Raw genomic sequence first — 56,833 nt, 5'->3', positions numbered from 1 at the left:
GCGGGGGACACGTCATCCATGCCAGACACTCTGGCACGCCGGCGCCGCCGATGGTCCCCTCCGCCGGTCGTCATCCGCATGTCGGATTGCCTGCTCGCCGGTCAGAGCAATCAGTGACGGACGTTGATTTGCCTTCTCGGGACCGTACGCGTAACTTTCTCTCTGCACGCGGGAGGCCGGACAAACCGGCCGAGAGCGGGCACCAGGCTCGTGGCGGAGACGCCGAGCGGGACTGAGGATTCGGGCGGTGCGAGACATTCCGAGAAACACGGAGTTGCGATCGCGGAGCCGACCGGGTAGAGTTCGAAAGCCGGCAGGGAGCCGGGCGGGTGGCCGCGAGAGCGGTGATCGGCCGGTCTGCCGCTTCCCACGACAGAAACGACCGCCGGGTACGGCGTGCGTCAGCGTGGACCGGACCGAACCAAGTTGATCTCCTCGGACACGAGGTTGACAACGAAGATCGGACCGGGTAAGTTAGAGAGGTTGCCCCGGACGGGGGTTCTACGGAGTAGAGCTTCCGGATGGTGTGTGGTTGTTCTTTGAGAACTCAACAGGGTGCTTGATAAGCCAGTGCCAAATTGATTTATACCCCGGACTGGCAGTTCTCCTTTGGGAGGGTTGTTGGTTTGGATTCCTTTGGCAACACTTTTTGTTGCCGGGATGACTGTTTCAACAAGTTTTTGTTGGAGAGTTTGATCCTGGCTCAGGACGAACGCTGGCGGCGTGCTTAACACATGCAAGTCGAGCGGAAAGGCCCTTTGGGGGTACTCGAGCGGCGAACGGGTGAGTAACACGTGAGCAACCTGCCCTAGGCTTTGGGATAACCCCGGGAAACCGGGGCTAATACCGAATAGGACTGCTGGCCGCATGGCTGGTGGTGGAAAGTTTTTCGGCCTGGGATGGGCTCGCGGCCTATCAGCTTGTTGGTGGGGTGATGGCCTACCAAGGCGACGACGGGTAGCCGGCCTGAGAGGGCGACCGGCCACACTGGGACTGAGACACGGCCCAGACTCCTACGGGAGGCAGCAGTGGGGAATATTGCACAATGGGCGGAAGCCTGATGCAGCGACGCCGCGTGAGGGATGACGGCCTTCGGGTTGTAAACCTCTTTCAGCAGGGACGAAGCGAGAGTGACGGTACCTGCAGAAGAAGCACCGGCCAACTACGTGCCAGCAGCCGCGGTAAGACGTAGGGTGCGAGCGTTGTCCGGATTTATTGGGCGTAAAGAGCTCGTAGGCGGCTTGTCGCGTCGACTGTGAAAACCCGCGGCTCAACCGCGGGCCTGCAGTCGATACGGGCAGGCTAGAGTTCGGTAGGGGAGACTGGAATTCCTGGTGTAGCGGTGAAATGCGCAGATATCAGGAGGAACACCGGTGGCGAAGGCGGGTCTCTGGGCCGATACTGACGCTGAGGAGCGAAAGCGTGGGGAGCGAACAGGATTAGATACCCTGGTAGTCCACGCTGTAAACGTTGGGCGCTAGGTGTGGGGGGCCTCTCCGGTTCCCTGTGCCGCAGCTAACGCATTAAGCGCCCCGCCTGGGGAGTACGGCCGCAAGGCTAAAACTCAAAGGAATTGACGGGGGCCCGCACAAGCGGCGGAGCATGCGGATTAATTCGATGCAACGCGAAGAACCTTACCTGGGTTTGACATGGCCGCAAAACCGGCAGAGATGTCGGGTCCTTCGGGGGCGGTCACAGGTGGTGCATGGCTGTCGTCAGCTCGTGTCGTGAGATGTTGGGTTAAGTCCCGCAACGAGCGCAACCCTCGTTCGATGTTGCCAGCGCGTTATGGCGGGGACTCATCGAAGACTGCCGGGGTCAACTCGGAGGAAGGTGGGGATGACGTCAAGTCATCATGCCCCTTATGTCCAGGGCTTCACGCATGCTACAATGGCCGGTACAATGGGCTGCGATACCGCGAGGTGGAGCGAATCCCAAAAAGCCGGTCTCAGTTCGGATCGGGGTCTGCAACTCGACCCCGTGAAGTCGGAGTCGCTAGTAATCGCAGATCAGCAACGCTGCGGTGAATACGTTCCCGGGCCTTGTACACACCGCCCGTCACGTCACGAAAGTCGGCAACACCCGAAGCCGGTGGCCCAACCCGTAAGGGAGGGAGCCGTCGAAGGTGGGGCTGGCGATTGGGACGAAGTCGTAACAAGGTAGCCGTACCGGAAGGTGCGGCTGGATCACCTCCTTTCTAAGGAGCACCTTCGCCCGAAAGGGTGTAAGGAGCCCGCGTCATCCGAATGTGGTGGCGGGGTGCTCAATGGCGGAGACACTGGTTAGTCGGATGCCGGCAACGGTCTCGGATGTCTAGTACACGCCCTTCGGGGTGCAGGAACGGCGGAAGTGATGCGGCTGGGGTTTGGCGTAGAGCACCCTGTTGGGTCCTGAAAGAACAACCGGTGGTTGTTTCTTTCGGAGCCTTGAGCGGAGCGTGAGCTTCGCGGGCTGCCAGGCATGGCCTGGCCTCGCATACCGCCGGCGGTTGTCGGGTTTGGTGTGGGGCGGATCGGGTTGTGGGTTGGTCGTTTGTTGAGAATTGCACAGTGGACGCGAGCATCTTTGTGGTCAAGTTGTCAAGGGCGAACGGTGAATGCCTTGGCACCAGGAGCCGATGAAGGACGTGGGAGGCCGCGATAGGCCTGGGGGAGCTGTCAACCAAGCTGTGATCCCAGGGTGTCCGAATGGGGAAACCCGGCACCAGTCATGTGGTGTCACCTGCACCTGAACACATAGGGTGTATGGAGGGAACGCGGGGAAGTGAAACATCTCAGTACCCGTAGGAAGAGAAAACAAATAGTGATTCCGTGAGTAGTGGCGAGCGAAAGCGGATTGAGGCTAAACCGGCTGCGTGTGATACCTGTCAGGGGTTGCGTGGTCGGGGTTGTGGGACCTTGCTCGACAAGCTGACACTTGTCGGAGGAGTTACAAAGCCAGTTGCTAGCCGAACAGTCTGGAATGGCTGACCGTAGGCGGTGAAAGTCCGGTAGGTGAAAGTGGCTGGCCTCCTGTGAGTGTTCCCGAGTAGCGGCGGACCCCTGAAATCTGCCGTGAATCTGCCAGGACCACCTGGTAAGCCTAAATACTTCCTGGTGACCGATAGCGGACAAGTACCGTGAGGGAATGGTGAAAAGTACCCCGGGAGGGGAGTGAAATAGTACCTGAAACCGTTCGCCTACAATCCGTCGGAGCCTTGCGGGGTGACGGCGTGCCTTTTGAAGAATGAGCCTGCGAGTTAGTGGCACGTGGCGAGGTTAACCCGTGTGGGGGAGCCGTAGCGAAAGCGAGTCTGAATAGGGCGATTCAGTCGCGTGTCCTAGACCCGAAGCGGAGTGATCTAGCCATGGGCAGGCTGAAGCGCGGGTAAGACCGCGTGGAGGGCCGAACCCACCAACGTTGAAAAGTTGGGGGATGACCTGTGGTTAGGGGTGAAAGGCCAATCAAACTCCGTGATAGCTGGTTCTCCCCGAAATGCATTTAGGTGCAGCGTCGCGTGTTTCTTGCCGGAGGTAGAGCACTGGATGGTCTAGGGGGCCCACAAGCTTACCGAAATCAGCCAAACTCCGAATGCCGGTAAGTGAGAGCGCGGCAGTGAGACTGCGGGGGATAAGCTTCGTAGTCGAGAGGGAAACAGCCCAGATCACCAGCTAAGGCCCCTAAGCGTGTGCTAAGTGGAAAAGGATGTGGGGTCGCACAGACAACCAGGAGGTTGGCTTAGAAGCAGCCACCCTTTAAAGAGTGCGTAATAGCTCACTGGTCAAGTGGTTCCGCGCCGACAATGTAGCGGGGCTCAAGCACACCGCCGAAGCTGTGGCATTCACATTTCAACCTCGCTTGGACTTGATTCCTTGTGCAGGTGTGTGGATGGGTAGGGGAGCGTCGTGCCGGGGGTGAAGCAGCGGGGTGACCCAGCTGTGGACGCGGCACGAGTGAGAATGCAGGCATGAGTAGCGAAAGAAGGGTGAGAAACCCTTCCGCCGGATGACCAAGGGTTCCAGGGCCAGGCTAATCCGCCCTGGGTGAGTCGGGACCTAAGGCGAGGCCGAGAGGCGTAGTCGATGGACAACGGGTTGATATTCCCGTACCCGCGAAAGAGCGACCCTGACGAACCTCGTTGTGCTAACCACCCGAGCTGTGGGCGGTCTTCGGACCAAACGCGGTGAGCGTGGGAACCTGACGGGTAGTAGTCAAGCGATGGGGTGACGCAGGAAGGTAGCTGATCCCGGCCGGTGGTTGTGCCGGGGTAAGCGTGTAGGCCGCACCATAGGCAAATCCGTGGTGCACATAGGCTGAGACGTGATGCCGAGCCGATTCAGGTGAAGTCAGTGATCCTATGCTGCCGAGAAAAGCCTCTAGCGAGTTCTTAGCGGCCCGTACCCCAAACCGACACAGGTGGTCAGGTAGAGAATACCGAGGCGATCGGGCGAACTGTGGTTAAGGAACTCGGCAAATTGCCCCCGTAACTTAGGGAGAAGGGGGGCCGGACGCGTGAAGGGACTTGCTCCTGGAGCGTGGTATGGCCGCAGAGAGCAGGGGGAAGCGACTGTTTACTAAAAACACAGGTCCATGCGAAGAAGTAATTCGATGTATATGGACTGACGCCTGCCCGGTGCTGGAACGTTAAGGGGACCTGTTAGCTCTTCGGGGCGAAGCGGAGAACTTAAGCGCCAGTAAACGGCGGTGGTAACTATAACCATCCTAAGGTAGCGAAATTCCTTGTCGGGTAAGTTCCGACCTGCACGAATGGCGTAACGACTTCCCCACTGTCTCAACCACAGGCCCGGCGAAATTGCATTACGAGTAAAGATGCTCGTTACGCGCGGCAGGACGGAAAGACCCCGGGACCTTTACTATAGCTTGACATTGGTATCTGAATTAGCTTGTGTAGGATAGGTGGGAGCCGGTGAAGCTCATACGCCAGTATGGGTGGAGGCAATCTTGAAATACCACTCTGGTTGATTTGGGTATCTAACTTCGGACCGTTATCCGGTTCAGGGACAGTGTCTGGTGGGTAGTTTAACTGGGGCGGTTGCCTCCTAAAGGGTAACGGAGGCGCCCAAAGGTTCCCTCAGCCTGGTTGGCAATCAGGTGTTGAGTGCAAGTGCACAAGGGAGCTTGACTGTGAGACTGACAGGTCGAGCAGGGACGAAAGTCGGGACTAGTGATCCGGCACTGGCATGTGGAAGCGGTGTCGCTCAACGGATAAAAGGTACCCCGGGGATAACAGGCTGATCTTCCCCAAGAGTCCATATCGACGGGATGGTTTGGCACCTCGATGTCGGCTCGTCGCATCCTGGGGCTGTAGCAGGTCCCAAGGGTTGGGCTGTTCGCCCATTAAAGCGGTACGCGAGCTGGGTTTAGAACGTCGTGAGACAGTTCGGTCCCTATCCGCCGTGCGCGTAGGATACTTGAGAAGGGCTGTCCCTAGTACGAGAGGACCGGGACGGACGAACCTCTGGTGTGCCAGTTGTCCCGCCAGGGGCACGGCTGGTTAGCTACGTTCGGAAGGGATAACCGCTGAAAGCATCTAAGCGGGAAGCTCGCTTCAAGATGAGGTATCCCACCCACTTTGTGGGGTAAGGCCCCCAGCTAGACGACTGGGTTGATAGGCCGGAAATGTAAGCCCGGTAACGGGTTCAGTTGACCGGTACTAATAGGCCGAGGACTTGACTACCAAGCTGCTACGCGTCCACTGTGCAACTCCCGACAAACGAACAACAGACCACGAGTGGTGGTGTTGTTTGACATGTCGATAGAGTTACGGCGGTCATGGCGGAGGGGAAACGCCCGGTAACATTCCGAACCCGGAAGCTAAGCCCTCCAGCGCCGATGGTACTGCACTCGGGAGGGTGTGGGAGAGTAGGACACCGCCGGACAATCTTTCCAGATGAGGTCACCCTTCGGGGTGGCCTCATCTGCGTTTCCGGCCCGGTTTCCGGGCCTCGGTTCATGAGGAGCTGGGGGCACGCCGCGGGCGAGTCGGCGACGTGCCCCGGAAACCGGTCAGCGGCTCTGGATGCCCTCGCGGAGCTGGCGGAACAGGCCGGCGGCCTCGTCGACGGAGCGGCCCGGGAACATCGCCATCACCACGCTGCCGTGGTCGGCCCACCCGCACACGGCGAAGTCGCCGCCGTCGCCACCGGTGACCCCGCACTTCATCACGCCACCCAGCCGGCCGGCGGACACCTCGCGCAGGCCGGTCACCCTGCCGGTCTCGTCGGCCATCAGGCCGAAGAGGCTGTCCAGGTCCCGCTCGGGCTGCCAGAGCAGCGTGGTGCCGCCGAAGACCAGCACCGCCCGCTTGGCGTCCGCGGGGTCGCTGTAGACCGTGCCGAAGCTGCTGTCCAGTTCGATGTCGGCGGCGAAGCCGCTGCGCAGGTAGTCCGCGGTGCTGCGGGCCCGTTCGCTGTCGTCGCGGGTGAGCCCGGCCACCCTCACCGGGGTGGACAGGTCGGTGTCCTTCTGCTGCAGCACCCGCCAGCCGCCGGCGCCGAGCGCTCCGATCCCCGCCAGGCCGGCGACCAGCGCGACGGCGAGCACCACCCGCCGGCGGCGGGAGGGCGTACGGCCCTGCTCCGGGTCGTTCTCCGGGTCGCGGCGGCTCAGCTGGATCGGCTCGTCGGTCAGGTCGACCGGCTCGGGCCCGTCGCCGAGCAGACGCTCGGTGAGATGTGCGTCGGACATGTCCGCCACCGTACGCGAACAACAGGTGGCGCACGTCGGGTCCGCCGAAGCGCTCCGTAGACTTTCAGGGTGACCGAGAGACTGGATGCCCGACGCCCCGACGCCCCGACCCTTGCCGGCCAGTACCAGCCCGGCGAGGTAGAGCAGCGACGGTACGAGCAGTGGGTAGCCGGCGGCCACTTCCGGGCGTCGGCGGAGAGCGACAAGCCCCCCTTCACCATCGTCATCCCGCCCCCGAACGTCACCGGCTCGCTGCACATGGGCCACGCGTTCGAGCACACGCTGATGGACGCCCTCACCCGGCGGAAGAAGATGCAGGGCTTCGAGGCGCTCTGGCTGCCCGGCATGGACCACGCCGGCATCGCCACCCAGAACCTGGTCGAGCGGCAGCTCGCCACCGAGGGCCTGTCCCGGCACGACCTGGGCCGGGAGAAGTTCGTCGAGCGGGTCTGGCAGTGGAAGGCCGAGTCCGGCGGCGCAATCCTCGGCCAGATGCGCCGGCTCGGCGACGCCGTGGACTGGGACCGTGAGCGCTTCACCATGGACGAGGGCCTGTCCCGGGCCGTGCAGACCATGTTCAAGAAGCTCTTCGACGACGGGCTGATCTACCGGGCCAACCGGATCATCAACTGGTGCCCGCGCTGCCTGACGGCGCTGTCGGACATCGAGGTGGAGCACACCGACGACGAGGGTGAGCTCATCTCGATCCGCTACAGCGACGACGTCGTGGTGGCCACCACCCGGGCGGAGACGATGCTCGGCGACACCGCGGTGGCGGTGCACCCCGACGACGAGCGGTACCGGCACCTGATCGGCACCGAGGTCGCCGTGCCGCTCACCGACCGGCGGATCCCGATCGTCGCCGACGAGCACGTCGACCCGAGCTTCGGCACCGGCATGGTGAAGGTGACCCCGGCGCACGACCCCAACGACTTCGAGATCGGCCAGCGGCACGACCTGCCCGCGCTGACGATCATGGACGAGCGGGGCGTCATCACCGCGCCCGGCCCGTTCCAGGGGCTGGACCGGTACGAGGCCCGCCCGGCGATCGTCGCCGCGCTCCGCGAGGAGGGCCGGATCGTGGCCGAGAAGCGGCCGTACGTGCACGCGGTGGGGCACTGCTCGCGGTGCAAGACCACCGTCGAGCCGAGACTGTCGCTGCAGTGGTTCGTCAACACCGCCCCGCTGGCCAAGGCGGCCGGCGACGCCGTGCGCGACGGCCGGGTGAAGATCGAGCCGGCCGAGCTGGCCAAGCGGTACTTCGCCTGGGTCGACAACATGCACGACTGGTGCATCTCCCGGCAGCTCTGGTGGGGCCACCGGATCCCGGTCTGGTACGGCCCGGACGGCGAGATCGTCTGCGTCGGCCCCGACGAGCAGCCGCCCACCGGCGAGGGCTGGCGCCAGGACGAGGACGTCCTCGACACCTGGTTCTCCAGCGGCCTGTGGCCGTTCTCCACGCTGGGCTGGCCCGAGCAGACCCCGGACCTGGCGAAGTTCTACCCGACCAGCGTGCTGGTCACCGGGTACGACATTCTCTTCTTCTGGGTCGCCCGGATGATGATGTTCGGCCTGTACGCGATGGACGGCGTCCAGCCGTTCGACGTGGTGGCCCTGCACGGCATGGTCCGCGACGAGCACGGCAAGAAGATGTCGAAGTCGTTCGGCAACGTGGTCGACCCGCTGGACTGGATCGGCCGGTTCGGCGCCGACGCCACCCGGTTCACCCTCGCCCGGGGCGCCAACCCCGGCCAGGACGTGCCGGTCAGCGAGGAGTGGTGCCAGGGCTCCCGCAACTTCTGCAACAAGCTCTGGAACGCCACCCGGTTCGCGCTGCTGAACGGCGCGCACACCGACGGGCCGCTGCCGGAGCCCGCGACGCTGTCGACCGTCGACCGGTGGATCCTCTCCCGGCTGGCGCACGTCACCGCCGAGGTGGACGAGCAGTTCGAGGCGTACGAGTTCGCGAAGGTCTGCGACCTGCTGTACCACTTCGCCTGGGACGACGTGTGCGACTGGTACGTGGAGCTGAGCAAGCCGGTGCTCGCCGAGGGCGGCCCGGCCGCCGACGCCACCCGGCGCGTGCTCGGGCACGTGCTGGACCAGCTGCTGCGGCTGCTGCACCCGGTGATCCCGTTCGTCACCGACGAGCTGTGGAGCGCGCTGACCGGCGGCGAGACGGTGCTCACCGCCGCCTGGCCGGTGGCCGACCGTACGCTGGTCGACGACGCCGCGGAGGTCGAGGTCGGCACCCTCCAGCGGGTGGTGACCGAGATCCGTCGGTTCCGGTCGGACCAGGGGCTGCGGCCGACGCAGCGGGTCGCGGCCCGGCTGGACGGCCTCGCGCCGGCGGGTATCGCCGCGCACGAGCCGCTGATCCGGTCGCTGGTCCGGCTGGACGCGCCCGCCGACGACTTCCAGGCCAGCGCCACGCTCGCCATGCCGGGGGAGGTCAGTGTCGCGCTGGACACCCGTGGCTCGATCGACGTGGCCGCCGAGCGGGCCCGGCTCACCAAGGACCGGGCGGCCGCCGAGAAGGAGGTCGCGCAGGCGCGGGCGAAGCTCGACAACCCGGCCTTCGTCGGGAAGGCCCCGGAGCCGGTGGTGGCCAAGATCCGCGAACGGCTCGCCGTGGCCGAGGCCGACATGATCCGGATCGACGCTGCCCTGGAGGCGCTGCCCTCGTGACCGACCGCACCGAATTCGCCGCCGTCGACGCCGCCCTGGCCGCCCGCGGCTTCACCCGCATGCACTTCGAGCTGGACCGCATCGAGATGCTGCTCGACCTGCTCGGCAGCCCGCAGCGGGCGTACCCGTCGATCCACCTGACCGGGACCAACGGGAAGACCTCGACCGCCCGGATGATCGACTCGCTGCTACGGGCCTTCGGGCTGCACACCGGTCGCTACACCAGCCCGCACCTGGAGACCGTCCGGGAGCGGATCAGCCTGGACGGGGAGCCGGTCAGCGAGGAGCGCTTCGTCGCCACGTACCGGGAGGTGGAGCCGCTGGCCGAGCTGGTCGACCAGCGCTCCGCCGAGCCGTTGACCTACTTCGACCTGACCACCGCGCTGGCGTTCGCCACGTTCGCCGACGCGCCGGTCGACGTCGCCGTGGTCGAGGTCGGGCTCGGCGGCGCCGAGGACGCCACCAACGTGATCCAGGCCGGGGTGGCCGTGCTCACCCCGATCGGGCTGGACCACACCGAGTGGCTCGGCGACACCATCGAGGACATCGCGCTGCACAAGGCCGGCATCATCCACTCCGGCGCGACCGTCATCTGCGCCGCGCAGGAGGAGGAGGCCGCCCGGCCGATCCTGGAGCGCTGCGCCGAGGTGGGCGCCACCGTCGCGCGGGAGGGCGCCGAGTTCGGCGTGCTGCGCCGGGCGGTCGCCGTCGGCGGCCAGGTGCTCACCATCCAGGGCCTCGGCGGCGTCTACGACGAGATCTTCATCCCGCTGCACGGCGCCCACCAGGCGCAGAACGCCGCCGTGGCGCTCGCCGCCGTCGAGGCGTTCCTGGGCGCCGGCGCCCGGCGGCAGCTCGACATCGAGGCCGTCCGGGAGGGCTTCGCCTCGACCAGCTCGCCCGGCCGGCTGGAGAAGGTCCGCACCGCCCCGACGGTCCTGCTCGACGGCGCGCACAACCCGCACGGGATGGCCGCCACGGTCACCGCGCTGCAGGAGGAGTTCGCGTTCAGCAAGCTGGTCGGCGTGCTCGCCGTGCTCGGCGACAAGGACGCCGCCAGCCTGCTGGAGCTGCTGGAGCCGGTGCTCGACTCGCTGGTGGTGACCGGCAACAGCTCGCCCCGCGCGATGCCGGTCGACGAGCTCGCCGAACTGGCCCGGGAGATCTTCGGGCCGGAGCGGGTGGAGGTCGCCGAGGAGATGCCGGACGCCATCGAGGCGGCCATCGCCGAGGCCGAGTCCGACGTGCCCGGCGAGTTGTCCGGCGTCGGCGTGCTGATCACGGGCTCGGTGGTGACCGTGGCCGACGCCCGCCGGCTGCTGAAGCGATGACCGGCCCGGTGGGGGAGCGCCCCGAGGAGGTCGTACCGCAGCCGGACGCCGGACCGCGGGCCGACGCGACGGCCGACCGCCCCGGGCGGCCGGACTCGGCGCCGGCGGCCGGTGGGCCGGGGCCGGAGGATGCCGGTGGCGGTCCGGTGGCCGGTGAGCCGGGGGTACGCCGGTCCGGGCTGCGCAATCCGGAGAAGGCGGTACGGGGGCTCGGCGCCGGCACGCTGGCCCTGGAGGCCCTGGTGCTGCTGCTCGCCATCCAGCCGATCCGGGTGGTCGGCGGGGACCTCGGCGGCGCCGCCATCGCGGCGATCGTGACCCTGGCCGTCGCCTGCGTCGTGCTCGCCGGCCGGATGGGTCGGCCGTGGGCCTGGCACGCGGGCACCGCACTCCAGGGCCTGCTGATGCTCTCGGGCCTGCTGCACTGGTCGCTGCTGGTGCTGGGCGTCATCTTCGCCCTGGTGTGGGCGTACGCCCTGCACGTCCGCCGGGTCATCCTCGGCTGAGCCGCGGTCCGGGCGCCCGGCGGCGCCCGGACCGGTCGTCAGGCGTCGGCGAGGGTGCGCCACTGGGTGAGGGCGATGCCGTGGCCGTCCGGGTCCCGGAACGCCGCCGCCCACACCTCCAGCTTCGCGCCGCGGTTGACCACCCGTGGAGCGTACGTGAAGCGGACGCCCGAGCCGCGCAGTCGCTCGTACGCGGCCTCGATGTCGTCGACCTCGAGGTTGACGTGGACCAGCCGCCGGCTGATCGGGGCCGCTCCGGTGACCTCCCGCAGCACGAGGCGGGTGGCGCCGGAGGCGAGGACGGCGTTGCCGGAGCCCCGGTCCACCTCGTCGAAGCCGAGGTCCCGGTAGAACTCCAGCGACCGGGTCAGGTCGGTCACGAGCAGGGTGATGCCGATGCCGCTGATCGGGGCGGCCGCCTCGGCCGGGTCGTCGCCCGCGTACCCGAAGATCGCCTCGTCCAGCTCCTCCGCGGTCGGGGGCACCTCCGTCACCGGATCGTCCAGCGGCACGTCGATCGGGTCTACCACCACCGTCGCGTCGAACCGTTCCTCGGCGGGCGGCCGCGGCGCCGGGGTCGCCCGGCGGGGCAGCGGCCCGGCCGTCGGCTGCTCGACCACGGTGCCCTCCAGCACCACCTGGCCGCCCGGACGCTGGTGCACCACCACCGGTTCGCGCTCCTCGGCCAGCACGGTGACGTCGTCGAGGAGCGGGTCCGGCGCGGGCGGGAAGTCGTCCCGGAAGTCGTCGCGGAAGTCGTCCTCCGGGGCGCGGTCGGCCCACGGCGGCGCCTCCTGCGCGATCAGCACCTCGTCGACCGGGTCGGGGTCCGCGTACTCCGGCGGGAGGTCCCCGGTCGCGGCGGCCGTCTCGGCGTGGGTGGGCACCTCGTCCCAGAGGACGCGGACGTGCCGCTGGTCGTCCAGGGCGACCCGGATCGGCAGCGGCTGACCCAGCGACGGCCACTTGGCGACCGGCACCCGGGGCTCGATGATCTTCTTGGACCGGGGCGGCAGCCCGGGGGCGTCGATCACCAGCTGGAGTTCGCAGCGGCCGAAGGCGTACTGGGTGGGGGGCTCGGAGGCGCTGTGCACGTGCCCGACACCGACCACCCAGGTGCGCCCGCCCCCACGCACCGTGGCCAGGGCGATCGCCAGCACCAGCAGCGCGACGCCGAGGGCCACGATGGCCCAGCTCGTCATCCCCAGCCCGAACAGCACGACGAAGGTCGCCACGGTGCCGAGCACCGCGGCGATCAGCTTGCGCACCGGCGCGATGGATCGGTTCCCGCCGTTCGCCACAGTGGACCTCCCAGGGGTCTAGGGCCAGGCTAGGCCGGATCGGCGACCGAGGGGAAGAGCAGCCGCCGCGCCGACGCCGGGACCGGGTCGCTAGGCTGAACCTACCCAGCCAGACCACCTTCCGCGCACAGGAGGAACTCAGCGTGTCCAGCAGCAGCCCGGACGAGCGCACGCTCGTACTGATCAAGCCCGACGCGGTCCGCCGTGGTCTGGTCGGCGAGATCGTGTCCCGCTTCGAGCGCAAGGGCCTGCGGATCGACGCGATGGTGACGCGGACGATGGACGGCGACTTCGCCGACCAGCACTACGCCGAGCACGTCGACAAGCCGTTCTACCCGCCGCTGAAGGCCTTCATGACCGGCGGCCCGCTGGTCGCCCTGGTGCTCTCCGGCGACCAGGTGATCGAGGTGGTGCGCGGCATGCTCGGCAGCACCGACGGCCGCAAGGCCGCCGCCGGCACCATCCGGGGCGACCTCTCCCTGTCCAACCGGGAGAACCTGGTGCACGCCTCCGACTCGACGGACAGCGCCAAGCGCGAGCTCGCCCTCTGGTTCCCCGAGCTGGGCTGAGCCACCGACGGCCCCGACCCCGGACCGGGGTTGGGGCCGTTCCGTGTGCTCAGCCGGGCAGCCGGGACAGCTTCGCCGGGTTGCCGACCAGGTAGAGGTCGGTGATCCGGCCGTCCGCGGCCGCGACGGCCAGCGTGTAGCGGGTCCCGTCGGGCCAGCGGAGCACCAGCGCCGGCCCGCCGTTCAGCTCGATCGGCGCCGCCTCGATACCGCGAGGCCGGCCGTAGACGCCGGCGAAGAAGCGGGCGATCCGGTCCGGGCCGCGCACCGGGTTGCGCGCCGCGCGGACGGCGCCGCCCCCGTCGTTCCAGGAGACCGCGTCGGACGCCACCAGCTCGGTCAGCCGGGCCAGGTCGCCGTCGCGGGCGGCGGCCAGGAAGGCGTCCAGCAGCCGCCGCTGCTCGGCCGGGCCGGCGGTGAAGCGCCGCCGGCCGTCGGCGATCCTGGCCGCGGCCCGGTGGTGCAGCTGCCGGCAGTCGGCCGCCGAGCGGTCCAGGATGTCGCCGATCTCCGCGTACGGCAGGTCGAAGGCGGTGTGCAGCACGTAGACCGCGCGCTCCGGTGGGGTGAGCCGTTCCAGCAGGTGCAGCAGCGCGATCGACACGGAGTCCCGCAGCTCGGCGCGGTCCAGCGGCCCGAGTGGCTCCGCCGGGCCGGTCGGCACCGGCTCGGGCAGCCACGGCCCGACGTACGTCTCCCGGGCGGCCTGCCGGGCCCGCAGCCGGTCCAGCGCCAGCCGGGTCACCACCCGGGACAGGTACCGGCGCGGCTCGGCGACCGACTCCCGGTCGACGCCGAGCCAGCGCAGGTACGCCTCCTGGAGCACATCCTCCGCGTCGTGCAGGCTGCCCAGCAGCCGGTACGCCAGCCCGAGCAGCATCGGCCGGTGCGCCTGGAGCGCACCGGCCGCCTGCGCCGCCGCGGAGCCGGTCACACCTCGGTCGGCGGTTCGGCCCGGCTGGTCACCGCGATCCGGTTCCACACGTTGATTGTGGCGATCGCGACGACCAGGTCGGCCAGCTCCTTCTCCGACCACACCTTGGCGGCGGCGTCCCACACCTCGTCCGGCACGCCGTGCTCGCCGAGCCGGGTGACGGCGTCGGTCAGCGCCAACGCGGCCCGCTCCCGCTCGTCGAAGAAGGGCGCCTCCCGCCAGGCGGCGACCGCGAAGAGCCGCCGGCTCGACTCGCCCGCGGCGAGCGCGTCCCGGCTGTGCATGTCCACGCAGAAGGCGCAGCCGTTGAGCATCGACGCCCGCAGCTTCACCAGCTCCAGCACCGTGTGGTCCACGTTCGCCTGGACGTACTGCTCGAGCCCCAGCACCGCCCGGTACGCCTGCGGCACCACGGCCGCCATGTTGATCCGACTCATCCTGGCCTCCCTCGTCGAACGGTTACACGGGTACGACGGGAGGCGGTGCCGGCGGTGTGACGGCACCGGGCTGTGACGGTGGTCATGCGGTCGGCGGCCCACCAGTGGTCAGCCGGGGTTACCCCGCCGGTCACCCGCACCGCCGAAACACCTCATCTGTGCCCGGTAGACCACTGGTGACCGACTTCCCTCGGAGGGGACAGATGACTGCTCTCGATCGACGTACCTTGTTGCGCGCCGGACTGGCGACCGGCGCCGGACTGGCCGGCGGCGGCTTCCTCGGCGGTGGCCTGGCCGGCGCCGCGCCGGCCTGGCGCCCGTCCGGCCGCCCGGTGCTCACCCACGGCGTGCAGAGCGGCGACGTGACCGCCGGGTCGGCGCTGGTGTGGACGCGCGCCGACCAGCCCGGCCGGATGGTCGTCGAGGTGGGTCGCCGTCCCGACCTGCGCGGCGCGCGACTGCTGCGCGGCCCGGTGCTGGACCCGTCGACGGACTTCACCGGCCGGCTGCGGCTGCGTGGCCTGCCGCCGGGCGAGCGGCTGCACTACCGAGTGCGGGTGGCCGACCTGGACCGGCACGGCGTGGCCAGCGAGCCGCTGGTCGGGGAGTTCACCACCGCGCCGGCCCGGCACGACCGCCGGGACGTGCGGTTCGTCTGGACCGGCGACATCGCCGGGCAGGGCTGGGGGATCAGCCCGGACTTCGGCGGGATGACCATCTTCCGGTCGATGCGCGCCGTCCGGCCCGACTTCTTCCTGTGCAGCGGCGACACGGTGTACGCCGACGGTCCGCTGGCCGAGAGCGTGTCGCTGCCCGACGGCCGGATCTGGCGCAACCTGGTGACGCCGGAGAAGAGCAAGGTCGCCGAGACGCTGACCGAGTACCGGGGGCAGTTCGCCTACAACCTGCTCGACGAGCACCTGCGCGCGTTCGCCGCCGAGGTGCCGCAGGCCAACCAGTGGGACGACCACGAGGTGCTCAACAACTGGTACCCGGGGGAGATCCTCACCGACGACCGGTACACCGAGCGGCGGGTGGACGTGCTGGCCGCCCGGGCCCGGCAGGCGTTCCACGAGTGGCTGCCCGTGCCGGCCGACGGGCCGCTGTACCGGCGGATGTCGTACGGGCCGCTGCTGGACGTCTTCGTCCTGGACATGCGGACGTACAAGGACCCGAACGACGGCAACACGTACGCCGACCGGACCCGGGGCCTGCTCGGGCGGGAGCAGCGGCAGTGGCTGATCCGGGAGCTGCGGCGGTCCCGGGCGACCTGGAAGGTGATCGCGAACGACCTCCCGCTCGGCCTGGTCGTGCCCGACGGGCCGGGCGCCCAGGAGGGGGTGGCGCAGGGGGATCCGGGCGCGCCGGCCGGCCGTGAGCTGGAGTTCGCCGAGGTGCTGGGGGCGGCCCACCGGGCCGGCGTGACCGGCATCGTCTTCCTCACCGCCGACGTGCACTACACCGCGGCGCACCACTACGACCCGGCGCGGGCGGCGGTGCGGGACTTCACCCCGTTCTGGGAGTTCGTCTCCGGCCCGGCCCACGCCGGCGCGTTCGGCCCGAACGCCCTGGACGGCACGTTCGGTCCGCAGGCCGTCTTCACCCACGCCCCGCCCCGGGCCAACACCTCGCCGGCGGAGGGCTTCCAGCACTTCGGCGAGGTCGCCATCGACGGCGGGTCCGGCGCCCTCACCGTCCACCTCCGCGACCGCGACGGCGTCTCCCTCTGGACCACCACCCTCCCCGCCCCCACCCCCTGACCCCCACCCGGCGGTCGGTTGATCATGAAGTTGTTGCCACGACACGCCGTGGTCGGCGACAACAACTTCATGGTCACCGGGGTGGGCGCGGGGTGGGCCCGGGGTGGGGTGGAATGGGGACGGCCAGTTCGGCGGCGAGGGCGGGGGCGGCCGCGGCGAAGCCCTCGCCCGCCACCAGGCGGCGGGCCAACGCCAGGGCCACCAGCTCCTCGGTCGCCCGCAGCGGGCTGGTGGCGATCCGGGTACGGGCCAGCGTCGGCTCGTCCAACTCGATCCGGATCACCCGCCGAGATTACTCGCGGGCGATCTCCGTACCCGATCGAGTACGCTTGTCGCACACAGGCGACGACCCGGCCATCACCGGCGAGCCTCCGGAAGAACGGCCGGGTGACCGGCTCAGTAGAACCGGACGGGACGGCCCGTCACAGCCGGCCAACGAGCGGGCGGTCGCACCTTGACCGTCAAGCGGGGTGGTACCGCGGGCCTGCCCCGGGCGCCGGACGGCGTACCGGAGAGGGCTCGTCCTCGCAGACCACAGATGAGTGAGCTGCGCGAGGAGAGCGACCCCCGATGGCCTATCCGTTGCACGACCCGACCGCCGCCGGTGTTCCGGCGAGCCCGGACCTGCCCGCGGTCGAGCGCCGGGTCCTCGAGCACTGGACGGCCGACAAGACCTTCGAGGCGTCCGTCGAGGCCCGTCCCGCCGGCACCGACGGGAAGAACGAGTACGTCTTCTACGACGGCCCGCCGTTCGCCAACGGCCTGCCGCACTACGGCCACCTCTTCACCGGCTACGTCAAGGACGTGGTGCCGCGCTACCAGACGATGCGCGGCCGGCACGTCGAGCGGCGCTTCGGCTGGGACTGCCACGGCCTGCCCGCCGAGGTGGTCGCCGAGAAGCAGCTCGGCATCACCAGCAAGGCGGAGATCCTCGACCTGGGGGTGGCCCGGTTCAACGAGGCCTGCCGCACCTCGGTGCTCGAGTTCACCCAGGACTGGGAGCGGTACGTCACCCGGCAGGCCCGCTGGGTCGACTTCGACAACGACTACAAGACCCTCGACCTGGACTACATGGAAAGCGTCATGTGGGCCTTCAAGACCCTGCACGACAAGGGCCTGGTCTACGAGGGCTTCCGGGTGCTGGCGTACTGCTGGCGCTGCGAGACGCCGCTGTCGAACACCGAGACCCGGATGGACGACGTCTACAAGGACCGGCACGACCCGACGCTGAGCGTCTGGTTCGAGCTGACCGCGGACGAGTCGGCCCCCGAGCTGGTACGCGGCCCGGTGCAGCTCGGCGTCTGGACCACCACGCCCTGGACCCTGCCGTCGAACCTGGCGCTCGCCGTCGGCCCGGACATCGAGTACGCGGTGCTGGAGCGCGACGGTCGGCGGCACGTCGTCGGCGCGGCGCGGCTGGCCGCGTACGCCAAGGAGCTGGAGGGGTACGAGCAGGTCGGCACGGTGTACGGCCGTGACCTGGTCGGGCGCCGCTACACCCCGCTCTACGACTTCCTGGTCGAGCAGGCCGGCCCGAACGCCTACCAGGTGCTCGGCGCGGACTTCGTCACCACCGAGGACGGCACCGGGATCGTCCACCTGGCGCCGGCCTTCGGCGAGGACGACCAGAACGTCTGCAACGCCGCCGGCATCCCCACCATCGTCACGGTGGACGACCACACCCGGTTCACCGCGCTGGTCCCGCCGTACCAGGGCGAGCAGGTCTTCGACGTCAACAAGCCGGTGATCCGGGAGCTCAAGGAGCGGGGGGTGGTGCTCAGGCAGGACACCTACACCCACTCGTACCCGCACTGCTGGCGCTGCGACACCCCGCTGGTCTACAAGGCGGTGTCGTCGTGGTTCGTCGCGGTGACGCAGTTCAAGGACCGGATGGTCGAGCTGAACCAGCAGATCAACTGGACCCCGGGGCACATCAAGGACGGCTCGTTCGGCAAGTGGCTGGCCAACGCCCGCGACTGGTCGATCAGCCGGAACCGGTTCTGGGGCTCGCCGATCCCGGTGTGGCGCTCCGACGACCCGACCTACCCGCGGGTCGACGTGTACGGCTCGCTGGAGGAGATCGAGCGGGACTTCGGCGTACGCCTGACCGACCTGCACCGGCCGGCGGTGGACGACCTGGTCCGGCCCAACCCGGACGACCCGACCGGCCAGTCGATGATGCGCCGGGTGCCGGAGGTGCTGGACTGCTGGTTCGAGTCCGGCTCGATGCCGTTCGCCCAGGTGCACTACCCGTTCGAGAACCGCGACTGGTTCGAGCACCACTACCCGGGCGACTTCATCGTCGAGTACATCGGACAGACCCGCGGCTGGTTCTACACCATGCACGTGCTGGCCACCGCGTTGTTCGACCGGCCGGCGTTCCGCAACTGCCTCAGCCACGGCATCCTGCTCGGCTCCGACGGACGCAAGATGTCCAAGAGCCTGCGCAACTACCCGGACGTGTACCACGTCTTCGACGCGTACGGGTCGGACGCGATGCGCTGGATGCTGATGTCGTCGCCGGTGCTGCGTGGCGGCGACATGGCGGTCACCGAGGCGGGCATCCGGGACGCCGTCCGGCAGGTGCTGCTGCCGCTGTGGAACGTCTGGTACTTCTTCTCGCTCTACGCCAACGCGGACGGCTACCAGGCGCGTCGCCGCACGGACTCGACACACCTGCTCGACCGGTACGTGCTGGCGAAGACGAACGAGCTGGTCACCACCGCCCAGGGGCAGATGGAGACGTACGACATCTCCGGCGCCTGCGCCACCGTCCGGTCCTACCTGGACGCGCTGACCAACTGGTACGTGCGCCGCTCCCGGGACCGGTTCTGGTCCGGTGACGCCGAGGCGTTCGACACGTTGTCGACGGTGCTGGAGACGCTGTGCCGGGTGGTGGCGCCGCTGGCGCCGCTGACCGCGGAGGAGATCTGGCGCGGCCTCACCGGCGAGCGGTCGGTGCACCTGACCGACTGGCCGGAGGCTGCGGAGTTCCCGGCCGACCACGAGCTGGTGGCCGCGATGGACAACGTGCGCGCGGTCGCCTCGGCGGCGCTGTCGCTGCGCAAGGCGAAGGGCCTGCGGGTCCGGCTGCCGCTGCCGAAGCTGACCGTGGCCTCGCCGGTCGCCGACCAGCTCCGGCCCTTCGCCGACCTCGTCGCCGACGAGGTCAACGTCAAGGCGGTGGAATTCTCGCAGGAGGTGTCCGCGTACTGCCAGCAGGTGCTGACCGTGGTGCCCCGGGCGCTCGGCCCGCGGGTCGGCAAGGCGGTCCAGCAGGTGATCAAGGCGGTCAAGGCGGGGGAGTGGGAGCTGGTCGACGGCGCCCCGGTCGCCGCCGGGGTCACCCTCGCCGAGGGCGAGTACGAGCTGCGCCTGGTCGCCGCCGACGCGGAGCACTCCGCGCCGCTGCCCGGCGGTGAGGGCGTGGTCGTGCTGGACACCGAGGTCACCCCGGAGCTGGCCGCCGAGGGGTTGGCCAGGGACGTGGTCCGGGTGGTGCAGCAGGCCCGCCGGGACGCCGGCCTGGACGTCTCCGACCGGATCGTGGTGTCGCTGTCGGCCTCCGAGGAGGTCCGGGCGGCGGTGTCCGCGTACGCCGACTTCGTGGCCCGGGAGGTGCTGGCCGACACCATCGACTTCGCCGACGGGATCGACGGCGCCGACGGCTTCGTCGGTGAGGTCGGCGAAGGCGAGCGGGTGACGGTGGTCGTCCGGCGGGTATGAGGCGGGCACGGTTGGTCCGGCGGCGTGCGCGCCGCCGGACCACCACCCGGGCGGCCGGCCACCCGATCGGGCCGGCGCGACCCCGTCCGCTACCGTGACACCGCCTGTTCACGTACGACCGCCGGAGGACCAGTGCCCCTGCTCTACACCATCGGCAAGCTCACCGTGGCGCCCGCGCTCCGGTTGGCCTTCCGTCCGCACGTGGAGGGGTTGGAGCACATTCCGGCGACCGGTGGTGCGATCTTCGCGGGCAACCACCTCTCCGTCGCCGACGAGCTGCTGCTCGGCACCGTCGTCCCCCGGCACCTGGCCTTCTGGGCCAAGTCGGAGTACTTCACGGGCATCGGCGTGAAGGGCGCCTTCTCCAAGTTCGTGCTCACCGGGCTGGGCGCCATCCCGGTCGAGCGGGCCGGCGGCCGGGCGGCGCTGTCGGCGTTCGACGCCGCCATCCCGGTGCTCAAGGCCGGCGACCTCGTCGCCGTCTACCCGGAGGGGACCCGCTCGCCCGACGGTCGGCTCTACCGGGGGCGGACCGGCGCGGCCCGGCTGGCCGTGGCGGCCGGCGTGCCGATCATCCCGGTCGGCGTGACCGGCACCGACAAGGCGCAGCCGATCGGGGCCCGGGTGCCCCGGCCCGGCCGGGCCGAGATCGGCATCCGGTTCGGCAAGCCGCTGGACTTCACCGGCCGGTCGGACGACCGGACGTCGCTGCGGGCGATGACCGACGAGCTGATGGCCGAGATCCAGAAGCTCACCGGCCAGGAGTACGTGCCGCGCTACGCCCCGCCGCGCGCCCACTCGCCGGTCAGCGGCGAGCCGCCGACCGCGTCCTGAGCCGGACGGCGGCACCGGTCGCGCGCCACCTCGCCGGCGCCGTCACGGCGGGTCGTCGCCCCGGCGTTTCTCCTGGGCGACCACCGCGTCGAGGTCGGCGAGCCGGTCCATCTGCTTCATCGTGCGAGCCATCCGGGCGTTGCCCGGGATGCGGTCCCGGTTGCGGGACAGGAACGCCCAGTAGCCGGCGGTGAACGGGCAGGCGTCCTCGCCGAGCCGCTTCTTCGGGTCGTACCGGCAGCCGCCGCAGTAGTCGCTCATCCGGTTGATGTACGCGCCGCCGCCGACGTACGGCTTGGTGGTCATCCGGCCCAGGTCGGCGTACTGGCTCATGCCGACCACGTTGCCGGTCATCACCCACTCGTAGCCGTCCACGAAGCGGGTCTGGAACCACTCGACCAGCTCGGCGGGGCGCCAGCCCCGCTGGAGCGCGTAGTTGCCCAGCACCATCAGCCGGGGAATGTGGTGCACCCAGGCCCGGTCACGGACCCCGGCGAGCACGTCGGAGAGGCAGTGCGCGTCGACCGCCTCGGCGTCCAGGTCGTTCCACCAGGCCGGCAGCGATCGCCGCGCGCTCAGCTCGTTGCTGGAGCGCCAGCCGGCCTCGAAGTACCAGTAGGTGTGCCAGATGTAGTCCCGCCAGCCGAGGACCTGCCGGACGAAGCCCTCCACGCTCGCCAGCGGCGCGCCTTCCCTGCGGTACGCCCGCTCGGCGCCCCGGACCGCCTCCATCGGGTCGAGCAGGCCCAGGTTGAACGAGGACGACAGCATGCTGTGCGCCAGCCACGGGTCGGTCGACAGCATCGCGTCCTCGTACGGGCCGAACGCGGCGAGCCGGTGCCGGAGGAAGTGCCGCAGCCGGGCCTTGGCCTCCTTGCTGGTGGCCGGGAACCGACGCGGGCCGTCCCGGCCGGCGAACCGGATCCCCTCCCGCTCCCAGCGGTCCAGGTCGGCCCGGACCTCGGCGTCGATCTCGTCCTCCTTCGGCATGGGCGCCGCCGGCACGTCGAGCTTCCCGTCCTTCGGTGGTGGCTCCCGGTTCTCGACGTCCAGGCTCCACCGGCCGCCGGCCGGGTCGCCGCTGTCCAGCAGCACCCCGTGGTGCTCCCGGGCGAACCGGTAGAACGCCTCCATCCGCAGCGCGCCCCGGCGCTGGTCCGCCCACTCGGCGAAGTCCGCCAGGCTGGTCACGTAACCGCGCGCCGGCAGCACGGTGACCCGGTCCAGGCCGCGGACGAAGTCCAGGGCCCGCCGCGAGGTGGGGTGGCAGACCTCCAGCGGCTCGCGAACCTTCTTCAACGCCTGCCCGTACGTCTCGGTGCGCAGGAAGACGGCCTGGTCGCCGAGTTCGGCGGCGCGGTGCCGCAGCGCGGAGAGGAGCAGGTGGGCCTTCTGCCGGTGGTAGACGCGACGACGGAAGACCGCCTTCGACTCGATCAGCAGGACCGGCTGCCGCCGGTCGTCGAGAAAGTGCGGCCCCAGCTGGTCGGCGAAGAGCCAACGCCGCGACATGTCCCGATTGTCACCCATGAACCGGGTTCATCCGTGACGGGGAACGATAAGCTTTACGTGTTCGTGATCCTGCACAGAGTGACGGTCAGGGCTGGTCCGGGGTGACGATCTGCTGGCGCAGCTCGTCCAGCAGCCGGCCGCTGTCGTCGAGCGAGAGCCGGGTGAAAACGGCGGTGGCGAGGCTGCCGTGGTCGACCGAGGTGCAGACCACCACCGCGTCGCCGTCGGCGCGGCCCACCGCGCAGCGCTCGTACCGGCCCCGGATGCGGGTCTCCACCGGCACCGCGGGATCGAGCGCGTACCGCTCGGTGAGGCGGGCCATCTCGGCGTCCGCGTCCGACTCCGGGGTGAGCCGGAAGCCCGTGCCGCCGAAGACCGTCACCCGCTTGCCGTCGTCCGTGGCGTAGACGCCCGCGAAGGTCTCCTCGGCGAGCAGGTGGGCCTGGCGTACCTCGGTCTCCAACCGCTCGGCGGTGGCCTGGCTGCGCGCGTCCTCCCGCAGCTGCAGGCCGGACACCTGGTCGGGCAGTGCCGCACTGGCCGGGTACTGGGTGGAGAGCGGCTGGGCCCACCAGAGCGGGACGCCGCAGCAGCACGCGACGCTGAGCAGCAGCACCCACGGCCAGCGTCGTCGGCGGCGGACCGGGACCGGGACGTACCCCTTCGGCGCCCGCCAGCCCGGCGGCGGGGCGACCGGCGGCGGGGTCGCCCGCCGGCGCTGCTTCGGCGGCCGGGCCGGCGCGGGCGGCGGCGGGGACACCGGCGCCGGCGGCGGCGCCGGACGGGCGGCGACCGGGACGGGCGCGGCCGGCGGACCGGGCGGCGGGGCGACCGACGGTGCCGGATAGGGGAGCGTGTGCGGCGGCGCCGGGTAGGGGAGCGTCGGCGGCAGGGCCGGGAAGTCGGCGGAGTGCAGCTCCCAGCCGCTCGTGTCGGCGCCCGCCCACGGGTCGACCGGGACCTGGTGCTCCGGCGCGGGCGCCGGGACCGGGGTGGGCTCGGCGGACTCGCCCCAGCCGCGCTTGCGGGGCGGTGGCGGCGGGACGGCGGCGGAGCCGCTCCACCGGGGGGCCGCCGGCTCCGGCCGGGTCTCCACCCGGGTCGGGTCGGGTCGGGTCTCGACCCGGGTCGGGTCGGGCGGCGCGGGCGGCGGCGCCGGCTCGGCGCGGGTCGGGACGGCGGCGGAGCCCCGGGCCGGGGTGACGGGCGGCGAAGTGGGCTCGGCCGCGGCGTCCGGGGCGGGCGGTGCGGCGTGCTCGGCCGCCCCGGCCGGGTCGGTCGTCGCCGGGCCGTCGCCGGTCTCGGCCGCTGCGTCGGAGGCCGGCGCGTCGTCGCCGTCGGCCGTGGCCTCGGCGGTCGCGGCCGGCTCCTCGTCGTGGGCGGCCCGGGCGGCCGCGTCGGTCCGCTCGTCGTCGGCCGGGGCGGGGTGGCCGGCAGCGGAACGTGCCGAGGCGTCCTCGTCGGCCGCGGGCTGGTCGCCCGGGGCGGAGGCGTCGTCCGTCGCGGAGCGGTCGCCGGGCGCGGGTGGATCGCCGTCGCCGGTCTCCGCCGGGGCGTCGGTGGGCAGCTCGAAGGTGCCGTCCGCGCCCGTGGGCGGCCCGGCGGGCGGCGGTACGGGCTCGTCGGTGACCACCGGATCCCGGTCCCGGCCCGTGACCGGGGTGCCCCCGTCGGCCGGCCGGTCTGCTCCCGGCTGCGGCTCCGGCATCGCGGCAATCTCCTCTCGCGCCGGTTGCGAGGTTAGTACCGGCGTGCCACCGCCGACCAATCCGCCCGCCGCCCGCCGCCCGGAGCGACGGCCGGGGGCGACCGGGCGGGCCGGACCGTACCCGGGTCGGGCCGCCCCGGCGCGCCACCGGCGGTGTCCGGAGGGTCACGCCTAGTCTCGGCGCATATCCGCAGCGGGCGAGGTCGCCGGCACGCCGCCGGTGAGCGACATCGGCAGGATGACCGGGTTCAGCGACGGGGTGTTCGCCATCGTCATCACCCTGCTGGTGATCGAGCTTCGGGTGCCCGCCCACCGGCCGGGGGAGCTGCTCGCCGGCCTGGCCGAGGAGGCCCCGGCGTACGTCGCCTTCCTGGTCTCCTTCGGCTACCTCGGGGTGATCTGGCTCAACCACCACGCGCTGCTGCGGCTGATCCGTGGGGCCACGCTCGGCCTGAACTGGATCAACCTCTGGCTGCTGCTCGGCGTGGTGGTCATCCCGTTCCCCACCGCGGTGCTCGCCGCCGCCTTCACCCACGAGGGGAACGACCACGACCGACGGGTGGCCGTGCTGCTCTACGCGCTGACCGCGGCGGCGATGTCCGCGCCCTGGCTCGCCTTCTTCGGCTATCTGCGCCGGCGTCCCGCGCTGCTGGGCGAGGGGATCTCCGTCGCGCACGTCGCCGCCCAGCGGGCCCGCCCGGTCACCGGGATGGTGCTCTACCTGTTCAGCGGCGCGCTGGGCTGGTTCGTCAGTCCGGTGCTCGGGGTGATCGGTATCGTCGTCATGATCGTCTTTCACGCGTTGACCAGTGAGGGCGTCCGCCGGAGGCGGCCGCACCGACGCGCGGAGCGCCGCTGACCGCCGCAGTCCGGTTCCTCCCGGCATGGGCGACCGAACCGGCGGGCGGTGCGGCACGGTGTCCGGCGGACGGGCGCGTACCCTTGGGCATCATGAGCGTCCCGTCCACGACGCCGCGCCCCGCCGCGGCCAACTCCGTCTGGCCCCAGCTTGAGCCGCTGCTGCCCCAGGTGACCAAGCCCATCCAGTACGTCGGTGGCGAGCTGGGTGCGGTGGTCAAGGACTGGGACGCGGCGGTCGTCCGCTGGGCGCTGATGTATCCCGACGCGTACGAGGTGGGCCTGCCCAACCAGGGCGTGCAGATCCTCTACGAGGTGCTCAACGAGCTGCCCGACGTGCTCGCCGAGCGGACGTACGCGGTCTGGCCGGACCTGGAGAAGCTGATGCGCGCCCACGGCGTGCCGCAGTTCACCGTCGACGCGCACCGCTCGGTACGCGACTTCGACGTGTTCGGCGTCTCGTTCTCCACCGAGCTGGGCTACACCAACCTGCTCACCGCGATCGACCTGGCCGGCATCCCGATGCTGGCCGCCGACCGCACCGACGCCGACCCGGTGATCGTGGCCGGCGGGCACGCCGCGTTCAACCCGGAGCCGATCGCAGACTTCATCGACGCCGCCGTGCTCGGCGACGGCGAGGAGGCGGTCCTGGAGATCACCACGATCGTCCGGGAGTGGAAGGCCGAGGGTTCCCCGGGCGGCCGGGACGAGCTGCTGCTGCGGCTGGCCCGCACGGAGAGCGTCTACGTGCCGCGCTTCTACGACGTCGACTACCTGCCCGACGGCCGGATCCAGCGGGTCGTGCCGAACCGGGCGGACGTGCCGTTCCGGGTGCACAAGCGCACCACGATGGATCTGGACGCCTGGCCGTACCCGAAGAAGCCCCTCGTGCCGCTCGCCGAGACGGTGCACGAGCGGTACGCGGTGGAGATCTTCCGGGGCTGCACCCGGGGTTGCCGGTTCTGCCAGGCGGGCATGATCACCCGCCCGGTCCGGGAGCGGTCGATCACCACCGTCGGCCAGATGGTCCGCGACGGCCTGGAGTTCTCCGGTTTCCACGAGGTGGGCCTGCTGTCGCTGTCGTCGGCCGACCACTCCGAGATCGGCGACATGTGCTCCGGCCTCGCCCAGCAGTACGAGGGCACGAACGTCTCGCTCTCGCTGCCGTCGACCCGGGTGGACGCGTTCAACATCGACCTGGCCCAGGAGCTGTCCCGCAACGGCCGGCGGACCGGCCTGACCTTCGCCCCGGAGGGCGGGTCGGAGCGGATCCGCAAGGTGATCAACAAGATGGTGTCCGAGGAGGACCTCATCCGCACCGTGGTCACCGCGTACACCAACGGCTGGCGGCAGGTGAAGCTCTACTTCATGTGCGGCCTGCCCACCGAGACCGACGAGGACGTGCTCCAGATCGCCCGGATGGCCCACGAGGTCATCAAGGCCGGCCGGGCCGCCACCGGCTCGAAGGACATCCGCTGCACGGTCTCCATCGGCGGGTTCGTGCCGAAGCCGCACACCCCGTTCCAGTGGGCGGCGATGGAGCGGCCGGAGGTCATCGACCGCCGGCTCAAGATGCTCAAGCAGGAGATCAACTCGGACCGCTCGCTCGGCCGGGCGATCGGTTTCCGCTACCACGACGGCGAGCCGTCGCTGATCGAGGGCCTGCTCAGCCGCGGTGACCGCCGGGTCGGCGCGGTGATCCGCAAGGTCTGGGAGAACGGCGGCCGGTTCGACGGCTGGAGCGAGCACTTCTCGTACCAGCGCTGGGTGGACGCCGCCGCCGAGGCGCTGCCGGCCTTCGGCGTGGACCTCGACTGGTACACCACCCGGGAGCGCGACGAGCTGGAGGTCCTGCCCTGGGACCACCTCGACTCCGGTCTGGACAAGGACTGGCTCTGGCAGGACTGGCAGGACTCGCACTCGGAGTACGAGCAGGACGACTGCCGGTGGACCCCGTGCTTCGACTGCGGCGTCTGCCCGTCCATGGACACCGAGATCCAGATCGGCCCGACCGGGAAGAAGCTCCTCCCGTTGACCCCGATCGGCGGTTCCGGCCTGAAGGTCCCGTCCGGCACCCAGCAGTGACCGCTTTCCCGCAGTGACCGCGGCGGCCGGCGGTCCGACCGCCCGCCGCCGCCAGCGTTGATCATGAAGTTGTTGTCACCGGCACGGCGTGTCGTCGACAATAAGCTCATGATCAACCGGTCCTGACCTCGAGGAGCACGACGATCAGCAAGAAACCACAGCCGGAGGGCGGGCAGGCACCCGTCGTCCAGCGCGTCCGGATCCGGTACGCCAAGCGCGGACCGCTGCGGTTCACCTCGCACCGGGACTTCGCCCGGGCCTTCGAGCGCGCGCTGCGCCGGGCCGGCGTACCGATCGCCTTCTCCCAGGGCTTCACCCCGCACCCGAAGATCTCGTACGCCAGCGCCGCGCCCACCGGGGTGGCGAGCGAGGCCGAGTACCTGGAGATCGGTCTCCGGGAGCCGGTCGACCCGGTTCAGTTGCGAGCCGCGCTGGACGCCGCGCTCTCGCCGGGACTCGACGTGCTCGACGCGGTGGTGGCCGGGCCCGGCAGCCTCGCCGACCGGATCGAGGCCTCGCACTGGCGGATCGAGCTGCCCGAGGTCGACCCGGCGGTGCTGGGGCAGGCGGTTGCCGTCTTCGCCTCCGCCGAGGAGATCCAGGTCGAGCGGATGACCAAGCAGGGGCGGCGGACCTTCGACGCGCGCGCGGCGGTCATCAGCATCGATGTCGCCCTCGCGTCCGAGACGCCTTCCGGGGCGTCGGCCGTACCGTGTGCGATACTCGAACTGGTCGTGCGGCAGGTCACCCCGTCCGTACGGCCCGATGACGTCCTTTCCGGCCTCCGCGTGGTGGCCGCCCTGGAGCCGCCGGTCTCCCCGAGGGTGATCCGGCTGGCACAGGGCACGCTGACCGCGCAGGGCGAGATCGTGGATCCGTTGGATGCGGATCGCGACGGGGCAGCCATCGGTGAACACTGACCGACGGTCAGTGTTCCAAGCAGGCAGACTTCGGCGGTCGCGCACCTCGCGCGCCCGGCGGAAACACTTTTGCGGCGACCCTGCGTGGCAGCGCTCACCCGCGCCCGGGGCAGCCAGAACTGGAGAACGTCCATGCTCGAGAACGAGCCCGAGGGCGGCGAACGGACCGGCTCACAGCCGGCCGGCGACACCGCCGACACCAGCACCACCGACAGCACCACCGAGCCCAAGGCGCCGGCCCGCAAGCGGGCCAGCCGGCGCCGCAGCGCCCCGCTGAACCAGCCGGAGCAGACCGACGCGCCGGCCGAGGCGTCCACCGATGCCGGCACGACCACCGGCGAGGCGCCCGAGGCCGAGGTGTTCGCCCCGGTCGCGGGTGAGCTGGAGGCCGCCCCGAAGACCCCCCGGCGCCGCCGCAAGGCGACCCCCGCCAAGGCGGCCGAGGAGCCCGTAATCGCCGCCGCCGCGGAGGAGGCCTCCGAGGAGGTCGTCCCGCCGGTCAAGGTGACCCGCACGCGGCGCAGGAAGGCCGTCCCGCCGGCCGCCGAGACCCCGGCCGCCGAGCCGACGGTCGAGCCGCACGCCGTCGCCGAGCCGCAGGCGGACATCGCGCCGACCCCGGCCGAGGAGACCACCGCGGAGGAGGCCGCCGAGGAGGAGGTCACCCCCGAGGAGGAGGCCGAGGAGACCGCGAAGCGGACCCCGGCGGCGGAGAGCGCCGCGGAGCCGACGCCGACCGCCTCGGGCGCCGCCGAGATCCCGCCGGCCGCCGAGGGCGCCACCGCGCCGCGGGCCGAGGACCGCACCGGCGACGTCGCGCCCGGCGCGGCCGTTCCGGGTGAGCAGCCGGCCGAGCAGCCGGAGCCGCGTACCCGCCGGCGGCGGGCCGCGCTCTCCGCGCCGACGGTGCTGTTCATGGCGCCGCAGCCGGAGGAGGCGCCCGTCGTCCGGGCCGCCGCCCCCGCGCCGGCCGCCGAGGAGCCGGTCGAGGAGCCCGTCGAGACCGGACGCCGTCGTCGGCGCGCCCGCCGCGAGGCGGAGCCGGCCGAGGTCGAGGTCGAGGTCGACGAGGAGCCCGCCGTCGAGGCCGAGGAGATCGGCGAGGCGGAGGACGAGGACGAGGAGTCGGCCGCGGCCCGTCGCCGCCGCCGTCGCGGCCGGCGCGGTCGCGGCCGGGGCAAGGGCGGCGTGGAGGACGCCGAGGACGAGGAGGCCGAGGAGGCCATCCAGGCCGAGAGCGCCGAGGCCGAGGCCGAGGAGGCCGAGGAGGAGGAGGGCGAGGGCGAGGGGCTGACCCGCCGCCGGCGCCGCCGCCGCCGTCGGGGCGCCGGTGAGGTGGAGGGCGGCGCCGAGGACGGCGTGCCCACCGTGGTCAAGATCCGTGAGCCGCGTCGGGCCGTCGACGAGGTGCAGGGCGTCTCCGGCTCGACCCGGCTGGAGGCCAAGCGGCAGCGCCGCCGGGACGGCCGGGAGCAGCGGCGTACCCGGCCGCCGATCCTGAGCGAGTCGGAGTTCCTGGCCCGCCGGGAGGCGGTCGACCGGGTGATGGCGGTCCGCCAGCGCGGCGACCGCACCCAGATCGCGGTCCTCGAGGACGGCGTGCTGGTCGAGCACTACGTCACCCGCAACTCCTCCGGCACCATGGCCGGCAACGTCTACCTGGGCAAGGTGCAGAACGTCCTGCCCAGCATGGAGGCGGCCTTCGTCGACATCGGGCGCGGCCGCAACGCCGTGCTCTACGCGGGCGAGGTCAACTGGGACACCACCGGCCTGGAGGGTCGGGCCCGCTCCATCGAGCAGGCGCTCCGCTCCGGCGACTCGGTGCTGGTGCAGGTCACCAAGGACCCGATCGGGCACAAGGGCGCGCGGCTGACCAGCCACATCGCGCTCTCCGGCCGGCACCTGGTGTACGTGCCCAACGGCAACGCCTCCGGCATCAGCCGGAAGCTGTCGGACACCGAGCGCAAGCGGCTGCGCGACGTGCTCAAGAAACTGGTTCCGGACGGCGCGGGCGTGATCGTGCGGACCGCCGCCGAGGGGGCGAGCGAGGACGAGCTGGCCCGCGATGTCAAGCGGCTCCAGGCGCAGTGGGAGGACATCCAGGCGAAGTCGGCCCAGGGTGGCGCCCCGGTGCTCCTCTACGAGGAGCCGGACCTGGTCATCCGCGTGGTGCGGGACCTGTTCAACGAGGACTTCCGGGACCTGGTGATCGAGGGCGAGCAGGCGTACGAGGAGGTCGAGTCGTACCTGTCGCACGTCTCGCCCGACCTGGTCGCCCGGCTGCGCCGGCACGTCGGCACCAGCGACGTCTTCGCCGAGTACCGGATCGACGAGCAGATCCTCAAGGGGCTCGACCGCAAGGTCTTCCTCCCCTCCGGCGGGTCGCTGGTGATCGACCGGACCGAGGCGATGACCGTCATCGACGTCAACACCGGCAAGTACACCGGCTCCGGGGGAAACCTGGAGGAGACGGTCACCCGGAACAACCTGGAGGCGGCCGAGGAGATCGTCCGCCAGCTGCGGCTGCGCGACCTCGGCGGCATCGTGGTCATCGACTTCATCGACATGGTGCTGGAGTCGAACCGGGAGCTGGTGCTGCGCCGGCTCACCGAGTGCCTCGGCCGGGACCGCACCAAGCACCAGGTCACCGAGATCACGTCGCTGGGCCTGGTGCAGATGACCCGCAAGCGCATCGGCGCGGGCCTGCTGGACGCGTTCAGCGAGACCTGCGAGTGCTGCAAGGGTCGCGGCGTGATCATCCACACCGAGCCGGTGCCGGAGAAGCCGCGCGGCGGCGCGGGGGAGAAGGTCAAGGCGGTCGCCTCGGCCGTCACCACCCCCGCCGCCGAGCAGGGCGGCACCGCCTCGTCGCGGCGCCGGGCCCGCAAGGCCGCCACGCCGGAGAAGACCGTGGCCGAGGTGACCGAGGCCACCGACACCGAGGTGCCGACGGAGCCGGACTACCACGACACGATGGGCTACGACCTGTCCCGGTACGAGTCCGAGACGCCGGCCGCCCCGGCGGTCGCCGACAGCCAGGAGGGCGAGTCCGCCCGGCTGGCCGCGGCGGACGACCCGGACGCGCTGGCCGACGGTGAGACCGACGAGGAGGGCACCGAGGGCGGCACCGGACGGCGGCGCTCCCGTCGCGGCGGCGCCCGTCGGCGTACCCGGCCGTGAAGCGCTGACCTGCGCGAAGTCTGACAGGGCCCCTTCCCCGGCAACAGTGTCCGGTGGGAGGGGCTCTGCCGTCCCGACGACCCCCGGCCGGACGGCGGCTCCTCGGACAGGAGGAGACATGCGTCGCCCGCTCGCGGCCACGATGGTGGCCGCCGTCCTGCTGACCGGCGCGGGCTGCGCCGACGGGACCGACTCCGACCCCTTCGGAGTGGGCTTCGCCTCGTTCGACCGCCTCCAGCGGCGCCTCGACGAGCTCCGCCCGCGCTGACCAGCGGCCCGGTTTGGGTGGCGGGCCGGGTATGGCGTACGCTTGCCTGCGGCGCACTTTGGTGTGCCGAGTTCCCGCGTGCCCGCGCCGCCGGTGTCACTGCTACCCGGCGAGTTGCCGTGGGAACGACCGCCAGCAGCCTCAACGACAGGGAGTCCGCCTCCGATGTACGCGATCGTCAAGACCGGCGGCAAGCAGTACAAGGTCGCCGAGGGCGACGTGATCGAGGTCGAGAAGCTCACCGGTGCCCCCGGTGACGCGGTGAAGCTCACCGCGGTGCTCCTCGTCGACGGTGACGACCTGGTGACCGACGCGGCGAAGCTTGCCAAGGTCGCGGTGTCCGGCGAGATCGCCGCGCACACCAAGGGCCCGAAGATCCGGATCCACAAGTTCAAGAACAAGACCGGCTACCACAAGCGCCAGGGTCACCGCCAGCCGCTGACCCAGGTCAAGGTGACCGGCATCTCCAGCGGGAAGTAGGTCGTCCTCCAATGGCTCACAAAAAGGGTGCGTCCAGCTCGCGTAACGGCCGTGACTCCGCGGCCCAGCGACTCGGCGTGAAGCGCTTCGGTGGTCAGGTCGTCAGCGCGGGTGAGATCCTCATCCGTCAGCGTGGCACCAAATTCCACCCCGGTGACCTGGTCGGCCGTGGCGGCGACGACACGCTGTTCGCGCTGGCTGCCGGCTCGGTCCAGTTCGGCACCAAGCGCGGTCGCAAGACCGTCAGCATCGTGGTGCCGCAGCAGTAGTTCTCCGGCGAAGCGGGCCGCGGACCTCGTGTCCCGGCCCGCTTCGTCTTTTCTCACGCGGGGGTGGACCCCGCTGGAAGGATTGGCGTCGTGACGACGTTCGTTGACCGGGTCGTCCTGCACATGCAGGCCGGCGACGGCGGGCACGGCTGTGTCTCCATCCACCGGGAGAAGTTCAAGCCCTTCGGCGGGCCCGACGGCGGCAACGGTGGGCACGGCGGCAGCGTCTCGCTGGTCGTCGACCCGCAGGTGACCACGCTGCTCGACTTCCACTTCCGGCCGCACCTCAACGCCGAGAACGGCAAGGGCGGCGCCGGCTCGAACCGGGACGGGGCCAACGGCCACGACCTGATCATCAAGGTGCCGAACGGCACCGTGGTGCAGAGCCTCGACGGTGAGGTGCTGGCCGACCTGGTCGGGGCGGGCACCACCTTCGAGGCGGCCCGGGGCGGCCGCGGCGGGCGGGGCAACGCCTCGCTGGCCAACGCCCGGCGCAAGGCCCCCGGCTTCGCCGAGCTGGGTGAGCCCGGCGACCGGCTGGACGTGGTGCTGGAGCTGAAGAGCGTCGCCGACGTCGGCCTGGTCGGCTTCCCGTCGGCCGGCAAGTCGTCGCTGATCTCGGTGATCTCCGCCGCCAAGCCGAAGATCGCCGACTACCCGTTCACCACCCTGGTCCCGAACCTCGGCGTGGTCCGGGTGGACAACCACACCTTCACCGTCGCCGACGTGCCGGGCCTGATCCCGGGCGCGGCGACCGGCAAGGGCCTGGGGCTGGAGTTCCTCCGCCACGTCGAGCGCTGCGCCGTGCTGGTGCACGTGGTCGACACGGCGACGCTGGAGCCCGGCCGGGACCCGCTCGCCGACATCGACACCATCGAGGCGGAGCTGTCCGAGTACGGCGGCCTGGCCGACCGGCCCCGGCTGGTGGCGCTCAACAAGATCGACGTACCGGACGGGCGGGACCTCGCCGAGATCGTCCGGCCGGACCTGGAGGCGCGCGGCTTCCGGGTCTTCGAGGTCTCCACGGCCACCCGCGAGGGGCTCAAGGAGCTGATGTTCGCGATGGCCGAGGTGGTCGAGCAGGCCCGCAGGGCGGCGCCGCCGGCCGAGCCGACCCGGATCGTGATCCGCCCGAAGGCGGTCGACGACACCGGCTTCACCATCGAGGTGGAGGAGGACGGCTCGTTCACCGTCCGGGGCGCCCGGCCGGAGCGCTGGGTGCGGCAGACGAACTTCGACAACGACGAGGCCGTCGGCTTCCTGGCCGACCGGCTGGCCCGCCTGGGCGTCGAGGACAAGTTGGCCAAGGCCGGCGCGGACCCCGGCGACCTGGTGCGGATCGGCGAGCGGGAGTTCGACTGGCAGCCGACCCTCTACGCCGGGGTGGACTTCGTCCCGGGCAACCGGGGCACCGACATCCGGCTGGAGGAGAAGTCGACCCGCGCCTCGGCGGCGGAGCGGCTGGCCGCCCGCAAGGCCCGCCGGCGGCGTCCCGAGGACGCGCTGGAGGCCGGCGGCCTCGACGCGGACCTCTCCGACGACCTGGACGACGACGACCTGGACGACGACGAATAGCTCGGCTCCGTCCGTGTTCGGGTCGTTGGCCGGAAACCTCCGCGAAATCCGCCCGGCTTAACGTGACGTGATGCTGATCGAATCCCGTCCCGCCACCGATCCCGAGATCGCCGCCCTGGTCACGGCCCAGCAGCGCGAGCTGCGGGCGGCCGACGGCGGGCTGGACGGGCAGGCGACGCTGACCCACGACAACATCCACTACCTGGCGGCGGTGGTCGGCGGGCGGGCCGTCGGCTGCGGTGGCCTCCAGGCCCTGGACGGCGACACCGGGGAGCTGAAGCGGATGTACGTCCGCCCGGCGTACCGGGGGCGGGGCATCGCCCGCCAGCTGCTGGCCGCCCTGGAGGAGCTGGCCTTCCAGCGCGGACACGCCGTGGTCTGCCTGGAGACCGGGACGTACCTGCCGGCCGCGATCGGGCTCTACACCTCCTGCGGATACGAGCCCATCCCGGTCTACGGCGAGTACGTCGGCAACCCGTACAGCGTCTGCTTCGCCAAGCGGCTGCCCGTCGCCGCCTGACGGCGGCCGAACCGGGCGGCGGTGGCGCCCCGGTCAGGCGCCGGTCTCGGCGTGGGCGGCGGTGACCGGCTTCGACTCGGGGCTGGCGTGCTGCCGCAGCACGATGCTGAGCAGGATCAGCACGCCGACGGCGAGGAACTCGCTCTGCCAGTTCTGCATGGACTGGAACCAGAAGTCGCTGGTGAGGAGGAACTGCCCGGCGCTGATCGGGGCGGCCCCGCTCTCCAGCGCCTGCTCCTGGTTGTACTCCGCCACGCCGCCGAAGAGGTGGCCGAGGAACGAGCCGGCGAAGATCAGCAGCAGCGCCAGGGAGAGGCTGTTGCGGTAGACGGCGAGGGGGAGCCCGCCGACGCGGACCGGCCAGGGCGAGTCCGGCTTCGCCCGGCGCGCGTCGTCGTCGGGCCGGTCGGTCTGGCCCTCGGGCTTCGACTCGGCCGAGCCCTTCTGTACCAGGTACGCGGTGAGCAGCACGTAGCCGCCCATCTGGAGGAACTCCGACTCCCAGTTCTCGAAGACCGCCTCGGCGAAGTGCCCGGTGCCGAGGTACGCCCACCAGCTCAGCGGGGCCGCGCCGTACTGAGCCAGTTCCTCGTTGTGGACCTGCCAGCCGAACACGCTCTGCATCACCAGGAAGATCAGGAACGCGCCGAGCATCGCGGCCGTGAGCGCGTTCTCCCGCAACCACCGTGGCATCGCCTGGCCTCCCTGCCGTCGGGTCACTCCCCGTGGTGATCCTCCGGTGCCCCGGGCGGGGATTCGCCAAACTCCGCCCGCGTGTGTCGGGCCACGGACCACCCGGCCGGGTGAAGGCACAGGTCAGGGGCGGTCGATCGGGTTGTCCAGCCGGCCGCCGGTGCCGACGTCGTTGGAGAGCAGCAGCCCCACCACGAGCATCCCGAAGCCGAGGAACAGGTGCAGCCAGTTGTCCGCGTCGTTGAAGGGCACGAAGTTGGCCGCGGTCTCCCGGTCGATCGCGAAGCCGTACAGCCAGAGGCCCAGGTAGGCGGCGCCGCCGCCGGCCAGGAAGAGCCGGGCCCCGGCGATCCGACGGGCGAGCACCAGCCCGCCCAGGCCGAAGAGCAGGTGCAGCAGGTTGTGCAGGATCGACACCTGGAACAGGCCGAGCAGCTTCGCCTCCGTGTGGTGCCCGGCGAAGGTCAGGTCACCGTAGTGCGTGGTGACCCCGGGGATGAACCCGAGCACGCCGAGCAGGACGAAGAGGGCGGCCACCGCGGCGGCGACCGCCTGGATCCGGGGCTTCGGGCCGGCCGGGGCGCGTCCGCGCACGTCACGTGCCATCGCTGTCACCTCCGTGGAGCAGCCGCCGCCCGGGACCGGACGACCCTCCATTGTGTGATCGCGCCGGGGCACTTCCGCAGAGAAATGACGAATCAGGCATGGACCCGGCGACCGGGGGTAGGTGAAAGGTCACGCCGACGGCACGTCGGCGTGATCCCCCCAGCACAACCGCTACGACCATCCGAGCGGAAGGGTAGTCATGACTTACGATCTCTCACCCACGTCCTCCACCCACGGGCAGGAGTCGACCAATGGCGGTGGCGTCCGCGACCAGGCCCGCCAGGTCGGCTCGGAGGCCGCGAACGCGGGCGGCGCGGTCGCGCAGACCGCCAAGGAGCAGGGCAGTGAGGTGGTGGGCGAGGCGAAGCGCCAGGCCCGCAACCTCTACGGCGAGGCCCGCAACCAGGTCGCCACCCAGACCAGCCAGCAGCAGCAGCGCGCCGCCGGCGGGCTCCGCTCGCTGGCCGAGGAGATGCGCTCGATGGCGCAGAACAGCGGTCAGCCCGGCCCGGTGACCGAGCTGGCCCACCAGGCCGCCGACCGGGTGCACGGCGTGGCCGGGTGGCTGGAGCAGCGCGAGCCGGGCGACATCCTCAACGAGGTGAAGGGCTACGCCCGCCGCAACCCGGGCACCTTCCTGGTCGGCGCCGCCGTCCTCGGCGTGCTCGCCGGCCGGTTGACCAAGAACATCGCCGCCACTGGCGACAACGACGCGTCCCGCCGGGCGTACGGCCCGGGCTTCGACCCGGACCGGACCGCGGTCATCCCGACCTCGCGCGCGGTGCCGGAGGCCGTGCCGCCGGGCAGCTACGCCGACCCGCAGACCGGCTACGCCGAGCCGGGCGGCTACACCGACCCGACCCGGGGCGGCTACGCCGACCCGCAGACCGGCACCGGCCAGCCGCTGCCGCCGGTGAGCCAGACCGACCCGCTGCCGGGCGTGCCGTCGAGCGGCGTGACCCGTCCGTGAGCGGCCGATCCGTCAGAAGGGAGGCGACGGCATGACCATGCCGACGCAGGGGTCCGGACTGGACTCCGGTTACCACGCGGAGGCGGGCGCCCCGCACACCGCGGACGAGGTCCGGGGGAGCTCCCTCGGTGAGCTGATGCGCTCCGTCACCGCCGACCTCTCCATGCTGATGCGGCAGGAGGTCGAGCTGGCCAAGGCGGAGATCCGCCAGGAGGGCAAGAAGGCGGGCAAGGCCGCCGGGCTCTTCGGCGGCGCCGGCTTCGGCGGTTACATGGTGGCGCTCTTCCTCTCGATCGCGCTCTGGGCCGGGCTGTCCAACGTGATGGACCCCGGCTGGGCGGCGCTGATCGTGGCCGTCATCTGGGCGGTCATCGCCGCGGTCCTCTACTCCATGGCCAAGAAGAACGCCGAGCGGATTCGCGGCCTCAAGCAGACCAACGACAGCGTGCAGCGCATCCCCAATGCGCTCAAGCCGCACCCGGAGGGAGTCACCCGATGAGCACCGACCCCGACCAGATCCGCCGGGAGATCGAGGCCACCCGTAACAGCCTCAGCTCGGACGTGGACGCGCTGGCGTACAAGGTCAGCCCGAGCCGCATCGTCGACGACCGCAAGCAGCGGGCGCGCAACGCGCTCCAGAATGTGAGGGACAAGGTCATGGGAACCGCCTCGGACTACGGCCACAGCACCGGTCACGCCGCCCAGTCGGTGGCCGACCACGCCTCCTCGGCGGCCTCCACCGTCGGCGACAAGGCGCACGCCGCCGCGTCGACCGTCGGCGACGCCGCCCACCGGGCCCCGCACCTGCTGCGGGAGAAGTCGGAGGGCAACCCGCTGGCCGCCGGCCTGATCGCGTTCGGCGTCGGCATGCTGGCCTCCTCGCTGATCCCGGCCACCCGCCGCGAGCAGCAGGTGGCGACGCAGGTCAAGGAGAAGGCCGGCGAGCACGCCGGCGCGGTGAAGGAGAAGCTGGGCGAGGTCGCCGGCGAGCTCCGGGACGAGCTGCGTGAGCCGGCCCAGCACGCCACCGAGTCGGTGCGCTCCACCGCCCAGGACGCCGTGCACGCGGTCAAGGACGACACCCGTTCGGCCGCGCAGGACGTCAAGGACACCGCGCAGCAGTCCCGCGACCAGGTCCGGTACTGACCAGGCTCTTCGTACGCCGCAGCTCGCGGTCACTCCCGGTCCGCCGGGGAGTGGCCGCGAGCTGTCGCGTGCGCGGGGACATCTCGGCCGCCGGCCTCCACCCACAGCACCAGGTCACCGGGGCCGTTCCCGGCCAGCCGGCGGCGCAGCGTCCGGCTGGAGTGCGCGGCGTCGCGCACCCGCGCGCCCGCGTGGGGCACGCCGCCGCGCCACCGCCGGCCCAGCGCGAGCCAGGAGCAGAGCCCGCGCTCCAGCACGAAGAGCGGGGCGGCCAGCGTGGTGTGCGCCGGGAAGACCCGGGCGCCGCCGGCCCGCCGGCGGCCCAGCTCGGCGACGGTCACCGTCGCCACGGCGGCACGCAGCAGCAGGCCGGGCCGGCGGGCGGCCAGCGCGGCCACCACGCCCGGCAGCACCGCCAGCGCGGCCACCAGCCGGAGCGGCTGGGCCTGGTCGTCGTACGCCTGCCGGACCCGCTGCGCGCGGAAGTGCCCGGCGGTCGGCGGGAGCCGGCGTACGTGCAGCCAGGCGGGGGTCGCCGTGCCGCCCCCGTACGCCCGCACGGTGCGGACCAGCTCCAGGTTCTCGAAGAGCACGTCCGGGTCGTACCCGCCCATCGCGCGGAAGGTGCTCCGGCGCACCGCCATGGTGCCCGGCCAGTCGCCGCCGAGCGCCCGGTTGAGCAGGGTCCGGCCGGTGTCCCACCAGGCGGGCCAGGGCAGCGGGTCGAAGTGGTTCTGCGGCCGGACCAGGTCCACCCGGTCCAGCAGCGCGTGCACCGCGCGCAGCCCGGCCTCGTCGTACCGGACGTCGTCGTCGGCGATCACCACGTGTTCGTGCCGGGCCAGGCCGAGCCCGGTCAGCGCCCCGAGCGCCTTGCCGTTGGCGCCGTGCAGCGCGGGGTCGGGCGGGACGTGCCGGACGAGGTCCCGCCAGGCGGCGGCGTGCCGGGCGAAGAGCTCCGGCGGGGAGCCGTCGACCACGGTGACGTCCACCCACCGGGCGAGGTCGCGCAGGTGGTCGGTCAGCCCGGTCAGGCCGGTGTCGTCGGACCGGCGCAGCGGCAGGACGTACTCGACGGGGAGCCGACCGGGCCGCGGGCCGCCCGGCGCGGCGGTCGCGGCACCGGCGACCGGGGCCGGCGCGACCGCCGCGTGCTGATCGTGGGCCGGGGCGCTCATGACGACCCCGGGGCGAACGGGGGGGTCGCCCGGCGGCCGGCGTGCTGGCCGGGTCGACGGTGATCGAAGGTCATGCTGCCTCCCGGAGGAACGCGGGGACGGGGCCGACGGGTGCCCTAATTTCTGCCAATCAAACCGATTTGTCGTTTCGACGCCTCCGTGCCGGGTAGCGCTGCGGGATGCGGGCGGTCCATCCCTGGACGCCCGGGGTGGAGGAGACGTGATGACCAGCAGAGGAACGAGGTGGGCGCTGGCCGGCGCGGCCGTGGCGGCCGCGGTCGGTGTCGGCCGGATGGTGGCCCGGCGGCGGCGTCCGCTCCAGGCCGAGCGGGCGGACGGCTGGTACGTCGTCCAGCGGGGAATCACCGTGGACCGCCCGATGGACGCTGTGATCGGCTTCTGGACCGACCGGGAACGGCTGGACCGGGCGCTGGCCGAGTGGGCGACCCTGGAGCAGCTCGACGACAACCGGTGGCGCTGCGTGGCGAGCGACCCGGCCGGCGGCGGCACCGAGTGGCGCGCCGAACTCACCGTCGACGGCCCGGGCCGGCTGAGCTGGCGAGTCACCGAGGGGCCGGTGGTCCAGCAGGGGCAGGCTGAGCTGGTCCCCGCCCCGCAGGACCGGGGCACCGAGATCCGGACCGAGCTGCGCTGGCGGTCCAACCCGGTCCGCCGGGCCCTGGGGCGGACCACCGGCCACGACCCGGAGGTGGGGCTGCGGGACACGCTGCGCCGGATCAAGTCGCTGGTCGAGGCCGCCTGACGCGGTCGATTCGTTAGCGGGCGGCGGGGGTACAGCACTCGCCATGTCCGCGCAGAACGAGGAGAACCCGTCCCGTGCCGGCACCGCCGGCAGAGCAGTCCTGCGAGCAGGAGACGGCGATCCAGCTCAAGTGGCTGCGTACCCGGGTGAAGCAGAGCGTCCCCCAGGCGCTGGTGGTGGCGGAGTGAGCCCGGCTCAGGCGGTGCGCCGGACGCCGTCGATCAGCAAGCCGCTCGGCGGCTGGGCGGTCATCCGGCGCAGGCTGAGCGCCAGGTCCTGCGGTGGCACCCGGTAGCTCATGGCGGTGGTCAGGTTGGTCACCGCGCGCTTCACCAGCTCGATGGTGATCCACTCTCCGGCGCAGCGGTGGCCGGTGAGGTGGTCCCCGCCGCCCTGCGGGACAAGGCTGAACGGGTCGCCGCGCCAGCCGGCGAACCGGTCGGGCCGGAACTGCTCCGGCCCCGGCCACAGCTCCGGGTGGTGGTTGGTGCCGTAGAGGTCGAGCAGCACCCGCCGCCCCTGGGGGAAGTGGTGCCCCGCCCACTCGAAGGGGCGCCGGACCCGGGCCGCCGCCACCGCGAAGAGGGGGTAGTAGCGGCGGACCTCCTGCACGAAGCTCTCGGTGGCCGCCTCGTCGCCACGGACCCGTTCCCGCCAGTGGGGATGGTCGTGCAGCGCCAGCGCGGCGAAGACCACGAAGCGGCCCACGGCGACGGTCGGGCGGATGAGGTTCAGCAGGTCGACCGCGGCGATCCGGCGGGGCAGCGGGCGGCCCCGGTCGTCCCGGTGCTCGGCGATCACCCGCAGTGCGCTGCCCTCCGGGGCGGGCAGGGTGCCCGTTCGGGCGCGGTCGACGACGTCGCCGGCCCACCGTTCGCCGCGGCGGCGGCCGAGCCGGCCCCGCAAGTACCGGGGGCCGACCGCGGCCGGCCCCTCGATCATCGCGTGCAGCTCGGCGGTCCGCCGGGCCACGTCCGAGTCGGCCAGCGGCACCCCGGCCCAGGCGCAGACCGCCCGGGTGAGCATCCGGGCGACCTCGTCGTGGAGCACCACCGGGCCGGAGCGTTCCCAGGTCGGGATCCGGGCCCGCCACTCGTCGTCGAAGAGCTGGCCGAGCTGGCGGATCGCGACCGGCGTCATGACCGACATCAGCATCGCCTTCCGGGCCCGGTGCGCGGCGTCGTCCAGCCCCTGCACCCCGCCGACCCCGGTGAGCGTCCGCTGCGCGCGCATCGGCATGGCCCCCCGTCGGCGGAAGCGCTCGTTGTCGTAGAAGAGCTCCGCGGCGGGGCGGCCGCGCAGGCAGATGGTCGGTTCCAGCAGCAGCCGGGTCTGGAAGATGTCGCTGCCGTACCGCTCGCAGCGCTTGCCGATGAACCGGTAGCCCTCCCGAAGGAACGCCAGCGTGCTGTCCGGGCTGCGGTCGACGGGAATGCTGCTCATCTGCTGCTCCTGACCTGGTCGGCAGCGGCTCGGCCGCCTGCGTCTACCCACGCACAGCCGGCTGAACCGCCCATCATCACCGAATTCACACCCCCTGGGAGGGGCCAGCCGGCGCTCGTCGCGCTGGCCCCTCCCAGGGCGACCGAAATCTGTTTGGCTGCCGGCACGAGAGGCCGGCCGCGGGGCCGGACCGACGACGGGAGGACGGATGCGGGAGAACAGGGCGCTGCACTGGCGGCGGCGGATGGTCGACGCGCTCGGCGCCGGGCTGGACCGGGGCGGGGTGGGCGGACCGGACGTGCCGCTGCTCGCGCCGCCGCGCCGCGGGCCGAGGCCGCCCCGGCACTTCACCGTGCACCTCGGCTTCCACGCCGACGACACTGACCGGGCCCGGGAGCTGGCGGTGGCGTACGCCGAGGCGCTGAGCCTGCTCCGCCCCGAGTTGGCGCTCGGTGCGGCCGCGCTCTCGCCCGCCGATTCCTGGCAACGGGCCGAACGGCTGTTCTGCGGCGCGGTCGGGCCGGACGGCGAGCGGTGCGTCGACGTCGCCGGCCACCCGGGCTTCCACCACGCCCCCGGCCCCGGCGGTCTCGGGTGGGGCGACGGCGATCCGCCGCGGATGTGGCGCACCAACCCCGGCGGCGGAGCGCCGCGGTCAGTCCAGGTCGAACTCGCCGTCCTGGGCGCCTGCGACGAACGCGTCCCATTCGGCCTGAGTGAAGACCAGCACCGGTCCGTCCGGCTCGGCCGAGTTGCGCATGCCGATCAGGTCGCCGACGAAGGCCACCTCGACCGCGCTGTCGGAGGTGTCGCCCTCGGCCCGCTGCCAGACCGCCCGGGTGAGGTCGAAGTCGCCCTTGGGGTGCTGACCCATCGTTGTGCCTCCATCGCCACGCGTCACGGGGAGCCGCTCCGGATCCCCATCGGGCAGGATAAGCGGATGCCGAGCCTGAGCCGTGTAGAGGCGACCGCGCGTGGCGCGTTGATAACCGTCGAGTCCTACCAGGTGGACCTCGACCTGACCGGTGCCGGCGAGCGGTTCCGCTCCGCCGTCACGATCCGGTTCCGGGCGACCCCCGGCGCCGAGACCTTCGCCGAGGTCAAACCCGCCAGACTCCTGGCGGTACGCCTCAACGGCCGGGACCTCGACCCGGCCGCGCTGGCCGACGACCGGCTGCCGCTGACCGGCCTGGCCGAGGAGAACATGCTGACGGTCGACGCCGAGATGGCGTACTCGAACACCGGCGAGGGGATCCACCGCTTCGTCGACCCGGCCGACGGCGAGACGTACCTGTACGCCATGTCCTTCCTCGACGACGTGCAGCGCATCTTCGCCGCGTTCGACCAGCCGGACCTGAAGGCGCCGGTCACGCTCTCGGTCACCGCCCCGCCGGAGTGGACGGTCGCGGCCAACGGCCAGCTCGCCGCCCGGCCCGCGCCCGGGCGGTGGGAGTTCGCCCCGACCGCGCCGCTGGCGACGTACTTCTTCACGCTGATCGCCGGCCCGTGGCACGTCCGGCACGACGAGCACGACGGCATCCCGCTCGGCGTCTACTGCCGGCGTTCCCTCGCCGCCCACCTGGACGCCGACGCGGACGAGATCTTCACCGTCACGAAGCAGTGCCTCGACCGGTTCCACCAGCTCTTCGCCGAGCGCTACCCGTTCGGCAAGTACGACCAGGCGTTCGTGCCCGAGTTCAACGCCGGCGCGATGGAGAACCCGGGCCTGGTCACCCTCCGGGACGACTACGTCTTCCGCTCCGCGGTCACCGACACCCAGCGGGAGCTGCGCGCCACCACCATCGCCCACGAGATGGCGCACATGTGGTTCGGCGACCTGGTGACCATGCGCTGGTGGGACGACCTCTGGCTGAACGAGTCCTTCGCGGAGTACCTGGGCACCCGGGTGACCGCCGAGGCGACCCGCTTCGACCAGGCGTGGACGACCTTCGCCATGCGCCGCAAGGCCTGGGGGTACGCGGCCGACCAGCGGCCCTCCACCCACCCGGTCGCGCCGGAGGAGGTCGCGGACGCCGCGCAGGGGCTGCTCAACTTCGACGGCATCTCGTACGCCAAGGGCGCCAGCGTGCTGCGGCAGCTCGTCGCGTGGCTCGGCGACGACGTCTTCCTCGCCGGGCTGAACGCCCACTTCGCCGCCCACCGCTTCGGCAACGCCACCCTGGCCGACCTGCTCGCCAGCCTCAGCGCCGCGAGCGGGCGGGACCTCACCGACTGGGCCGAGCGCTGGCTGCGCCGCCCCCAGGTGAACACCCTGCGGATGGAGACGGCGGTGGACGCCGGCGGCCGGTGGACCGAGGCGACGGTGGTGCAGACCGCGCCGGACGAGTACCCGGTGCTGCGGCCGCACCGCATCGGCGTGGGCCGGTACGCCGCCGACGGGACGGCGAGCCGGTTCGAGGTGGACCTCGACCCGGACGTCGACAAGGGTCGTACCGAGCTGACCGGGCTGGTCGGCGAGGCCGCCACCGGCCTGCTGCTGCCCAACGCCGGTGACCTGACCTTCGCCAAGATCCGCCTCGACCCGGCCTCTGCCGACGCGGTGCCGGCGGTGCTGCCGGGGCTGGCCGACCCGCTGGCCCGGGCGCTGCTCTGGGGCGAGGCGCTCGACGCGGCCACCGACGGCGAGCGGCCGGTCGCCGCCGTGGTGGCGTTGATCGCGGCGGCGCTGCCCGCCGAGACCGAGGTGATCATCGCGGAGGACGTGCTCACGCTCAGCCGCGGCCTGATCGACCGCTACCTGGACCCGCTGGCCCGGGACGCCGCCCTGCTCCGGGTCGCCGGGGCCTGCGCCACGCTGCTCGCCGGGGCGTCGGCCGGCGGGTCGCTCCAGCTCGCCGCGGCCCGGGGCCTGATCTCATCGACCACCGACGCCGCGCTGCTCACCGGCTGGCTGGCCGGCGACGGCGTGCCGGAGGGGCTCGCCGTGGACGCCGACCTGCGCTGGGCGCTGCTGCTGCGCCTGGTGGTGCTCGGCGCGGCCGGCGAGCCGGAGATCGCCGCCGAGGCGGCCGCCGACCGCAGCGCCACCGGGGCGGAGCGGGCCGCCAGCTGCCGCGCCGCGCTGCCCGACCCGGCCGCCAAGCGGGCCGCCTGGGAGATCGTCACGGTCAACGCCGAGCTCTCCAACCGTCTCGTGGAGGCGACCGCGGAGGGCTTCTGGCAGCCGGAGCAGGCCGAGCTGACCGCCCCGTACGTCGAGCGGTACTTCGCCGACATGCCGGCCGCCGCGCGGCTGCGTACCCCCTGGACCGCCGACCGGGTGGCGACCCTGGCCTTCCCGCGCTACGCCGTGGCGCAGCCCACCCGGGAGCTGGCCGCGGCCCTGCTGGCCCGCGACGACCTCACCCCGGGGTTGCGCCGGCGGGTCACCGACATGGACGACGACCTGCGCCGCGCGCTGGTCGCCCGGACGGCGGTGGCCGCCGCGGGGGCCTGATCGGGGTCGGGGTCGGGCTCGCCGCGAGCCCGGCGGGGCCCCGGAGGCGACCGGTGATCGGGAGGCTCCGGCGGGCCCGCCCGGCGGTCATCCGGCACCGGCCTACGATCGCGGGGTGGAGGAAGACATCCGGCGGATCGGGATCATGGGCGGGACGTTCGACCCGATCCACCACGGGCACCTGGTCGCGGCCAGCGAGGTGGCGGACCGGTTCGAGCTGGACGAGGTGGTCTTCGTTCCCACCGGCCAGCCGTGGCAGAAGGCCGACGAGCCGGTCAGCCCGCCCGAGGACCGGTACCTGATGACGGTCATCGCCACCGCCTCCAACCCGCGGTTCCAGGTCAGCCGGGTGGACATCGACCGGGGCGGCCCGACCTACACCGTCGACACGCTGCGCGACCTGCACGCCGAGTACGGCCCGAAGGTGCAGCTCTTCTTCATCACCGGCGCGGACGCGCTGGAGCGGATCCTCTCCTGGAAGGATCTGGACGAGATCTTCGAGCTGGCCCACTTCATCGGGGTGACCCGGCCGGGCTTCGAGCTGTCGGACCAGCACCTGCCCGCCGACACGGTGAGCCTGGTGCAGGTGCCGGCGATGTCGATCTCCTCCACGGACTGCCGGGCACGGGTGCGCCGGGGCGAGCCGGTCTGGTACCTGGTGCCGGACGGTGTGGTGCAGTACATCGCCAAACGGCGCCTCTACCAGGAGTGATATCGCCGGCAATGGGCGCGTTCGTCCCCGTAATCGACCAGAACTCATAAGTCGTCGCCCGGCCGGGTATGAGACGCTTGGAGGGTCGCACGGTTGATCGAAGGAGAACGGTGACAGTTTCCGAACGCGCTTACGAGCTGGCGATGGCCGCCGCCCAGGCCGCGGCCGACAAGAAGGCCGAGGACATCGTCATCATCGACGTGGGCGACCAGCTCGCGATCACCGACGCGTTCCTGGTCGCCTCGGCCCCCAACGAGCGTCAGGTGCTGGCCATCGTCGACGCCATCGAGGAGCGCCTGCTCGGGCTCCCGGAGAAGGCCAAGCCGCTGCGCCGCGAGGGCGAGCGGGGCGGCCGCTGGGTGCTGCTCGACTACGTCGACATGGTGGTGCACGTCCAGCACACCGAGGAGCGCGAGTTCTACGCCCTCGACCGGCTCTGGAAGGACTGCCCGCAGATCCCGTTCGTGGACCGGGACCTGGCCGACTCGGCCGCCGGCACCGCCGCCGCGGAATGACCCGCCTGATCATCTGGCGGCACGGCAACACCGACTGGAACGCCGCCAGCCGGGTCCAGGGGCAGACCGACGTACCCCTAAACGACCTCGGCCGGGAGCAGGCGCGGACTGCCGCGCCGCTGCTCGCCGGGCTGCGCCCGGACGCCATCGTGGCCAGCGACCTGTGCCGGGCGGTCGACACCGCCGCGGCGCTCGCCGCGCTGACCGGGCTGCCGGTACGCACCGACGCCCGGCTGCGCGAGCGGTACTTCGGCCTGTGGCAGGGTCTCTCCCTGAGCGAGGTCGCCGAGCGCTTCCCCGACGAGTACGCCCGCTGGCGGGCCGGCGACCCCGATCCGGGCGCGGAGATCGAGACTCTTGACGATCTCGGCAAGCGGATCGGCGCGGCCTTCCAGGACGCGGCCGACCTGGCCGCCGGTGGGCCCGTCGTGGTCGCCACCCACGGTGGCGGGGCCCGCCAGGGCGTCGGGCACCTGCTCGGCTGGGACCACGCGGTGCTGCGCAGCCTCGGCTCCCTCTCCAACTGCCACTGGACCGAGCTGCGCCATGACGACGTCCGGGGCTGGCACCTGCGCGCCCACAATGTCGGCCTGATCACGCAGCCGGCGCTGACCGAGGCGGTCTGACCGGACGGCCCACGCACGCCGCGACGACATCGGCTAGCGTGCCGGGCATGCCCGTCGCGGTCGTCACCGACTCCACCGCCTACATCCCGCCCGAGCTGGTGCGGGCGCACCGGCTCACCGTCGTCCCGCTGACCGTCGTGCTCAACGGGGCCGAAGGGCTGGAGGGGGTGGAGATCTTCCCGGCCGACGCCACCCGGGTGCTGGGCGGTCGGCGGGTCTCGGTGAGCACCTCCCGGCCGTCACCGGAGCAGTTCGCGCAGGTCTACCGTTCGCTGCTCGCCGGGGGCGCCGACGGGGTCGTCTCGGTACACCTCTCCGCCGAGCTCTCCGGCACGGTCGAGGCGGCCCGGTTGGCCGCCGCCGAGATCGGCGACCGGGTCGCGGTGGTCGACAGCCGCTCCACCGGGATGGGCCTCGGTTTCCCGGTGCTTGCCGCCGCCGCGGCCGCCGACCGCGGCGCCGACCTCGCCGCCGTACGGCAGGCCGCGCTGGACACGGTCGAGCGGACCACCACCTTCTTCTACGTCGACACGCTGGAGTTCCTGCGCCGGGGTGGCCGGATCAACGCCGCCGAGGCGCTGTTCGGCACCGCCCTGTCGGTCAAGCCGATCATGCACATGCCGGACGGCGCGATCGTCGTCAAGGACAAGGTGCGCACCGCCAGCCGGGGCGTGGCCCGCCTGGTGGACCTGGCCGTCGAGGCGGCCGGCGACGCCGAGGTGGACCTCGGCGTGCACCACCTCGCCGCACCGCAGCGCGCCGAACAACTGGTCGTGGCGCTCACCGACCGGCTCGACGACCGGCTGCACGACACGCACGTCTCCGAGGCCGGCGCGGTGGTCGCCGCGCACGCCGGGCCGGGCCTGGCCTGCGTGGTGGTCCACCGCCGACCCGGGCCGGACCCGTCGCCGGAGGGCTGACCGCCCACCTGGTGACCGGCGGGTCCGCCTGTTACCACGTCGCCGCATGATCAGGGCGTTGTCCACAGGGGACGCCTTCGTCCACAGGGGGCACGCGGGGGCCTGAGCGCCGCCGCCTGCCCGCCCTAGCCTCGCGTCGTGTCAGATGACCAGGAGAGCAGGGTACGGCAGCGGCTGTCCCGCCTGTTCGACCCGTCGCCGACTGTCACGGCCGACCCGCATCCGGACTCGCCGACGTCCACCGACCACCACCGGATCGGTCCCGACCGGGCGGCTCACCCCCGCCCTCGGCCGGCCGATCCGGCGGCCGCGATCGATCCGGACTGGCCGACGTTCGACCTGCTTCCCCCGACCCGGTTCGAGCGGCCCCTGCCGGACCCGTTCCCCGAACCGGTCCCGGCCGCCCGGTCGGAGGAGTCGCCCGGCTCGATCCCGCCGGAGCTGCGCGGACCGTCGAACGCCGGCCCGCGCCGCCTGTCCGGTCCGCGCCGTTCGTCCCCAGCCCAGGTCGCCGTGGGGAATCAGTTCATCCTCTCCCCGGCCCCGGAGCGGCTCACCTCGTCCCCCGACGGAGGCGACGAGGAACCCGAGCGCCGGCCCTCTCTGCTGCCCGGCCCCGGCGCGTTCGACCCTGGGCGACGCGGAGTGCGGGCCCTGGCCGCCGTCGCCCTGGTCGTGGTGCTCGGTGCCGCACTCTGGGCCTGGCGGTCCCGGCCGCACGCCGAGCCCGTCCGGCCTGTGTCGACGGTCGCCGCGCCGGCCGCGCCGGAGCCGTCCCCGGCCGGCTCGTCCGGTGCGGCGAACGGCCAACTCGTGGTCGCGGTCGCCGGCAAGGTACGCCGCCCCGGCCTGGTCCGGGTGCCGGCGGGCTCCCGGGTCGCCGACGCCGTCGAGGCGGCCGGGGGCGCGCTGCCCGGCGTGGACGTGGCCCTGCTCAACCCGGCGCGCAAGGTCACCGACGGGGAGCTGATCCTGGTGGGCGTCGCCGCCCCGCCCGGCGCCGCCGGTCAGCCCGCCGCCGGTGGGGCGGCCGGGCCGGCGGCCGGCGGGGCGGCACCAGCCGGCCCGGTCAACCTCAACACCGCCACCCTGGCCCAGCTCGACGCCCTGCCCGGGGTCGGCCCGGTGCTCGCCCAGCGGATCCTCACCCACCGCGAGCAGCACGGCGGCTTCCGGTCGGTGGCGGACCTGCGCCAGGTCGAGGGCATCGGCGACGCCCGGTATGAACAGCTCAAGGACCTGGTGACGGTGTGACCGCCCGCCGGAACGCCGCCCCAGAGCCGGCGGTCGGCGCCGGGACGGGGGAGACCGCCCCGGACCTGAGGTTGGCCGGGCTGGCCGTCGCCGCGTGGCTCGCCGCCCTGGCCGGACTGCACTTCACCGCAGCGGTGACGACCGCGCTGGCCGCCGTCGCCGCCATTCTCGCCGTCCTCGTCGGCGTCCATCTGCTCGGCGTCCTCGGGCGTCCGGCCGCTCCGGTCCGCCGGCACGGCTGGGTCGTCGTCGCCGTGCTGATCGGAGTGGTCTGCGGGGCGAGCGCGACCGCCGCCCGCCTGGTGGTCCGCGACGCGGCCCCCATTCGGGAACTGGTGGACGAGCGGGCCCTGGTCACCGTGGAACTGATCGTCCGCGACGACCCGCGGCCCGTCCGGGGCGCCGCCGGCCGGCCGGCGACCCTCCTGGTCCGGGCCGACCTCGAACGCCTCACCGCTCGGGACGGCCGGCGGCTGGCCGGACCCGTTCGCAGCCTGGTGCTGGCCACCGACCCGACCTGGCGGCGGCTGCTGCCCGGGCAGCGGGTGGGCGCGCAGGGGCGGTTGACCGCGCCGCGCGGCGGCGACCTGACCGCCGCGGTCCTCACCGTGACCGGTCCGCCCGCTCCGCACGGTCCGCCGCCGTGGCTCCAGCGCGCGGCCGGCACGCTCCGCGCCGGCCTGCAACGCGCCTGCGAGCCGCTGCCGGACGAGCCGGGCGGTCTGCTGCCCGGGCTGGTCGTCGGGGACGCCAGCCGACTGACGCCCGCCGTCGAGGCGGACTTCCGGGCCACCGGCATGACCCACCTCAACGCGGTCTCCGGCTCGAACGTCGCGATCGTGGTCGGCGCGGTGCTGCTGCTCGCCCGCTGGGCCCGGGCCGGTCCCCGGGCGGCCGTCCTGGCGTGCGCGCTGGCCCTGATCGGCTTCGTCATCCTGGTCCGACCGTCGCCGAGCGTGGTCCGGGCCGCCACGATGGGGGCGATCGGCCTGGCCGCGCTCGCCGCCGGCCGACCCCGGGCCGCGCTGCCCGCCCTCTGCGCCGCGGTCACCGTGCTGGTGCTGGTCGACCCGGAGCTGGCCGGCGACCCCGGTTTCGCCCTCTCCGTGCTCGCCACCGCCGGGCTGCTGCTGCTCGCCCCCGGCTGGCGGGACGCGCTGCGCCGGCGGGGCGTACCGGTGGGGCTGGCCGAGGCGCTGGCGGTGCCGGCGGCCGCCCAGCTCACCTGCGGCCCGGTGGTCGCCGGCATCTCCGGGACGATCAGTCTCGTCGCCGTGCCCGCCAACCTGCTGGCGGTGCCGGCCATCGCACCGGCCACCGTGCTCGGCGTCGCCGCCGCCGTGGTGTCGCCGGTCTGGCCGGCCGGCGCCGAGTTCGCCGCCTGGCTGGCGAGCTGGCCGGCCCGCTGGCTGGTGACCGTGGCCGGGCACGGGGCGGGGCTGCCGGCCGGGACGCTGCCCTGGCCCGGCGGGGTGACCGGGGCACTGCTGCTGGCCGGGCTCACCGTGGCGCTGCTGCTCGCCACCCGGCGTCCGCTGGTCCGGCGGCTCGTCGCGGTGTGCGCCGTCGCGGTGGTGCTCGGCACGCTGCCCGTCCGGCTGCTGGCCGGTGGCTGGCCGCCGCCCGGCTGGGTGGTGGTGGCCTGCGCGGTGGGGCAGGGCGACGCGTTGGTGCTGCCGGTCGCCGCCGGTCGGGCGGTGGTCGTCGACGCCGGGCCCGACCCGGCCGGTGTGGACGGCTGCCTGCGCCGGCTCGGCGTACGCGAGGTGCCGCTGCTGGTGGTCAGCCACTTCCACGCCGACCACGTCGGCGGCGTCGCCGGGGTGTTCCGGGGCCGGCGGGTGGCGGCCGTGCTGACCCCGCAGTGGTCGGAGCCGGCCTTTGGGGTGTCCCAGGTACGCGGCGCCGCACTGGCCGGTGCGGCGGGGCTGCGTACCGCGCCGGTGGGCTGGAGCTGGCGGGCCGGGGGAGTGGAGCTGGTCGCGCTCGGCCCGCCCTACCCGGTGCGGGGCAGCCGGTCGGACCCGAACAACAACTCCCTGGTGCTTGCCGCCACCGTGGCCGGGGTGCGGATCCTGCTGCTCGGCGACGCCGAGACCGAGGAGCAGCGGGCGTTGCGGGAGGCGCTGCCGTCGGGCGCGTTCCGGGCCGACGTGCTGAAGGTCGCCCATCACGGCTCGGCGTACCAGGACCCGGAGCTCCTCGACGCGGTCCGTCCCTCCGTCGCGCTGGTGTCGGTGGGCGCCCGGAACGACTACGGGCACCCCAACCCCGGGCTGCTGGCCCGGCTGTCCCGCGCCGGCGCCCGGGTGCTGCGGACCGACACCGACGGGGACCTCGCGGTGGTCCGGGACCGGCACGGGCTGGCGGTGGTGGCTCGCGGCACCCAACCGGGCCGGCAGTCCTGACGCCTCGAGCTGGCGCTCAGTTTCCCTGCAGCGCAGTGGCATCCGACAGTGCGCGGCGGAGAAATGACGGGGCGTACTACTAGCTTCTGCGGCCATGAGGCGTGTCGTGCTGGACTGCTGCGGCGTGGATCCGCTGGTGGATCTCCCGGGAGCCTTCGACGTGGTGAGGCAGGCCGTGGAGACGGGGAAGCTTGAGCTACTGGCCACCCACGTTCTACAGGAAGAGATCGCGGCCACCGGGGACGCGGACAAGCGCGCGAGGCTCCAGGCCGTGGCGGATCTAGCCACCAAGGTCCCCACTGGCGCGTTCATCCTGGGTACTTCGGAGCTTGATCAAGCACGCCTAAGCGATGACACGGAGTCGATCGACGTCCTGAGAGTTGGCCGGACTGATGGCAAGTACACGAACGACGCCCTGATTGCCGCCACGAGCATGTACGAGGGGTGCGCGTTGGTGACCGCCGAGGAAAGGGGCCTCCGGTTCAGGGCGTTGAAGCTGGGCATCGAAGTGCTCCGCCCGCGTGAGCTGCTGGCCGAACTTGGCTACCGAGCGCCGGAGCCGGCGTAGCCGTTAGCTCCGCACGCGGTGCGCCTTGACCACCCCGATCGCCCACGCGAGCATGTCGCACCCGTTGTCCCGGCACTGCCCACAGCGGCCAGTGGCCCGGTGCGGGTTGGCCGGCTCGGAGTGCGCCGTGATCACCCGCTTGGCCGTCCAGAGCACGAGTGCCGGGGTGATCGGTCCGTCATCCATGGGCATGGTCGGTCCCTCCGTAGAAACGGCGGACCCCGGCCACGGAGACCAGTCACGTAGCCGGGGTGCCTTCGCCACCCACCGTGACCTGTCATACCCGTCAGTGTCAAGTCCGACAGGTGTCAGATATGACAGTCTCGCGTTGCATAGCGTCGATCCATGGTCCGGAAGCTGTACGGCAGCGCAGAGCTACAGGAACGCCTCCAGGTGTCCCGCGCTCGGGTCGTGCAGATCACGAGCCGGCCCGACTTCCCGGAGCCGTTCGATCGGCTGGCCGGGGGAGCGGTGTGGCTCGTGGAGGACGTGGAGGCGTGGATCACGGAGCACCGGCCGCACCAGGCGCGAGGCGCTGACCCGGACGCGCAGTGAAACGGCCCTGACCCCTCCGCAGGGTCCGGGCCGTTCGTCCAGGTGGCTCAGGCTTTCTGAGCCGTCTTCGCCTTGCTGGCCTTCGCCGCGTGGCGCTCCAGCCCGGCCAGCGCGGTGGCCGCGCGCTCCCGGCTCCGCCTGGCCGCCTCCACGGCGTTACCGATGATCATGGATCCGGCGGAGAACAGGCGGCCGGAGTTGGCCTGCTCCACGGTCTGCCGCACCCGATCGATCTCTGCCAGGTTCTCCACCGCAGCCTCCAGCTCCGCCACCACGAGGTCCAGGCGCGCCAGCCCGGCCGCGGCCTGGCCGTGGAGGTAGGTCAGCCACTCGTCCCGGCGCTCCGCGATCCCGGCGGCCACCTCGCGGCGCACCTTGTCCACCGCGTCCCGGGTGCCGTCCGCCACCGCCTGCGTGGCTTCCGTCGCTTCCTGCCGCTCGCGGACCATCCGGGCCACCTCCGCCGCGTCCAGCGCCTTGCCGGACATGGCAGCCTCCGTCGCGAGCCGCCGGACCTCCATGTGACCCTGTGCCGCTGCGGCCTGCGCCTTGCGCGCCTCGCTGCCGAGCCGGGTGGCCTCCGTCGCGAGCGTGCCGAGCCTGGCCAGGTCCGCCCGGGTGGCCGGGTGGACGTGCCGGTCCGGGATCACACCCACCCCGGGCACGGACAGCGGCTCACCCTGCCACGCGGCCGGAGCCTTGCTGCCCGGCGCGGCCGGCTGGAGGGTGCCCGGCGCGGGCGGGAACGGCTCGGTGAGCGCGTACAGGTCGTCCCACCGGCCAGCCTTCGCCAGCTTGCGTGCCTGCCGCTCTCCGGCCGCGTCCGCGTGCGGGCACTGGTGCGCGTTGCCCTGCTCCGCTGCCACGCCGTTCTCCGGCACGGTGCCGTGTCCATACATGGCGATCCCACCCTGCTGGCCGAGCCGGTGGACTCGCGCCGGGCTCGCGGTGACACCGCTCAGGCCGGAGAGGCTGAAGGACTCCGGCGCGCAGGTGCACCCGTCCGGCATGTTCCCGGACTCGGTGGCGTAGACCGTCATGGCGGCCAAGAGTTGATCCGCACCCACCGTGTGGCTCTCCTGCGTGTCCACGATCCAGACGGCCAGGGAGGTGGCGTACCGCACGCGCTTGTCGGTCGGGTAGATGGTCATCGGGAAGCCTCCATGAGTCGGGTCCAGGCGGCTTCCGCCGCGTCGGTGGCGCAGTCCGGGCAAGTAGCCCCGGGTCTGCGCCTTTCGCTTGCCACGGGCCGGCTCCGGGGCCGGCTCGCCCATCTGCTCCAGGTCCTCGCGAGGCTGTTCCGCCGCCTTGTCCAACGCCGCGCGCTCCACGTCGGTCACCCGGGACGGGAGCATGGAGCCGCGGTGGGTCCGGCACTTCCGGAGCGGGCCACGTCCGGCCGCAGTAGCGGGCCCACTGGCCGGCTCCGTGCCGCTTATGGTGGTGACGGACGGCAGCCTTGACACCCCCGGCGGCCATGCCCATCGGTTCGCCGCAGCAAGCACGTGCTGGCGGCGGTGCCGGCCGGCCTCCACTCGACCAGCGACGACCCGACGGAGTGGCCGACCAATCGAGGCGGCTTGTTGCTATAACGGGTGGGATCAACTCAAATGTCGGGATTCGCGCTGAGTGCGGGCTGTGGCGTCACAGTCGCCGATGACCAGGCCTGATCCGGTCGAGGGCCGTGCGAATATGGGCGGCGTGACCCCCGCCAGCCTGCCCCCCATTCTGCTCGTCCTCGGCGACGAGGAGCTGCTCGCCACGCGCGCGGTCAGCGAAGCCGTCGCCAAGGCGCGCGCCGTCGACCCGGGCGTGGACGTCCGGGAGTACCAGGCCAGCGCCGTGGCGGTGGGGGAGATCGCCGAGATGCTCAGCCCGTCGCTCTTCGGCGGCCGGCGGGTGCTCGTGCTCCACGCCGGGCAGGATGCCCGGAAGGACCTGGTCGCCGCGCTGCTGGCGTACGCGAAGAACCCCGACCCCGAGGTGCAGCTCGTCGTGCTGCACCTCGGCGGTGCGAAGGGGAAGGCCTTCGCCGACGGGCTGCGCGCGGCCGGTGCGACCGTGGTGCCGGCGGCCAAGCTCAAGGGGCACCGGGACCGGGTCGCCTTCGTCCGGGACGAGATCCGCCGGGGCGGCGGCCGGTGCACCGACGACGCCGCCGAGGCGCTCATCGCCGCCGTCGGCACCGACCTGCGGGAACTCGCCGCCGCCTGCTCGCAGCTCATCGCCGACACCGACGGCCGGATCGGGGCCGACACGGTGGCCCGCTACTACCGCGGCCGGGTCGAGGTGACCGGCTTCACCGTCGCCGACGCGACCATGGTCGGTGACGTCCCCGCCGCGCTGGAGGCGCTGCGCTGGGCGCTGCACGTCGGCGTCGACCCGGTGCCGATCGCCGACGCGCTCGCCGACGGGGTGCGCACGGTGGCCCGGGTGGCCTCCGCCGGGCGGGGCAGCCCCTACCAGCTGGCCAGCAGCCTCGGCATGCCGGCCTGGAAGATCGAGCGGGCGCAGCGGCAGGGGCGGGGCTGGACGCCGGAGGGCCTGGTGCAGGCGATGCGCGCGGCCGCCGAGTGCAACGCGGCCGTCAAGGGCGGCGCCGACGACCGGGCGTACGCGCTGGAGCGGGCGGTCTTCTCGGTCGCCGCCGCCCGGCAGGGCGGCGGCCGGTGACCGGATCCCCCCGTATGGGCTGGGCGACGATCCCCACCGACCAGGAGCGGTACCGGCCGCTGTACGCCCGGCTCCTCGGTCTGCGCTTCGTCAACCCGGGCGGGGTGTTGTGCTTCCTCTTCTTCGAGGGCTCGGTCGCGCTCGCCGTGCTGCTCGCCCTCGCCGAGCTGGTCAGCTGGTGGGCGGTGCTGGTGCTGCCGGCTGCGGTGGCCGCGATGGTGAAGCTCAACGACATGGTCGCCGAGGTGGTGGTCCGCACCGCGGCGCTGGTGCCGGAGCAGGAACGGGACCGGTTCCGCCGGCAGATGGAGCCGGTGGTCGGCCGGGCCCGCGTGCCGTCCGCCCCGCGCGCGCTCCCCGGGGTGGTCCAGGCCTCCGACCCGACGCTGCGGGCCGCCCGCCCCGGCGACCAGGTCGTCCGGTACGACGAGGGCGCCACGTGGGCGGACCCGGTCCGGCGCGACCCGATGCGCTGACCCGACCGGCGGGGTGGACCGGGTGCGGCCCGAACCTGGACAGTGGCGCCGGGCCGGGATTCGTCCGGAGACGCAGACAGCCGGAAGCCCCGGGTCTGTGCCCGGGGCTTCCGGCAGGTCTACAGGCGCTCGTCAGGCCGAGAACGAGGCGACGCGCTGGGCGATCGCCGACTTCCGGTTCGCCGCCTGGTTGGCGTGGATGACGCCCTTGCTGGCGGCCTTGTCCAGCTTGCGGGCGGCGTCACGCATGAGGATGGTGGCCTGCTCGGCGTCACCGGCCTCCGCAGCCTCGTTGAACTTGCGGATGGCGGTCTTCAGCGACGACTTGACCGACTTGTTACGCAGCCGGCGCTTCTCGTTCTGCCGGTTGCGCTTGATCTGGGACTTGATGTTCGCCACGCGACAGCCTCGTCTTGATAGCTCGGTTGGGTCTGCTTCCACGCGCGACGTGCATGCGTCATCGCTGCGCGAAGAGCCAGGTTACCAGGTCGGCCGGGACGAGCCAAAACGGCTCAGCGCCAGCCCCGCCGGGCGGCCAGCCAGCCGAGCGCCTGCTCGCCGCTCCACCGCTGGTGGGCGCGGATGTGCGGCGACGCGGAGGACGGGCCGGCTGCCGCGCTGGTGAGGAGGTAGCCGGACAGTGCGGCCAGGGTCACGTCCAGCGCGTCCGGCGGCGCGCCGGCCGCCGCCGGATGGGTGGCGAACGCCTCGTCCGCGTCCAGGCCGCTGGCGTACGCGGTGATCAGCAGGCCGGCCAGGTCGAACCAGGCCGGCCCGTGGCAGAGCCAGTTCCAGTCGCAGATCCAGGCCCGGCCGGCGGTGTCGATCAGCACGTTGTCCACCCGCAGGTCGCAGTGGATCAACCCGGTCGACGGGTGGGTCGACCCGGCGGGTGGGGCGTCCGCGTACGCCGGGAGGCGGGACTCCAGGGCCACCAGCTCCGGGAGCCGGTCCCGCGCCCACGCCGGTAGCTCCGGCGCCGGTTCCCGGCCGGCCGCCACCTCGCCCCACCACAGGATGTCGTCCCGGGCCAGGTCGGCGAGGCGGGGCAGCCCGAGCGCCACCAGCTCCGCGGGCGGGTCGGCGAGCGCGGCCGCCACGTCGGCGTACGCGGCCAGGGTGGCGTCCAGCTCGGCCGGGTCCCAGGGCAGGCGCGGCGTCCGACCGTCCACCGCGTCGAGGCAGAGCGCGTACCAGCCGGCCTCGCTCAGCGCCCAGCGCGGGCGGGGGACCGGCAGGCCGGCGGGGAGCCGGGCCAGGATCGCCGCCTCGTGGGCGTACCAGTCGACGAGGTGCCGCTGCTCGGTCAGCGAGGCCGCCTTCAGGAAGGTCCGCGCGCCGTCGGCGGTCTCCAGCACCGCGGCGAAGCCCCGGGTGAAGCCGGCGCCGGCCACCCGGACCGCGACCGGTGCGCCGCCGAGCCGGGCCACGACCGCGTCCCGCAGGCCGGGCGGCAGCGCGGCCCAGTCGGGGCGGACGGCGGTCGCCTCGTACGGCACCGGGGGCAGCGAGATCGCGGGCACCCGCCCATGCTGCCCGACCGGCGCCCGGTCGTGCCGGCAGTGCGGTGTCGGTCGGCTCTGCCAGACTGCCAGCCATGCGGACCGACGACTTCTGGCAGCTGATCGACCGGGCCCGGGAGGGCGGCGGGGGAGAGCCCGACGCCATCGCCGCCCGGGCGGTCGCCCTGCTCGCCGAGCGGGACCCGGACGACATCCTCGG

Annotated in this window: 49 protein-coding genes and 3 rRNA genes (2 of these 52 running past the window's edge); 35 read left to right on the top strand and 17 right to left on the bottom strand. The window is 72.3% G+C overall.

What is annotated here, in order from left to right; all coding sequences use genetic code 11:
- Positions 1-20, bottom strand: partial view of a hypothetical protein gene (locus ACTWO6_RS26525; protein ID WP_446216483.1) — the 5' end (the start) only. Its footprint begins 199 nt before the window's first position; 20 of the gene's 219 nt are visible here — the first part of the coding sequence; the start codon lies at positions 18-20; the stop codon falls past the left edge of the window.
- 660 nt (positions 21-680) lie between these two features.
- Here ACTWO6_RS26525 and ACTWO6_RS26520 point away from each other — a divergent pair.
- The 3 genes from ACTWO6_RS26520 (at position 681) to rrf (ending at position 5,879) form a co-directional block, all read left to right on the top strand.
- Positions 681-2,197 (top strand): 16S ribosomal RNA (locus ACTWO6_RS26520).
- Positions 2,198-2,569: 372 nt separating this feature from the next.
- Positions 2,570-5,677 (top strand): 23S ribosomal RNA (locus ACTWO6_RS26515).
- A gap of 85 nt (positions 5,678-5,762) precedes the next feature.
- A 5S ribosomal RNA gene (gene rrf, locus ACTWO6_RS26510) occupies positions 5,763-5,879 on the top strand.
- The 16S, 23S and 5S rRNA genes sit together here, the layout of an rRNA operon.
- Before the next feature lie 127 nt (positions 5,880-6,006).
- Here the strand turns inward: rrf and ACTWO6_RS26505 are convergent.
- Positions 6,007-6,687 (bottom strand): hypothetical protein, encoded by a 681-nt coding sequence (locus ACTWO6_RS26505; protein WP_446216482.1) that lies wholly within the window; start codon positions 6,685-6,687, stop codon positions 6,007-6,009.
- A 69-nt stretch (positions 6,688-6,756) separates the two neighbouring features.
- On the opposite strand from ACTWO6_RS26505, the gene ACTWO6_RS26500 reads away from it, so the two are divergent.
- The 3 genes from ACTWO6_RS26500 to ACTWO6_RS26490 are packed head-to-tail and all read left to right on the top strand — an operon-like array spanning position 6,757 to position 11,212.
- Complete coding sequence (locus ACTWO6_RS26500; RefSeq protein WP_446216481.1) at positions 6,757-9,375, top strand: valine--tRNA ligase; 2,619 nt, start codon at positions 6,757-6,759, stop codon at positions 9,373-9,375.
- Entirely contained in the window at positions 9,372-10,706 is a 1,335-nt protein-coding gene (locus tag ACTWO6_RS26495; RefSeq protein ID WP_446216480.1) for a bifunctional folylpolyglutamate synthase/dihydrofolate synthase, read from the top strand. Before ACTWO6_RS26500 ends, ACTWO6_RS26495 begins: the two co-directional genes overlap by 4 nt.
- The gene (locus tag ACTWO6_RS26490) at positions 10,703-11,212 is read left to right on the top strand and encodes a DUF4233 domain-containing protein (protein WP_446216479.1); all 510 of its coding nucleotides are present in this window, start codon (positions 10,703-10,705) and stop codon (positions 11,210-11,212) included. Before ACTWO6_RS26495 ends, ACTWO6_RS26490 begins: the two co-directional genes overlap by 4 nt.
- 38 nt (positions 11,213-11,250) lie before the next feature.
- On the opposite strand, the gene ACTWO6_RS26485 is transcribed toward ACTWO6_RS26490, so the two are convergent.
- On the bottom strand, positions 11,251-12,513 hold the full coding sequence (locus tag ACTWO6_RS26485; RefSeq protein WP_446216478.1) for a VOC family protein: 1,263 nt from the start codon (positions 12,511-12,513) through the stop codon (positions 11,251-11,253).
- A gap of 143 nt (positions 12,514-12,656) precedes the next feature.
- Here ACTWO6_RS26485 and ndk point away from each other — a divergent pair, with 143 nt between their 5' ends.
- Positions 12,657-13,082, top strand: a complete 426-nt coding sequence (gene ndk / locus ACTWO6_RS26480; RefSeq protein ID WP_446216477.1) for a nucleoside-diphosphate kinase — start codon at positions 12,657-12,659, stop codon at positions 13,080-13,082.
- A 49-nt stretch (positions 13,083-13,131) separates the two neighbouring features.
- On the opposite strand, the gene sigJ is transcribed toward ndk, so the two are convergent.
- Both sigJ and ACTWO6_RS26470 read right to left on the bottom strand, forming a co-directional pair.
- Positions 13,132-14,016 carry an RNA polymerase sigma factor SigJ gene (gene sigJ / locus ACTWO6_RS26475; protein WP_446216476.1) on the bottom strand — a complete coding sequence of 295 codons (885 nt, stop codon included), beginning with the start codon at positions 14,014-14,016 and terminating at the stop codon, positions 13,132-13,134.
- The gene (locus ACTWO6_RS26470; protein ID WP_446216475.1) at positions 14,013-14,453 is read right to left on the bottom strand and encodes a carboxymuconolactone decarboxylase family protein; all 441 of its coding nucleotides are present in this window, start codon (positions 14,451-14,453) and stop codon (positions 14,013-14,015) included. The genes sigJ and ACTWO6_RS26470 overlap by 4 nt, the downstream gene beginning before the upstream one ends.
- A gap of 203 nt (positions 14,454-14,656) precedes the next feature.
- On the opposite strand from ACTWO6_RS26470, the gene ACTWO6_RS26465 reads away from it, so the two are divergent.
- Positions 14,657-16,213, top strand: a complete 1,557-nt coding sequence (locus tag ACTWO6_RS26465) for an alkaline phosphatase D family protein (RefSeq protein ID WP_446216474.1) — start codon at positions 14,657-14,659, stop codon at positions 16,211-16,213.
- Positions 16,214-16,286: 73 nt separating this feature from the next.
- Here the strand turns inward: ACTWO6_RS26465 and ACTWO6_RS26460 are convergent, their stop codons facing one another.
- Complete coding sequence (locus tag ACTWO6_RS26460) at positions 16,287-16,496, bottom strand: hypothetical protein (protein ID WP_446216473.1); 210 nt, start codon at positions 16,494-16,496, stop codon at positions 16,287-16,289.
- A 287-nt stretch (positions 16,497-16,783) separates the two neighbouring features.
- Here ACTWO6_RS26460 and ileS point away from each other — a divergent pair, with 287 nt between their 5' ends.
- Complete coding sequence (gene ileS / locus ACTWO6_RS26455; protein WP_446216472.1) at positions 16,784-19,939, top strand: isoleucine--tRNA ligase; 3,156 nt, start codon at positions 16,784-16,786, stop codon at positions 19,937-19,939.
- Positions 19,940-20,071: 132 nt separating this feature from the next.
- Positions 20,072-20,773 (top strand): lysophospholipid acyltransferase family protein, encoded by a 702-nt coding sequence (locus ACTWO6_RS26450; protein WP_446216471.1) that lies wholly within the window; start codon positions 20,072-20,074, stop codon positions 20,771-20,773.
- Positions 20,774-20,815: 42 nt separating this feature from the next.
- On the opposite strand, the gene ACTWO6_RS26445 is transcribed toward ACTWO6_RS26450, so the two are convergent.
- Positions 20,816-22,285, bottom strand: coding sequence for a cryptochrome/photolyase family protein (locus tag ACTWO6_RS26445; protein WP_446216470.1), 1,470 nt, complete (start codon positions 22,283-22,285; stop codon positions 20,816-20,818).
- Between the two features lie 85 nt (positions 22,286-22,370).
- Positions 22,371-23,381, bottom strand: a complete 1,011-nt coding sequence (locus ACTWO6_RS26440) for a hypothetical protein (protein ID WP_446220772.1) — start codon at positions 23,379-23,381, stop codon at positions 22,371-22,373.
- Positions 23,382-24,231: 850 nt separating this feature from the next.
- Between ACTWO6_RS26440 and ACTWO6_RS26435 the strand changes: the two genes are divergently transcribed.
- From ACTWO6_RS26435 to ACTWO6_RS26395, 9 genes are all read left to right on the top strand, one after another.
- Entirely contained in the window at positions 24,232-24,852 is a 621-nt protein-coding gene (locus ACTWO6_RS26435; RefSeq protein WP_446216469.1) for a TMEM175 family protein, read from the top strand.
- A gap of 92 nt (positions 24,853-24,944) precedes the next feature.
- Complete coding sequence (locus ACTWO6_RS26430) at positions 24,945-26,936, top strand: TIGR03960 family B12-binding radical SAM protein (protein WP_446216468.1); 1,992 nt, start codon at positions 24,945-24,947, stop codon at positions 26,934-26,936.
- 224 nt (positions 26,937-27,160) lie between these two features.
- On the top strand, positions 27,161-27,856 hold the full coding sequence (locus ACTWO6_RS26425) for a TIGR03936 family radical SAM-associated protein (protein WP_446220771.1): 696 nt from the start codon (positions 27,161-27,163) through the stop codon (positions 27,854-27,856).
- Between the two features lie 132 nt (positions 27,857-27,988).
- Positions 27,989-31,036, top strand: coding sequence for an Rne/Rng family ribonuclease (locus ACTWO6_RS26420; RefSeq protein ID WP_446216467.1), 3,048 nt, complete (start codon positions 27,989-27,991; stop codon positions 31,034-31,036).
- 118 nt (positions 31,037-31,154) lie between these two features.
- The gene (locus ACTWO6_RS26415; protein WP_446216466.1) at positions 31,155-31,304 is read left to right on the top strand and encodes a hypothetical protein; all 150 of its coding nucleotides are present in this window, start codon (positions 31,155-31,157) and stop codon (positions 31,302-31,304) included.
- 165 nt (positions 31,305-31,469) lie between these two features.
- Entirely contained in the window at positions 31,470-31,784 is a 315-nt protein-coding gene (gene rplU / locus ACTWO6_RS26410) for a 50S ribosomal protein L21 (protein WP_067312477.1), read from the top strand.
- An 11-nt stretch (positions 31,785-31,795) separates the two neighbouring features.
- Complete coding sequence (gene rpmA / locus ACTWO6_RS26405) at positions 31,796-32,053, top strand: 50S ribosomal protein L27 (RefSeq protein ID WP_130339153.1); 258 nt, start codon at positions 31,796-31,798, stop codon at positions 32,051-32,053.
- 90 nt (positions 32,054-32,143) lie between these two features.
- Entirely contained in the window at positions 32,144-33,628 is a 1,485-nt protein-coding gene (gene obgE / locus ACTWO6_RS26400; protein WP_446216465.1) for a GTPase ObgE, read from the top strand.
- A 70-nt stretch (positions 33,629-33,698) separates the two neighbouring features.
- Positions 33,699-34,148: a GNAT family N-acetyltransferase gene (locus ACTWO6_RS26395; protein ID WP_446216464.1), complete on the top strand. Its 450-nt coding sequence runs from the start codon at positions 33,699-33,701 to the stop codon at positions 34,146-34,148.
- A gap of 33 nt (positions 34,149-34,181) precedes the next feature.
- Here ACTWO6_RS26395 and ACTWO6_RS26390 read toward each other — a convergent pair whose 3' ends face one another.
- Both ACTWO6_RS26390 and ACTWO6_RS26385 read right to left on the bottom strand, forming a co-directional pair.
- Positions 34,182-34,841 carry a DUF6766 family protein gene (locus ACTWO6_RS26390; protein WP_446216463.1) on the bottom strand — a complete coding sequence of 220 codons (660 nt, stop codon included), beginning with the start codon at positions 34,839-34,841 and terminating at the stop codon, positions 34,182-34,184.
- Between the two features lie 123 nt (positions 34,842-34,964).
- Positions 34,965-35,447 carry a DUF4383 domain-containing protein gene (locus ACTWO6_RS26385; RefSeq protein ID WP_446216461.1) on the bottom strand — a complete coding sequence of 161 codons (483 nt, stop codon included), beginning with the start codon at positions 35,445-35,447 and terminating at the stop codon, positions 34,965-34,967.
- A 199-nt stretch (positions 35,448-35,646) separates the two neighbouring features.
- On the opposite strand from ACTWO6_RS26385, the gene ACTWO6_RS26380 reads away from it, so the two are divergent.
- The 3 genes from ACTWO6_RS26380 to ACTWO6_RS26370 are packed head-to-tail and all read left to right on the top strand — an operon-like array spanning position 35,647 to position 37,563.
- The gene (locus ACTWO6_RS26380; RefSeq protein ID WP_446216460.1) at positions 35,647-36,417 is read left to right on the top strand and encodes a hypothetical protein; all 771 of its coding nucleotides are present in this window, start codon (positions 35,647-35,649) and stop codon (positions 36,415-36,417) included.
- 31 nt (positions 36,418-36,448) lie between these two features.
- On the top strand, positions 36,449-36,916 hold the full coding sequence (locus tag ACTWO6_RS26375; protein ID WP_446216458.1) for a phage holin family protein: 468 nt from the start codon (positions 36,449-36,451) through the stop codon (positions 36,914-36,916).
- A complete protein-coding gene (locus tag ACTWO6_RS26370; RefSeq protein ID WP_446216457.1) occupies positions 36,913-37,563 on the top strand; it encodes a DUF3618 domain-containing protein in 651 nt (216 codons plus the stop codon). The genes ACTWO6_RS26375 and ACTWO6_RS26370 overlap by 4 nt, the downstream gene beginning before the upstream one ends.
- Before the next feature lie 29 nt (positions 37,564-37,592).
- Here ACTWO6_RS26370 and ACTWO6_RS26365 read toward each other — a convergent pair whose 3' ends face one another.
- The gene (locus ACTWO6_RS26365) at positions 37,593-38,741 is read right to left on the bottom strand and encodes a glycosyltransferase (protein ID WP_446216456.1); all 1,149 of its coding nucleotides are present in this window, start codon (positions 38,739-38,741) and stop codon (positions 37,593-37,595) included.
- 223 nt (positions 38,742-38,964) lie between these two features.
- Here ACTWO6_RS26365 and ACTWO6_RS26360 point away from each other — a divergent pair, with 223 nt between their 5' ends.
- Positions 38,965-39,504, top strand: coding sequence for an SRPBCC family protein (locus tag ACTWO6_RS26360; RefSeq protein WP_446216455.1), 540 nt, complete (start codon positions 38,965-38,967; stop codon positions 39,502-39,504).
- 195 nt (positions 39,505-39,699) lie between these two features.
- On the opposite strand, the gene ACTWO6_RS26355 is transcribed toward ACTWO6_RS26360, so the two are convergent.
- Positions 39,700-40,947 (bottom strand): cytochrome P450, encoded by a 1,248-nt coding sequence (locus ACTWO6_RS26355; RefSeq protein ID WP_446216454.1) that lies wholly within the window; start codon positions 40,945-40,947, stop codon positions 39,700-39,702.
- Between the two features lie 655 nt (positions 40,948-41,602).
- The gene (locus ACTWO6_RS26350; RefSeq protein ID WP_130339129.1) at positions 41,603-41,821 is read right to left on the bottom strand and encodes a DUF397 domain-containing protein; all 219 of its coding nucleotides are present in this window, start codon (positions 41,819-41,821) and stop codon (positions 41,603-41,605) included.
- A gap of 66 nt (positions 41,822-41,887) precedes the next feature.
- Here ACTWO6_RS26350 and pepN point away from each other — a divergent pair, with 66 nt between their 5' ends.
- The 8 genes from pepN (at position 41,888) to ACTWO6_RS26310 (ending at position 51,407) form a co-directional block, all read left to right on the top strand.
- Complete coding sequence (gene pepN / locus ACTWO6_RS26345) at positions 41,888-44,404, top strand: aminopeptidase N (protein ID WP_446216453.1); 2,517 nt, start codon at positions 41,888-41,890, stop codon at positions 44,402-44,404.
- A gap of 115 nt (positions 44,405-44,519) precedes the next feature.
- The gene (gene nadD, locus ACTWO6_RS26340) at positions 44,520-45,116 is read left to right on the top strand and encodes a nicotinate-nucleotide adenylyltransferase (protein ID WP_446216452.1); all 597 of its coding nucleotides are present in this window, start codon (positions 44,520-44,522) and stop codon (positions 45,114-45,116) included.
- A gap of 110 nt (positions 45,117-45,226) precedes the next feature.
- Positions 45,227-45,631, top strand: a complete 405-nt coding sequence (gene rsfS, locus ACTWO6_RS26335; RefSeq protein WP_446216451.1) for a ribosome silencing factor — start codon at positions 45,227-45,229, stop codon at positions 45,629-45,631.
- Positions 45,628-46,257 carry a histidine phosphatase family protein gene (locus ACTWO6_RS26330; RefSeq protein ID WP_446216450.1) on the top strand — a complete coding sequence of 210 codons (630 nt, stop codon included), beginning with the start codon at positions 45,628-45,630 and terminating at the stop codon, positions 46,255-46,257. The genes rsfS and ACTWO6_RS26330 overlap by 4 nt, the downstream gene beginning before the upstream one ends.
- Positions 46,258-46,304: 47 nt before the next feature.
- Positions 46,305-47,177 carry a DegV family protein gene (locus tag ACTWO6_RS26325; RefSeq protein ID WP_446216448.1) on the top strand — a complete coding sequence of 291 codons (873 nt, stop codon included), beginning with the start codon at positions 46,305-46,307 and terminating at the stop codon, positions 47,175-47,177.
- Positions 47,178-47,606: 429 nt separating this feature from the next.
- Positions 47,607-48,431: a helix-hairpin-helix domain-containing protein gene (locus tag ACTWO6_RS26320; protein WP_446220770.1), complete on the top strand. Its 825-nt coding sequence runs from the start codon at positions 47,607-47,609 to the stop codon at positions 48,429-48,431.
- Positions 48,428-50,839 (top strand): ComEC/Rec2 family competence protein, encoded by a 2,412-nt coding sequence (locus ACTWO6_RS26315; RefSeq protein ID WP_446216446.1) that lies wholly within the window; start codon positions 48,428-48,430, stop codon positions 50,837-50,839. The genes ACTWO6_RS26320 and ACTWO6_RS26315 overlap by 4 nt, the downstream gene beginning before the upstream one ends.
- 94 nt (positions 50,840-50,933) lie before the next feature.
- Positions 50,934-51,407, top strand: coding sequence for a hypothetical protein (locus ACTWO6_RS26310; protein ID WP_446216445.1), 474 nt, complete (start codon positions 50,934-50,936; stop codon positions 51,405-51,407).
- Positions 51,408-51,410: 3 nt separating this feature from the next.
- Here the strand turns inward: ACTWO6_RS26310 and ACTWO6_RS26305 are convergent, their stop codons facing one another.
- A complete protein-coding gene (locus ACTWO6_RS26305) occupies positions 51,411-51,593 on the bottom strand; it encodes a hypothetical protein (RefSeq protein ID WP_446216444.1) in 183 nt (60 codons plus the stop codon).
- Between the two features lie 159 nt (positions 51,594-51,752).
- Between ACTWO6_RS26305 and ACTWO6_RS26300 the strand changes: the two genes are divergently transcribed.
- On the top strand, positions 51,753-51,962 hold the full coding sequence (locus ACTWO6_RS26300) for a helix-turn-helix transcriptional regulator (protein WP_200215390.1): 210 nt from the start codon (positions 51,753-51,755) through the stop codon (positions 51,960-51,962).
- Positions 51,963-52,009: 47 nt separating this feature from the next.
- On the opposite strand, the gene ACTWO6_RS26295 is transcribed toward ACTWO6_RS26300, so the two are convergent.
- Positions 52,010-53,302, bottom strand: a complete 1,293-nt coding sequence (locus ACTWO6_RS26295; RefSeq protein ID WP_446216443.1) for a hypothetical protein — start codon at positions 53,300-53,302, stop codon at positions 52,010-52,012.
- A 352-nt stretch (positions 53,303-53,654) separates the two neighbouring features.
- Between ACTWO6_RS26295 and holA the strand changes: the two genes are divergently transcribed.
- Together holA and ACTWO6_RS26285 are read left to right on the top strand one after the other, a co-directional pair.
- The gene (gene holA, locus ACTWO6_RS26290; RefSeq protein WP_446220769.1) at positions 53,655-54,635 is read left to right on the top strand and encodes a DNA polymerase III subunit delta; all 981 of its coding nucleotides are present in this window, start codon (positions 53,655-53,657) and stop codon (positions 54,633-54,635) included.
- The gene (locus tag ACTWO6_RS26285) at positions 54,632-55,111 is read left to right on the top strand and encodes a hypothetical protein (RefSeq protein ID WP_446216442.1); all 480 of its coding nucleotides are present in this window, start codon (positions 54,632-54,634) and stop codon (positions 55,109-55,111) included. The genes holA and ACTWO6_RS26285 overlap by 4 nt, the downstream gene beginning before the upstream one ends.
- Positions 55,112-55,243: 132 nt before the next feature.
- On the opposite strand, the gene rpsT is transcribed toward ACTWO6_RS26285, so the two are convergent.
- A complete protein-coding gene (rpsT, locus tag ACTWO6_RS26280; protein WP_446216441.1) occupies positions 55,244-55,510 on the bottom strand; it encodes a 30S ribosomal protein S20 in 267 nt (88 codons plus the stop codon).
- A gap of 113 nt (positions 55,511-55,623) precedes the next feature.
- Positions 55,624-56,634 (bottom strand): phosphotransferase, encoded by a 1,011-nt coding sequence (locus ACTWO6_RS26275; protein WP_446216440.1) that lies wholly within the window; start codon positions 56,632-56,634, stop codon positions 55,624-55,626.
- Positions 56,635-56,708: 74 nt separating this feature from the next.
- Here ACTWO6_RS26275 and ACTWO6_RS26270 point away from each other — a divergent pair, with 74 nt between their 5' ends.
- On the top strand, positions 56,709-56,833 hold the 5' portion of the coding sequence (locus tag ACTWO6_RS26270; RefSeq protein WP_446216439.1) for a DUF4240 domain-containing protein. The gene runs 412 nt beyond the window's last position; the window shows 125 of its 537 coding nt (coding positions 1-125); its start codon is at positions 56,709-56,711; its stop codon lies beyond the right edge, outside the window.

The organism is Micromonospora sp. IBHARD004 (assembly GCF_052814115.1).
This window is presented reverse-complemented; position numbering and strand designations above follow the sequence as displayed.

Coding starts and splice junctions, on each gene's coding strand:
- ACTWO6_RS26375 (WP_446216458.1), top strand. CDS start 36,449: ATGACCATGCCGACGCAGGGGTCCGGACTGGACTCCGGTTACCACGCG.
- ACTWO6_RS26365 (WP_446216456.1), bottom strand. CDS start 38,741: ATGAGCGCCCCGGCCCACGATCAGCACGCGGCGGTCGCGCCGGCCCCG.
- ACTWO6_RS26305 (WP_446216444.1), bottom strand. CDS start 51,593: ATGGATGACGGACCGATCACCCCGGCACTCGTGCTCTGGACGGCCAAG.
- ACTWO6_RS26505 (WP_446216482.1), bottom strand. CDS start 6,687: ATGTCCGACGCACATCTCACCGAGCGTCTGCTCGGCGACGGGCCCGAG.
- ACTWO6_RS26350 (WP_130339129.1), bottom strand. CDS start 41,821: ATGGGTCAGCACCCCAAGGGCGACTTCGACCTCACCCGGGCGGTCTGG.
- rplU (WP_067312477.1), top strand. CDS start 31,470: ATGTACGCGATCGTCAAGACCGGCGGCAAGCAGTACAAGGTCGCCGAG.
- ACTWO6_RS26420 (WP_446216467.1), top strand. CDS start 27,989: ATGCTCGAGAACGAGCCCGAGGGCGGCGAACGGACCGGCTCACAGCCG.
- ACTWO6_RS26300 (WP_200215390.1), top strand. CDS start 51,753: ATGGTCCGGAAGCTGTACGGCAGCGCAGAGCTACAGGAACGCCTCCAG.
- ACTWO6_RS26435 (WP_446216469.1), top strand. CDS start 24,232: ATGACCGGGTTCAGCGACGGGGTGTTCGCCATCGTCATCACCCTGCTG.
- ACTWO6_RS26330 (WP_446216450.1), top strand. CDS start 45,628: ATGACCCGCCTGATCATCTGGCGGCACGGCAACACCGACTGGAACGCC.
- ACTWO6_RS26380 (WP_446216460.1), top strand. CDS start 35,647: ATGACTTACGATCTCTCACCCACGTCCTCCACCCACGGGCAGGAGTCG.
- ACTWO6_RS26445 (WP_446216470.1), bottom strand. CDS start 22,285: ATGTCGCGGCGTTGGCTCTTCGCCGACCAGCTGGGGCCGCACTTTCTC.
- ileS (WP_446216472.1), top strand. CDS start 16,784: ATGGCCTATCCGTTGCACGACCCGACCGCCGCCGGTGTTCCGGCGAGC.
- ACTWO6_RS26395 (WP_446216464.1), top strand. CDS start 33,699: ATGCTGATCGAATCCCGTCCCGCCACCGATCCCGAGATCGCCGCCCTG.
- ACTWO6_RS26360 (WP_446216455.1), top strand. CDS start 38,965: ATGACCAGCAGAGGAACGAGGTGGGCGCTGGCCGGCGCGGCCGTGGCG.
- ACTWO6_RS26355 (WP_446216454.1), bottom strand. CDS start 40,947: ATGAGCAGCATTCCCGTCGACCGCAGCCCGGACAGCACGCTGGCGTTC.
- ACTWO6_RS26465 (WP_446216474.1), top strand. CDS start 14,657: ATGACTGCTCTCGATCGACGTACCTTGTTGCGCGCCGGACTGGCGACC.
- ACTWO6_RS26310 (WP_446216445.1), top strand. CDS start 50,934: ATGAGGCGTGTCGTGCTGGACTGCTGCGGCGTGGATCCGCTGGTGGAT.
- ACTWO6_RS26325 (WP_446216448.1), top strand. CDS start 46,305: ATGCCCGTCGCGGTCGTCACCGACTCCACCGCCTACATCCCGCCCGAG.
- ACTWO6_RS26415 (WP_446216466.1), top strand. CDS start 31,155: ATGCGTCGCCCGCTCGCGGCCACGATGGTGGCCGCCGTCCTGCTGACC.
- rpmA (WP_130339153.1), top strand. CDS start 31,796: ATGGCTCACAAAAAGGGTGCGTCCAGCTCGCGTAACGGCCGTGACTCC.
- ACTWO6_RS26390 (WP_446216463.1), bottom strand. CDS start 34,841: ATGCCACGGTGGTTGCGGGAGAACGCGCTCACGGCCGCGATGCTCGGC.
- ACTWO6_RS26370 (WP_446216457.1), top strand. CDS start 36,913: ATGAGCACCGACCCCGACCAGATCCGCCGGGAGATCGAGGCCACCCGT.
- ACTWO6_RS26430 (WP_446216468.1), top strand. CDS start 24,945: ATGAGCGTCCCGTCCACGACGCCGCGCCCCGCCGCGGCCAACTCCGTC.
- pepN (WP_446216453.1), top strand. CDS start 41,888: ATGCCGAGCCTGAGCCGTGTAGAGGCGACCGCGCGTGGCGCGTTGATA.
- ACTWO6_RS26470 (WP_446216475.1), bottom strand. CDS start 14,453: ATGAGTCGGATCAACATGGCGGCCGTGGTGCCGCAGGCGTACCGGGCG.
- ACTWO6_RS26490 (WP_446216479.1), top strand. CDS start 10,703: ATGACCGGCCCGGTGGGGGAGCGCCCCGAGGAGGTCGTACCGCAGCCG.
- ACTWO6_RS26385 (WP_446216461.1), bottom strand. CDS start 35,447: ATGGCACGTGACGTGCGCGGACGCGCCCCGGCCGGCCCGAAGCCCCGG.
- holA (WP_446220769.1), top strand. CDS start 53,655: ATGGGCGGCGTGACCCCCGCCAGCCTGCCCCCCATTCTGCTCGTCCTC.